The organism is Lewinella sp., from assembly GCF_050633125.1.
In the GTDB taxonomy this organism is placed as follows: Bacteria; Bacteroidota; Bacteroidia; order Chitinophagales; family Saprospiraceae; genus Lewinella.
Map to the genome: position 1 here is coordinate 57,672 of NZ_JBOEFX010000081.1, position 44,510 is coordinate 102,181.

General features: G+C 43.7%; 41 protein-coding genes and 1 pseudogene (1 of these 42 only partly in view). 20 read left to right on the plus strand and 22 right to left on the minus strand.

The window, feature by feature from the left end:
- Both ACRBG0_RS17905 and ACRBG0_RS17910 read left to right on the plus strand, forming a co-directional pair.
- On the plus strand, window positions 1-48 hold the 3' portion of the coding sequence (locus ACRBG0_RS17905) for a hypothetical protein (RefSeq protein WP_431488234.1). 453 nt of this gene lie to the left of the window's left edge; only the last 48 of its 501 coding nucleotides appear in the window; the start codon falls outside the window, past its left edge; the stop codon is at window positions 46-48.
- Between the two features lie 14 nt (window positions 49-62).
- Entirely contained in the window at window positions 63-554 is a 492-nt protein-coding gene (locus ACRBG0_RS17910; protein WP_431488235.1) for a hypothetical protein, read from the plus strand.
- Here ACRBG0_RS17910 and hemF read toward each other — a convergent pair.
- Together hemF and ACRBG0_RS17920 are read right to left on the minus strand one after the other, a co-directional pair.
- Entirely contained in the window at window positions 548-1,450 is a 903-nt protein-coding gene (hemF, locus tag ACRBG0_RS17915) for an oxygen-dependent coproporphyrinogen oxidase (RefSeq protein WP_431488236.1), read from the minus strand. The genes ACRBG0_RS17910 and hemF overlap by 7 nt on opposite strands.
- Before the next feature lie 15 nt (window positions 1,451-1,465).
- Complete coding sequence (locus ACRBG0_RS17920) at window positions 1,466-1,819, minus strand: arsenate reductase family protein (RefSeq protein WP_431488237.1); 354 nt, start codon at window positions 1,817-1,819, stop codon at window positions 1,466-1,468.
- Window positions 1,820-1,988: 169 nt separating this feature from the next.
- On the opposite strand from ACRBG0_RS17920, the gene ACRBG0_RS17925 reads away from it, so the two are divergent.
- The gene (locus ACRBG0_RS17925; RefSeq protein ID WP_431488238.1) at window positions 1,989-2,879 is read left to right on the plus strand and encodes a nucleoside phosphorylase; all 891 of its coding nucleotides are present in this window, start codon (window positions 1,989-1,991) and stop codon (window positions 2,877-2,879) included.
- Between the two features lie 17 nt (window positions 2,880-2,896).
- A complete protein-coding gene (locus ACRBG0_RS17930) occupies window positions 2,897-4,078 on the plus strand; it encodes a class I SAM-dependent rRNA methyltransferase (protein ID WP_431488239.1) in 1,182 nt (393 codons plus the stop codon).
- On the opposite strand, the gene ACRBG0_RS17935 is transcribed toward ACRBG0_RS17930, so the two are convergent.
- The 3 genes from ACRBG0_RS17935 to ACRBG0_RS17945 form a co-directional block, all read right to left on the minus strand.
- Window positions 4,075-5,769: a tetratricopeptide repeat protein gene (locus ACRBG0_RS17935; RefSeq protein ID WP_431488240.1), complete on the minus strand. Its 1,695-nt coding sequence runs from the start codon at window positions 5,767-5,769 to the stop codon at window positions 4,075-4,077. The two genes, ACRBG0_RS17930 and ACRBG0_RS17935, sit on opposite strands and share 4 nt — an antisense overlap.
- A 64-nt stretch (window positions 5,770-5,833) precedes the next feature.
- The gene (locus ACRBG0_RS17940) at window positions 5,834-7,384 is read right to left on the minus strand and encodes an ATP-dependent DNA helicase (RefSeq protein ID WP_431488241.1); all 1,551 of its coding nucleotides are present in this window, start codon (window positions 7,382-7,384) and stop codon (window positions 5,834-5,836) included.
- 108 nt (window positions 7,385-7,492) lie between these two features.
- Window positions 7,493-8,581: a DUF3810 family protein gene (locus tag ACRBG0_RS17945; protein WP_431488242.1), complete on the minus strand. Its 1,089-nt coding sequence runs from the start codon at window positions 8,579-8,581 to the stop codon at window positions 7,493-7,495.
- A gap of 347 nt (window positions 8,582-8,928) precedes the next feature.
- Here ACRBG0_RS17945 and trxA point away from each other — a divergent pair, with 347 nt between their 5' ends.
- The 6 genes from trxA (at window position 8,929) to ACRBG0_RS17975 (ending at window position 12,447) form a co-directional block, all read left to right on the plus strand.
- Window positions 8,929-9,246 carry a thioredoxin gene (gene trxA, locus ACRBG0_RS17950; RefSeq protein WP_431488243.1) on the plus strand — a complete coding sequence of 106 codons (318 nt, stop codon included), beginning with the start codon at window positions 8,929-8,931 and terminating at the stop codon, window positions 9,244-9,246.
- Window positions 9,247-9,331: 85 nt separating this feature from the next.
- Complete coding sequence (locus ACRBG0_RS17955) at window positions 9,332-10,261, plus strand: DUF58 domain-containing protein (protein WP_431488244.1); 930 nt, start codon at window positions 9,332-9,334, stop codon at window positions 10,259-10,261.
- Window positions 10,262-10,301: 40 nt separating this feature from the next.
- Window positions 10,302-11,048, plus strand: coding sequence for a PPK2 family polyphosphate kinase (locus tag ACRBG0_RS17960; RefSeq protein WP_431488245.1), 747 nt, complete (start codon window positions 10,302-10,304; stop codon window positions 11,046-11,048).
- 48 nt (window positions 11,049-11,096) lie between these two features.
- Entirely contained in the window at window positions 11,097-11,519 is a 423-nt protein-coding gene (locus ACRBG0_RS17965; protein WP_431488246.1) for an RNA-binding S4 domain-containing protein, read from the plus strand.
- 9 nt (window positions 11,520-11,528) lie between these two features.
- The gene (locus ACRBG0_RS17970) at window positions 11,529-11,738 is read left to right on the plus strand and encodes a hypothetical protein (protein ID WP_431488247.1); all 210 of its coding nucleotides are present in this window, start codon (window positions 11,529-11,531) and stop codon (window positions 11,736-11,738) included.
- A 277-nt stretch (window positions 11,739-12,015) separates the two neighbouring features.
- Window positions 12,016-12,447, plus strand: a complete 432-nt coding sequence (locus tag ACRBG0_RS17975) for a hypothetical protein (RefSeq protein ID WP_431488248.1) — start codon at window positions 12,016-12,018, stop codon at window positions 12,445-12,447.
- Window positions 12,448-12,832: 385 nt separating this feature from the next.
- On the opposite strand, the gene ACRBG0_RS17980 is transcribed toward ACRBG0_RS17975, so the two are convergent.
- From ACRBG0_RS17980 to ACRBG0_RS17990, 3 genes and pseudogenes are all read right to left on the minus strand, one after another.
- Complete coding sequence (locus ACRBG0_RS17980) at window positions 12,833-13,189, minus strand: hypothetical protein (protein ID WP_431488249.1); 357 nt, start codon at window positions 13,187-13,189, stop codon at window positions 12,833-12,835.
- Between the two features lie 2 nt (window positions 13,190-13,191).
- Window positions 13,192-14,076: pseudogene (locus tag ACRBG0_RS17985) on the minus strand (RHS repeat-associated core domain-containing protein); the annotation flags it as partial.
- 41 nt (window positions 14,077-14,117) lie between these two features.
- On the minus strand, window positions 14,118-15,005 hold the full coding sequence (locus ACRBG0_RS17990; RefSeq protein ID WP_431488250.1) for a 3-hydroxybutyryl-CoA dehydrogenase: 888 nt from the start codon (window positions 15,003-15,005) through the stop codon (window positions 14,118-14,120).
- Between the two features lie 491 nt (window positions 15,006-15,496).
- Between ACRBG0_RS17990 and murB the strand changes: the two genes are divergently transcribed.
- From murB to ACRBG0_RS18005, 3 genes are all read left to right on the plus strand, one after another.
- Window positions 15,497-16,528, plus strand: a complete 1,032-nt coding sequence (gene murB, locus ACRBG0_RS17995; protein WP_431488251.1) for a UDP-N-acetylmuramate dehydrogenase — start codon at window positions 15,497-15,499, stop codon at window positions 16,526-16,528.
- Between the two features lie 164 nt (window positions 16,529-16,692).
- The gene (locus ACRBG0_RS18000) at window positions 16,693-18,864 is read left to right on the plus strand and encodes an amino acid permease (protein ID WP_431488252.1); all 2,172 of its coding nucleotides are present in this window, start codon (window positions 16,693-16,695) and stop codon (window positions 18,862-18,864) included.
- Between the two features lie 45 nt (window positions 18,865-18,909).
- A complete protein-coding gene (locus ACRBG0_RS18005; protein WP_431488253.1) occupies window positions 18,910-19,758 on the plus strand; it encodes a hypothetical protein in 849 nt (282 codons plus the stop codon).
- 57 nt (window positions 19,759-19,815) lie between these two features.
- Here the strand turns inward: ACRBG0_RS18005 and ACRBG0_RS18010 are convergent, their stop codons facing one another.
- From ACRBG0_RS18010 to ACRBG0_RS18025, 4 genes are all read right to left on the minus strand, one after another.
- A complete protein-coding gene (locus ACRBG0_RS18010; protein WP_020535791.1) occupies window positions 19,816-20,106 on the minus strand; it encodes a DUF721 domain-containing protein in 291 nt (96 codons plus the stop codon).
- A 3-nt stretch (window positions 20,107-20,109) separates the two neighbouring features.
- Window positions 20,110-21,222, minus strand: a complete 1,113-nt coding sequence (gene recF / locus ACRBG0_RS18015) for a DNA replication/repair protein RecF (RefSeq protein WP_431488254.1) — start codon at window positions 21,220-21,222, stop codon at window positions 20,110-20,112.
- A gap of 148 nt (window positions 21,223-21,370) precedes the next feature.
- Window positions 21,371-22,468, minus strand: coding sequence for a hypothetical protein (locus tag ACRBG0_RS18020; RefSeq protein WP_431488255.1), 1,098 nt, complete (start codon window positions 22,466-22,468; stop codon window positions 21,371-21,373).
- Window positions 22,469-22,739: 271 nt separating this feature from the next.
- Window positions 22,740-23,837: a hypothetical protein gene (locus ACRBG0_RS18025; RefSeq protein ID WP_431488256.1), complete on the minus strand. Its 1,098-nt coding sequence runs from the start codon at window positions 23,835-23,837 to the stop codon at window positions 22,740-22,742.
- 303 nt (window positions 23,838-24,140) lie between these two features.
- On the opposite strand from ACRBG0_RS18025, the gene ACRBG0_RS18030 reads away from it, so the two are divergent.
- Window positions 24,141-25,361, plus strand: coding sequence for an alkaline phosphatase (locus ACRBG0_RS18030; protein ID WP_431488257.1), 1,221 nt, complete (start codon window positions 24,141-24,143; stop codon window positions 25,359-25,361).
- Between the two features lie 83 nt (window positions 25,362-25,444).
- On the plus strand, window positions 25,445-26,557 hold the full coding sequence (locus ACRBG0_RS18035) for an acyl-CoA dehydrogenase family protein (RefSeq protein ID WP_431488258.1): 1,113 nt from the start codon (window positions 25,445-25,447) through the stop codon (window positions 26,555-26,557).
- Here ACRBG0_RS18035 and ACRBG0_RS18040 read toward each other — a convergent pair.
- The 5 genes from ACRBG0_RS18040 to dnaK form a co-directional block, all read right to left on the minus strand.
- Window positions 26,554-27,324, minus strand: a complete 771-nt coding sequence (locus ACRBG0_RS18040) for a LytR/AlgR family response regulator transcription factor (protein ID WP_431488259.1) — start codon at window positions 27,322-27,324, stop codon at window positions 26,554-26,556. The two genes, ACRBG0_RS18035 and ACRBG0_RS18040, sit on opposite strands and share 4 nt — an antisense overlap.
- Window positions 27,305-28,342, minus strand: a complete 1,038-nt coding sequence (locus ACRBG0_RS18045) for a sensor histidine kinase (RefSeq protein ID WP_431488260.1) — start codon at window positions 28,340-28,342, stop codon at window positions 27,305-27,307. Before ACRBG0_RS18045 ends, ACRBG0_RS18040 begins: the two co-directional genes overlap by 20 nt.
- Window positions 28,343-28,476: 134 nt before the next feature.
- On the minus strand, window positions 28,477-29,151 hold the full coding sequence (locus tag ACRBG0_RS18050; RefSeq protein WP_431488261.1) for a hypothetical protein: 675 nt from the start codon (window positions 29,149-29,151) through the stop codon (window positions 28,477-28,479).
- A gap of 41 nt (window positions 29,152-29,192) precedes the next feature.
- Window positions 29,193-31,328 carry a TonB-dependent receptor gene (locus ACRBG0_RS18055; RefSeq protein WP_431488262.1) on the minus strand — a complete coding sequence of 712 codons (2,136 nt, stop codon included), beginning with the start codon at window positions 31,326-31,328 and terminating at the stop codon, window positions 29,193-29,195.
- A 219-nt stretch (window positions 31,329-31,547) separates the two neighbouring features.
- Complete coding sequence (gene dnaK / locus ACRBG0_RS18060) at window positions 31,548-33,470, minus strand: molecular chaperone DnaK (RefSeq protein WP_431488263.1); 1,923 nt, start codon at window positions 33,468-33,470, stop codon at window positions 31,548-31,550.
- A 198-nt stretch (window positions 33,471-33,668) separates the two neighbouring features.
- Between dnaK and ACRBG0_RS18065 the strand changes: the two genes are divergently transcribed.
- Window positions 33,669-33,941, plus strand: coding sequence for a hypothetical protein (locus ACRBG0_RS18065; protein ID WP_431488264.1), 273 nt, complete (start codon window positions 33,669-33,671; stop codon window positions 33,939-33,941).
- A gap of 100 nt (window positions 33,942-34,041) precedes the next feature.
- On the opposite strand, the gene ACRBG0_RS18070 is transcribed toward ACRBG0_RS18065, so the two are convergent.
- On the minus strand, window positions 34,042-35,061 hold the full coding sequence (locus tag ACRBG0_RS18070) for a hypothetical protein (RefSeq protein ID WP_431488265.1): 1,020 nt from the start codon (window positions 35,059-35,061) through the stop codon (window positions 34,042-34,044).
- A 191-nt stretch (window positions 35,062-35,252) separates the two neighbouring features.
- Between ACRBG0_RS18070 and panB the strand changes: the two genes are divergently transcribed.
- The 3 genes from panB (at window position 35,253) to ACRBG0_RS18085 (ending at window position 38,100) form a co-directional block, all read left to right on the plus strand.
- Window positions 35,253-36,068, plus strand: a complete 816-nt coding sequence (panB, locus tag ACRBG0_RS18075) for a 3-methyl-2-oxobutanoate hydroxymethyltransferase (protein WP_431488266.1) — start codon at window positions 35,253-35,255, stop codon at window positions 36,066-36,068.
- 45 nt (window positions 36,069-36,113) lie between these two features.
- The gene (gene mltG, locus ACRBG0_RS18080; protein ID WP_431488267.1) at window positions 36,114-37,145 is read left to right on the plus strand and encodes an endolytic transglycosylase MltG; all 1,032 of its coding nucleotides are present in this window, start codon (window positions 36,114-36,116) and stop codon (window positions 37,143-37,145) included.
- A 70-nt stretch (window positions 37,146-37,215) separates the two neighbouring features.
- Window positions 37,216-38,100: an MBL fold metallo-hydrolase gene (locus tag ACRBG0_RS18085; protein WP_431488268.1), complete on the plus strand. Its 885-nt coding sequence runs from the start codon at window positions 37,216-37,218 to the stop codon at window positions 38,098-38,100.
- Window positions 38,101-38,215: 115 nt separating this feature from the next.
- Here ACRBG0_RS18085 and ACRBG0_RS18090 read toward each other — a convergent pair whose 3' ends face one another.
- The gene (locus ACRBG0_RS18090) at window positions 38,216-38,434 is read right to left on the minus strand and encodes a hypothetical protein (RefSeq protein ID WP_431488269.1); all 219 of its coding nucleotides are present in this window, start codon (window positions 38,432-38,434) and stop codon (window positions 38,216-38,218) included.
- A 234-nt stretch (window positions 38,435-38,668) separates the two neighbouring features.
- Here ACRBG0_RS18090 and ACRBG0_RS18095 point away from each other — a divergent pair, with 234 nt between their 5' ends.
- Window positions 38,669-40,402: a PA domain-containing protein gene (locus tag ACRBG0_RS18095; protein WP_431488270.1), complete on the plus strand. Its 1,734-nt coding sequence runs from the start codon at window positions 38,669-38,671 to the stop codon at window positions 40,400-40,402.
- Between the two features lie 201 nt (window positions 40,403-40,603).
- Here the strand turns inward: ACRBG0_RS18095 and ACRBG0_RS18100 are convergent, their stop codons facing one another.
- From ACRBG0_RS18100 to ACRBG0_RS18110, 3 genes are all read right to left on the minus strand, one after another.
- Window positions 40,604-42,334, minus strand: a complete 1,731-nt coding sequence (locus tag ACRBG0_RS18100) for an ABC transporter ATP-binding protein (protein ID WP_431488271.1) — start codon at window positions 42,332-42,334, stop codon at window positions 40,604-40,606.
- A 4-nt stretch (window positions 42,335-42,338) separates the two neighbouring features.
- Window positions 42,339-43,595, minus strand: coding sequence for an arginine deiminase family protein (locus ACRBG0_RS18105; RefSeq protein WP_431488272.1), 1,257 nt, complete (start codon window positions 43,593-43,595; stop codon window positions 42,339-42,341).
- Between the two features lie 33 nt (window positions 43,596-43,628).
- On the minus strand, window positions 43,629-44,510 hold an 882-nt coding region (locus ACRBG0_RS18110), incomplete at its 5' end, for a hypothetical protein (RefSeq protein ID WP_431488273.1).

Sequence of the window (44,510 nt, forward strand, 5' to 3'; positions counted from 1 at the left end):
AGTAACAAAATACGCACAGAGACGATTGATATTATTTGTCGATTGTAAAACTTCCACAAGCAATGAACTATCGTAATATTATCGGCTTGGTACTCGTATGTTGGGCCTTGATGTTCTCTTGCGTCCAACCTCCTTCTTATCCAATAACTCCTGTTATTGAGTATTTAGGTGTTAATAAACTTGCGGTACTGCAAGAACCTTTAGGTCTTGATACATTGGAAATTTACTTCTCTTTTACGGATGGAGACGGCGATCTCAGTCTCGAAGATTCTACCGATGTTTTTTTGTTCGATAGTCGGATACCTGGTTTTACTCAGCAATACAAAATCCCAACAATTCCAGAGGAAGGTACCAGCAATGGCATCAGTGGTGAAATAACCATTCGTATTAAGAATGTGAACGGCGGTATTTGCTGCATCGAGAATGAATTTCCTTGTTTTGGTATTCCCCTAAATCCTGTTGAGAACTTCTCCTATGAAATTCAAATCAGGGATCGCGCAGGAAATCTGAGTAATCGAATTAGTACCGAAACTATTCAGGTGATTTGTCAGTAAGTATTATCAGCCCAGTCAATTCCTTTGCGCAAATGTTCTTGGGTAAAAGCTTCTTTACTTCCAGCTTCTACTTGATAATTGTATTCCCAGCCGGCCAGTGGAGGTAAGCTCATCAAGATGCTTTCTGTGCGGCCATCGGTTTCTAAACCAAACTTGGTGCCACGATCCCAAACGAGATTGAACTCAACGTAGCGGCCACGACGAATGCGCTGCCAATGGCTTTCATTCTCGGTAAAGGTTTCCCCTTGGTGGCGTTTCAATAACTCGATATAAGTTGGTGCAAAAGTATCACCGACCTTTTGCACAAATTGCCACAAGTCCTCTTTTGACAATTCAGCATCAGGCCCCAAGCGATCGAAGAAGATGCCCCCTACCCCACGCGTTTCCTTTCGATGCTTGAGATAAAAATAATCATCAGCCCACGTTTTGAAGCGGCTATAATAATCAGGATGAGCATCATCACAAACCGCCTTCAGTTGTTGATGAAACCAGGTAGCGTCTTCAGGAACCACATAATGAGGTGTGAGGTCGATCCCTCCACCAAACCACCAGCGGTCGTTATCCATCTCAAAATAACGGACATTCATGTGGATAATGGGCACCCGCGGACTACGTGGATGCAAAACAATAGACACACCCGTAGCAAAGAATGGTCCTCCTTCACCCAGGTGTAAGGATTTAGCCGCAGCTGTAGACAACTCTCCATGTACCGCAGAGAAGTTAACGCCACCTTTCTCAAGGTGTTTGCCATGGATCACGCGACTGCGACCACCGCCGCCGCCAGGGCGCTCCCATCGATCTTCCTGAAATTCCCCTTCTCCGTCGGCTGCTTCCAAATCATTACATATACGATCTTGTAAAGACTGAAACCAGTGTGCTATCTGTTCTTTAGTCATGAAACCTTGCATTTTTTATGCTTTCAATGCGGCTAATGCTCCTTCTACACTTTTCTTGCTACTACCGGTAAAAACCTGATCGCCAATAACGACTACGGGCCGCTTCAGGAAGGTATATTCATCAAGAATAAGCTGGCGGTAATCTGCTTCAGAGAGCTCCTTATCGCCCAAGCCCATCGAACGATACTTCATCGCCCGGCGACTAAAGAGGCCTTCGTAGCTGCCTACCACTTCTTTTAATGCATCCAGCTGCTCGGCAGAAACATTATTGGTTTTAATGTCTTGTAGTTCAAAGCCTTCTCCGCTGTTGAGCGCAGCAATCACTTTTTTGCAAGTCGTACACGTAGAAAGATGATATATCTTTGGCATAATTATTTGTTCGTTAGCTTATTTGCAAAAGTAGTTTTTTTGCTACCGCTGTTTGTAAACTACAGGTCAGATTTAATGCGTGCTGGTAAATTACTTTAAGCTTGTTCGGGATTTTTGCGACAAGCGCTTACCTTTAATACGCCCTACATTTGAAACCAAATACAAATCAATGAAAGATTTCCTCCCTCCCTCCGAATTGATCGTCAACCCCGATGGTAGTATTTACCACCTCAATCTTCGCCCTGAAGATGTTGGGGACTATATCATTACCGTCGGTGATCAAAACCGTGTCGCCAGAGTGAGCCAACATTTTGATGAGGTTACGGTACGTAAGGAAAAGCGCGAATTTGTTACCCACACCGGGCGCTTGGGCAACAAGCGAATTACCGTCATCTCCACAGGTATCGGGCCCGATAACATTGACATTGTTCTTAATGAGCTTGATGCTTTGGTCAATATAGATTTTGAGGCCCGAAAGGAGAAAGCGATCAAGAAAAAGCTACCCATCATCCGCATTGGCACCACCGGAGGTTTGCAACCAGAAAATGACGTTGATGACATCGTCTGCTCCAGTGCTGCCATGGGTTTTGACAACCTCATGAACTTCTATGAGTGGCAGCCTTCTTCTGTAGAACAGCAACTGGAAAAGGATTGGCACCAATTCCTGGAAAGACATCATTACAAAGCTCCTATCCGCCCCTATTTTGTTGAAGGTTCGCAAAATTTACTCAGCCATATCGGAGCTGGTTATGCACAAGGTATTACGATTACAGCGCCAGGTTTTTACGGGCCACAGGGAAGAACACTACGTGCCACCACCAGACTTTCGCCAGCGATCTTTGATCACCTCCATGATTTCAGATTTGGCACTCAAAAAATCACCAACCTGGAGATGGAGACTTCGGCGCTTTATGGTTTAAGTCGAATCCTTGGTCATGAAGCACTTTCATGCAGTGTAATTTTAGCAAACAGATCGAAAAATACGTTTAGCACCAACCCCAAGGCTGCTGTTGACAACCTTATTATAGAGGTCTTGAAGCGTATTGCGGAGCTTGAATAAAAATGTACCTTTGCGCGATGGAAAAATATGTGAAGCTTAAGCCAAAGAAAGCCGTTTTTGTTCGTCGCCAGCATCCGTGGGTTTTCTCCGGTGCTATTGGCGAACAGGCCGATGGTCTAGAAGATGGAGACCGAGTCAGTGTACTTGACCCTGAAGGCAATTGCCTAGCCACGGGGCACTATCAAGAAGGTAGTATTCGCGTACGCTTGCTTCACCGCGGAGCAGAGGCTCCACCTGCTGACTTCTGGGAAACATCTTTGGCAAGAGCCTACGCGAGTAGACAAGTGATTCTTGGCGCACAAGCTGATCTTACCGACGCCTACCGTCTTGTTCACGGAGCTGGCGATCTCTTGCCTGGGCTCGTTATCGATATCTACAAGGACCTCGCAGTGGTACAATGCCATAGCATGGGCATGTACCGTGAGCGTCAGGATATTTCTGATGCTTTACAAAAAGTATTAGGTGATCAAATCTCTTCCATTTACCTGAGGGCCCGAAAAACATTGCCTCAACGTTTTCAAGAAGAGGCGATCGATGGTTTTCTTATGGGCAATTCAGCGGAAGCTACCGTTAAAGAACTGGGGCATTCTTTCAAGATCAATGCCGCTACTGGTCAAAAAACAGGCTTTTTTCTCGATCAGCGAGACAATCGCCAGCTATTGGCTTATTACGCCAAAGATAAAACAGTATTGAATACTTTCTGCTATACGGGTGGTTTTAGTATTTACGCCCTTAAGGCTGGGGCGACCCAAGTAGATAGTGTAGACGTGTCGGCAAAAGCCATGTTGCTTACTGAGGAAAATGTCACACTCAACGAATTGCCAACTGACCGGCATAACGCGATTACAAGTGATGTTTTGCAATTTTTGCGCAAGCAGGAGACACCTTATGATATTGTCGTGGTCGATCCACCTGCTTATGCCAAGAGTTTCAACAAAAGGCACCGTGCAGTACAGGGTTACAAACGTTTGAATACGGAAGCCATGCGTCTGGTTAAGCCCGGCGGACTGTTATTCACCTTCTCTTGCTCGCAGGTGGTTGACCGGCAGTTGTTTCAGGATACCATCGTCGCTGCTGGCTTAGAGGCAGGGCGTTCTGCAAGGGTTCTTCATCAAATGACACAAGCAGCCGATCACCCCGTAAATCTTTTCCATCCAGAAGGATCCTACCTAAAAGGCTTGGTTGTACAATTGGACTAGTTACTTAATTGCTGATCCACTTTTTCGTACCGAGCTAGTAATCGCTGAAATTGTAACTGATCCTTAAGGTAATCATACGGCGCCATCGTATAATCGATATTCACGGGATTGAAACCCAAAGCGAGTCCTTTATCTAAATAATAGTAGCAGCTATCGGGTTGTCCTTTGAAAAAGTAGGTCTCTGCCAAAGTTGTATAGGGATACCCGACCATGGTGTCTATCTCAATAACCTTATTGATGAGTACCATAGCAGAATCATGTTCCTCCTGGTAATTAAAAATCATAGCCACTCGGTTTAATGAGCTCATCCTTTGGTAGCGTTTTACATTTCCCCAATGCGCCTTTCTGTAAATATTGATGACATGATCATCTCTATTAAGCATCCCTGCAAAACCAATATTGGAGTTAATTGCTGCTACGTTACCAGGATCTAAGTCGAAAGCTTCCTTAAAGAAGTTAAGTGCTTTAGCCGTATCCTGTTCTGCAAAAGCAGTAACGCCTTTGATCAGGTACGAAAAAACATTTTCGCCAGGCCTTGAATAATAGTCGTCCAGGATTTTGGTTGCTGCTGCGAAATCTCCCTCCTGAAATACCATTTCTGCCCATGTAATAGCAGCCATGCTCTGTGCTTCTGGATCATCATGCTCACGCTCCATAAGGGCGGTATAGAGACTATCTACCTTGGTCAAGCCATGATAAGTATACAACATCCAAGCCAAGCTATTTTGCCTTTCAATATTTCCTGGGTCCAACTCAACCGATCGCCGAAGGGCTGATATAGCTAGCTCTACACTATCTTGTTCCTGATATATATAGGCCAAATTGATGTGCGGCAAGGTAAAATCAGGTTTAAGCTCAATTGCTTTTTTGTATTTTTCAATAGCCCCATCAAGGTCATCTAACTCTCTGAGCATTGCTCCCCATCCCAAATACGCCCAGTGCGCTTCCGCAGGATTGGTCTGGAGAAGACGGCGAATCGTTTTGATCGCTTCGTCATATCTTTTTTCCTGCCTCAGTACCAATGCCAATCGATAAGGATCGGTGTGATAAAGAATACCTTCCGCTAAATCTTTGAATAGCAGGTCTAAAGCTTCCACCTCACTACCAGGATCTGCAAAGCGAACACTCGTAATTTTGGGGTACCCCGTCATTCTGATTTGTGCCTCGTAGCGATTACCAATCTTGGTTATCTCACCATGCAGCGTCTTATTCTCTCGACCTAAAGCTTCGCGAATTTGAAAAGCCAAGGTCCGCAGAGATAAACCTACCCCCAATACCGAGAGGTCAATGTCTTGTTGGTTGCTTTTTAATTGAAGAGAATCCTCCTTGACGGAACCAGCCTGTTCCTTTAACTCCTCTAGTTTTTCCTGTACTCTGACGGCCATTACCTGTCCATTGTAACCCTGTTCCTCTAATTGCTTAGGGACGCTAAACGCCTGGATAAAATAGCCCTGATCCTTGAATAAACGTAGGAAAAAAACGAGGAAAAGGATGACTAATAGTAATGTACCTAGTTTTAGAACGATAGAAACCAGGCCCTCAAGAAGCTTGGGAAACCACGCGAAACTAAGTAGATAACCCCACTTTAATTGCTTCACCGATTGCCAGGAGTTTTCCGAGATCGTTTTGGTTTTAGCAAGCGTCCCTTTGGCACTTACGCTTGTCCACCAAGCACGCATTCTTTTTAACATCAGAAAAAAATTAAGGATTATTGCCAAACCAATAATACAGCTTTTGTATCGTCGCAACAAATGACTATTGCAATTTCTTGATAGCTGCCAGAATACTGGCCTCCAGCACCTCCATTTCTTGCCTGAACTCAGGGAAGGCTTGCTGTAGGGCATAAAAAGCAGGTACTGCGGCAGTAAGATCCCCCGTCTGCAACACCTCTTCTACTTCTTCTTTGTGTGCTAAAAAGGCAGTTCGATCTAGCAAAGCCTCTATTTCTGCATCATCAGCAAAATCATCCGCAAATGCTTTAACGACAGGGTCTACTTTTATATCACCGTGCCGTAAGCGAGTAGCCAACTTAAGTCCTTCCAACTGTGTACACCGACTCAGTGCAACGTATGTTTGTCCTGCGGCAAAAGCCCCATTTAGATTAGCAAAAACCTGTTCAAAAGTCAATCCCTGGCTCTTATGCACGGTAATAGCCCAAGCAAGCTTTAGTGGAAATTGCTCATAGCTACCAGTTTCAATCTCGTCAATCTCTCGCTCTTCGGCATTCCACTCGTAACGAACTTTGGTCCAGCGAACTGTTTCTACTACAATAGGGTCGGTAGTTTCGCTCCCCTGCAAAGAGCAGTCGACCGTAATACGATCTTCTTCTAGTTTGATAACTTTACCAATCTTCCCATTGAAAAATCGACGAGCTTCCCCAATGTCATTTTTGACAAACATCACCTGTGCGCCTACTTTTAGTACTAATTCAGGAGGCGTAGGCATGTCTGACGGTTTAAAATCTCCCGTAACGAGGCCAAGATAAGTGTAAGACGGAGTGTCCAGCGCTTTGAGTTCCCGCTTGTTACGGCGATCAACATCTCGGTTGGTTACACCAAGATAAATGTACCCAGCCTGGGTGTAATTGAAATCTGCAGGGACCCAATGCTTATTTAAAAGCGCTAAATCTGCTGAACTTTGTTCTCCTGAACGTATTCTGTTTAACACACGTACAAAAGATAAATCTCGCTGGCGATACACTTTTTGAAGCTCCAGTAATTTTGGCTGAGCGGCCTTCCATGCCAGTGCACTAAAAAAATAAGAACTCTCGTAATGGTGCCTCAAAAGCTCCCATTGATCATCAGGAGTGACAGGAGGCAACTGAAAAGGGTCACCTATAAAAAGGACCTGTTTGCCACCAAATGGCAGGTAACGATCACCACCGTAAGTACGGAGTAAACGGTCGATAACATCCAACAAATCGCAACGCACCATGCTTACTTCATCAATAACCAATAGCTCTAATTCTTTAAAAAGCTTCCTCTTCTGCTGCGACATTTTAAAATGAGAACGAATAGACACTCCCGGGCGATCAGGCTCAGCGCGTGATCGCAAACGGGGATCATTCGCAGGATAGACGCTGGGAGGGATATGAAAAAGAGAATGAATGGTCATGCCGCCAGCATTAACAGCAGCCACACCGGTAGGTGCAACAATGGCCATCTTCTTTTTCACATACTTGCGGATATAACGGAGAAAAGTGGTCTTACCTGTTCCTGCTTTACCGGTAAGGAAGACATTGAAATTAGTCGCTTCGATCAGAAAGAGTGCCGCTTTAAAGGCTTTGTTTTTAGGGTCAATCAACATCCTACTTTTTGTTCATTGTTCCTTAAAATTAAAACTTTAATTCGGATCTACAACACAAACTAGTAGAAAGATGTGAGATACTTCACGTCTTTGCAAAGGGTAGAAACGCTAATTTGATTGCAAAAAAGCGTCAGCATCTTTTCGCCAAGCCTCGACCAAGAGGATTACTTTACTGTAATTTTCCATTCCTTCCTCAATGCCTTGCGCCTTGAGGTAAGAATCATAAGCGGCATCCCGAAACTTGGGCATAATATCAGGGTAAGCGGCGTTATTTTCATTAATCGCTTCGAGATCGGCCACCAGTCCTTTGTCTAGCGTAGCCCTAAATTGCGAATAGCTTTCTGGGGCAACCCTACGCCACCCTGATGCTAAGCGTCGCCAATATCCCAGGCGAATCGCGTATTTCAAAGCAGGGTCCGTTACCCGAAAGGCTGTCAGGTAAGCCCAAAAACTACAACTGCCTTCATCACCGAAACCATAGCCATGAGCCATTTCGTGTGCCATCGTATAAGGTTGCTGCAGCTCCAATAAGCCTCCGTCAATGTGCCCTTCTCCCGTCCAGGGAAGGTAGAGGCCAGCGGAGCTAAAACGCAGAAAAAGCCCCTTGGGGTAAACAAGGCGTCCTCGAACACTACCAATGACCGGATAGTTGTAATAAGTAAGCACTTGTTCTAGCCCTTCCCTTAGTAAATCTTCCCTGTTTTCTGGAAAATGACCTGAGCCTAATGCCAACGTATCCGCACCAGGTATTTGTCTGCGAAGTTCGGCGAGTACACCTGCTTCCGCTGCTACTTGTGCTTGCATATCAGACCGAGAAGGAGTGCTTAATTCAAAACCTAATTTGTCTTCTACTGAAACTCTTCCATAGTTAAATCCCCACAAAAGCAGAAAAGTAAACACAAGCCAACCGCTAAAGCCCAATAGACCGAGAAGTGCCGACCATAGCCGCTGAATGCCTTTGAGTTTTCGCCAGCGGATAATTGCTCTGATAAACCTTAGCAAGAGAACAAAGAACAGAAGATAGAGCACCGCAAAAGGAACCCAGGAAGTGATCATCGTGTCCCAAAACATTCGGAAGAGCGAAAAGAAGCCCCGCGAATAATATTGCTCTACCCACTCGGGGCTGGCTACGGCCCGAATAACCAAGGCCAAGGTTGCTAAAACTATCCCCCAGCGGACAAACCCCTTACGATGCATGATAAAAAATTGAATTAGTAGAAATAGAAATGCTTAATATTGCGCAGAAAATAAACTACGATTTTCCTAAGCTTCCCAAATAGTTAAAACGCTTAAAATGAATCGCTTATTAAACTATTATAAAAAACAAACCACGAAGTAGCCGCGAAGCGACCACGTAGTAACGGCGTAGCCAAATCGCTTTTTATTTTCGTGTTGTTCCTTATCTTTGAACCTCTGGAACTAATAAAGCGTTTCCAAAGTAGATTTTATTTCTGAAGTTGTCTGCGCTTAGTGGCTTAATTGCCAAAATTCTAATGGCTTCCTCAGCGAACATAATATTTTCACGTAAAAATAAAGCATCCAAAATGGCTTTTGAATTCACTGATAACAATTTCCAAGATACGGCACTTGCCGAAGGTAAAGTTTCTGTCGTTGACTTTTGGGCAGAATGGTGTGGCCCTTGCCGCATGATTGGCCCAATCATTGAAGACCTTGCAACCGAGTACGGCGAGAAAGTACTCGTTGGCAAAGTAGATGTTGACTCCAATCCTAATATTTCTATGGAATATGGCGTGCGTAGTATTCCTACCATCCTGATTATCAAAGACGGAGCAGTAGTAGATAAGCACGTTGGTGTGACCACCAAGCAAGCATTGGCCGATAAAATCAATAAGTATCTATAATTTGACCTAAATTTTAGATACTTTAAAGCCCTCGTTTACAACCCAAACGAGGGCTTTCTACGTTAAGTAGCAAATAACCCAATGTATGTTTGAATTAGACAATAAGGCAGTAAGGGAAATGAGCAACCTTGAGTTGCTGGCCCGACAAGTAGTTGAAGGATTTATTATTGGGCTCCACAAAAGCCCTTTCCACGGTTTTTCGGTAGAATTTGCAGAACACCGTATTTACAACCCCGGTGAATCTACCCGCAGTATTGACTGGAAAGTTTACGGTAGAACCGAGAAGCTGTTTACGAAGCGTTACGAAGAAGAGACCAACTTGCGCTGCCAGATCATTATTGATGCGTCTAGCTCAATGTATTTTCCAGAGGTTAGTGCTACCAGCGAAGCAGGGATCAATAAGCTGCGCTTTTCGGCCCTGGCCGCCGCCGCCTTGATGAACCTTTTAATGCGTCAAAGAGATGCCTTTGGCTTGAGCTTGTTTAGTGATGAAGTGAAAACGCACACTCACGTAAAGTCGAGTACCACCCACTACAGGCTAATGCTGACTCACCTGCATCAACTCATCAACGAACCAAAAGTTCAGCAAACGACGAATGTCGCCGATGCTTTACATCAAATTGCAGACAGTATTCACCGCAGGTCGTTGGTGATCATCTTCAGTGATATGTTTGAATCTGGTGAAGATGCCGAGCACCTTTTTTCTGCCCTTCAGCACTTGAAGTACAATAAGCACGAGGTGGTTTTATTCCATACCGTTGATAAAAAGCAAGAAATTGACTTTGAATTCGAAAATCGCCCCTACGAATTTGAAGACCTCGAAACTGGCGAAAAAATAAAACTCCAGCCCAACCAAGTCAAGGACTTTTATACCAAGCAGGTAGGCGACTTTGTAGACGCGCTCAAACAAAAGTGTCTCCAGTATCGCATTGATTTTGTGGAAGCAGATATCAACAAGGGTTTCAAACCTATTCTGCAACAGTACTTGGTCAAGCGTTCCAAAATGAGGATTTAGAGCCTGTTTTAAGTGAGTTGTTGATAAACACAAAGAAGTTATGGGAAAAATAAAGATTGCCGATCTACCTACCAGGGCACCTAAGGATTTGGATAAAGACAAAGCACGAAAAATCGTCAAACAACGCCGCAAGCGGATTGCCGAACTTCATCAGCTACTGATTGCCGAGGGCAAACACAGTGTGTTGGTTGTCCTACAAGGCATGGATGGCAGTGGCAAGGATGGAGGTACCCGGAATGTATTCGGAGAATGCGCGCCCTACGGTTTACGTACCCACAGTTTCAAGAAACCTACCGAAGAAGAATTTGCCCACGACTTTTTGTGGCGCGTACACAAGCAAGCTCCCAGAAAAGGGGAATTGGTGATTTTTAATCGCTCGCATTACGAAGATGTACTTATCCAACGGGTACACAAGTGGATTACGGAAGAACAGGTTGAAAAGCGGATGGCAGCTATCAATATGTTTGAAAATTTGCTTCAATTTGATAACAATACCATTGTCCTCAAGTTTTTCCTCAACATCTCTCAGGAACAGCAGGTGATTGAACTACAGGAGCGTATTGATGATCCTGAGAAACACTGGAAACACAATGCCGGCGACTGGCAAGAACGCAAGCATTGGGACGAGTACATGCGCTGCTATGAAGATGTGCTCAACAATAGCACTACCCCTTGGCATGTTGTTCCTGTAGACCAGCGCTGGTACAGGGATTATGTGATGACCGAAATTGTTCAAGAAGCACTAGAAGGTTTGAACATGCAGTATCCCCCATTGAAAGAGGTTTAAGCACACCTTCTTTCCTGATTATTAACTAAAAAAAGCAGAGCTCAACGAATGCTCAAGAAAGTAAGAATAGACAAGTGGTTGTGGAGTATCCGTATTTTCAAAACCAGAACAATGGCTACGGCAGCTGTCCGCAACGGACGGGTAAAAATTGGTGAGAAAACCGTCAAAGCCAGCTATATGGTCCAACGGGATGAAATCATCAACGTGAATAGAAATGGTTTTAACCTCGTCTTTAAAGTCGTTGATCTTATTCAAAAACGCGTAGGTGCATCCATCGCCCAGGAATGCTATATCGATCTGACTCCCCCAGAAGAACTCACCAAATACGATGCCTGGTTCGTTGGCAAGCGAGGGGTAGAATCTCGCGAAAAAGGTACCGGCCGCCCTACCAAGAAAGAGCGTAGGGAAATTGATGGCTTCAAAGGCACGCGATTGTATGACTTTGACATGGACGATGATGATGATGATTAATTCCGTACTATGACCCTTCGAGAACAAGCAATAATCATTGAGCAAATAAATGAGCGGGAATACTGGGTAAAAACAGATGATGGAAGCATTAAAAAACTCAGAATCTCAGGAAAACAAGCTATCTTTCATCGAAACCTTCCCGTAGGACTAGAACTGACCATCGTTAACAATCCTTACAGTACCGAAGAAGTGAGAATGGCACATTCTAATCGGTTTTAGTTCTTTCTTTATCATGGGCCTCCCTGCGGGCGCTACGTTCTACAGCTCGCTCATCGCTCGGCCCTACGGTCTGTCCGCTCCCGCGGCCACTGTTACACATCGCTAGGCCGGTCTAGTAAACCCTCTTCTCAAAATATCCCGATCATTTAGTAACAGGTGTAAATCAAAGAGCCAAGCGAGTCCTCTTTTTTATCGATCCCTCCAGCGAGACATATTTGTTGTTGCTATTGCTAAAGTTGATTAAATTTGCGGCGCGATTTACAAAAAAACAATCACCATGAAGTATTTCTTACCGCTTGCAATAGTAACTATGCTGTTTTTCACCCAGTGCAATAGCGACGCTCCTGCTACCGAAGCCACTACAACGACAGAGCAAACAGATACCACTGCTGTCACTGAGCCTGCAAAGCAGGTAACGCAAATTGATGAAAGTGCGATCAGCCCTTCAGAAATTCTAAAAAACAACGAGGCTGCATACCTAGCCCTTCGCAAGAGAGTGACTTCTAACCTTGATACAATCAATAATAGAATTGACAGAACGGTATCCAATTCCACCATGAGAGAAGGGCTTAAAAAAGGGTTCCAGGAAATCGTGAAGTATGACAATATCCAAGATATCACAAAAACATCGGAAACTATTGATGCTGAAACCGTAGAGCAGTTTATGAAAGGAATTGAGTCTCAGCTTGTTAAGTTGGGAGTGCAGTAAAATCCTTCTACGTTACCTCCCACGAGTTACACAAACGCTATATCAAAAAGCGTTTCTATTAAACCGCACTAGAAGCAAAAATCCAGCCTGACTTCAACTTAGAAAAAGTCATTTGTCTGGCCATTTGTACAAAACCCCATGATTTCTATTAGTGAAATCATGGGGTTTTGTTTTTAACGATAGGCTTGGCGGTTGGTCAGCACGGGTTTTGATGACAATCAAAATTCGGGATGACTTATGTTTTGTCGAGGGTATTCCCTTCGGGGATTGCAATAATTTAAAGACCATCCTCCGATCACACAATACCGGCAGAACCGTCACTGCGCCCACTGGGCGCTATTCGTCTATCCGCTTGGGGCGGCCAGCGCATAGCTTAGCCAGTGGGCTACTCTTTCTCCAGCTTTATACTTAGAAAAAAAGTGTTACGGACTAGCGTTACGGACTGATCGTAGTCTCTATAACCATCCATTTGTACTAAGAGGTCAAATGCTTCCCCTTTTTCAAAGGTTACTTCAAATTCCCCTTTGCTATTTGTGATTGTCTCTTTTTCAACTATTCTTGATTCCCATATTTCTGTATCATACACCCAACATTTAATCGTAACTCTTGCATCAGAAATCGGCACATCAGATATGCTGTCAGATACTAAACCTGTTATCTCAACATTCCTGTAATTGTTGTCACAAGAACAAAGGATTAAAGACATAAAGCTGAACAACCATAAACTGTTAGAAAACTTCATACCTAGTCCTTTTTAGGTTGAGTGATATGATTATTAATGACATGCTGGATTGTAGCCTGTTGTTTACTTTGGATGTTACCATGAGTTACACCTGGACCACTAACATTCATATTAATAACATGAGTTCTATATTTATCCTTTGGAGAATTAGGGCCTCCATTAGAACCTGGAAAATTAGATGTTCCACTATCGCTGCTACTACTGTTGCTAGAACTATTGGAAGTAGAAACTCCTGTCGATCTTGAAGTAGCAGATACACCAGAGTCATCGGTTTGATAAATATTCAAATTAGTGTCGACGTTATCGCTAATTTCAGTATTTACGGTAGAATTTTGCATAGGCCCATCAGAACCATCTACGGTGATTAATAAATCAACAGGAATACCCATCTCACCTAATTTAGCGGATAGATCAGTTGCTACATCTACGCCATAGCTGTATCCGTATACAATGACTTGGTCACCTTCATTATAATTGTCTTTTATGAATCCAAGACCATTCTCAACTCCAGAAGCAGAAGTAGCTCCAGGAGCAATAACCCTTCCAGCAAAACCTCGATCTGCATTGCCAGCACTCGAAGCAGTATAATTATAGATTTGTCCGGTGGTGCCAGCTCTGCTAGGTGTAGTGGTTTTTCCTCCTCCTGTTGGCCCACCATGATAAAATACGGCTATAATTTTACCTGGGTCACCACCTGTACTAGGAGCCATCCCATCCGGATCAATAAGACTTATCGGATTCCCTAACACATAATTATAAGGCGAGTAAGGCGCATACTGATCGGCAAGAGGGTCTATTTGCCCCCACCGCGCAACCGCCGGATCATACCACCTGGCCCCATAATCATACAGCCCCGTAGCCTCATCCAACTCCTTCCCATTGTACCGATAAACCTGTACGGGTGAAGCCCCATCATTCCACCTTCAATTTACTTAAAGCTACCCGAAACAATCAATTCTTTAGTACCATGCCCATAGCTATAGAAACCTTCGCCAGATTTAATACCCTTTTTACCTGCCATCACCATATTAACCAGCAAGGGGCAAGGGGCATACTTGGGGTTACCAAAACCATCATAAAGTACCCGTAAGATGGATAGGCAAACATCAAGCCCAATGAAATCGGCCAAGTGAAGTGGGCCCATAGGGTGTGCCATTCCCAATTTCATAACGGTATCAATCTCCTCTACGCCAGCAACGCCTTCAAACAGGGTGTAGATGGCCTCGTTTATCATTGGCATCAAAATACGGTTGGCGACGAAGCCGGGGTAATCATTCACCTCTACAGGTGCTTTGCCCAACTGCTTCGATAAGGCCATGATCTTTGTCGTCACCTCATCAGAAGTAGCGTATCCACGAATCACTTCCACCAATTTCATAATCGGCACCGGGTTCATAAAGTGCATTCCGATAACCTGGGTGGGGCGCTCCGTCACGGCAGCAATCTTGGTAATGGAGATCGACGAGGTGTTCGTAGCCAGAATAGCCGAGGCAGGCGCCGCAGCATCTAGTTGCTGGAATATCTTCAGCTTGAGGTCAACATTTTCGGTAGCGGCTTCTACAACCAGGTCGGCATTACTCACACCTGCATTCATATCCGTTGCGGTGGTTAGGCGCTCCAGGGTAGCAGCTTTGTCAGCTTCCGTAATTCTTTCTTTGGTTACCAGTCGATCCAGGTTGCGGTTGATGGTCGCCAGGGCTTTTTCCAAAGCAGCAGCTGAGATATCAATCAGGGTAACGTTAAAGCCATTTTGTGCAAATACGTGGGCGATGCCATTTCCCATAGTACCGGCACCGATTACTGCAATGTTTTTCATTTAGTTCTTAGTATTGCGCAGAAAATAAAATGCGATTTCATTTTCGTGCTGTTTCTAATTTGGTCAGAATAGACGCGAAAATAGTAAATAAAGCAGGCCTTTCCTACCTTTGCATTGCGCAGAAAATAAACTGCGATTTTTTCTCAGTTTTTCAAATAGTAGAAACGCTTGAAATGAAGCGCTTATTCAACTATTATGAAAAACAAAATCGCTTTTTATTTTCGTGCTGTTCCTTTGCATTGCGCAGAAAATAAACTGCGATTTTTTCTCAGTTTTTCAAATAGTAGAAACGCTTGAAATGAAGCGCTTATTCAACTATTATGAAAAACAACCACGTAGTAGACGCGGAGCGAAATCGCTTTTTATTTTCGTGCTGTTCCTTTGCATTGCGCAGAAAATAAACTGCGATTTATTTTCTGCTGTTCTTTTGCCTCCAAAGACTAGTATCATCATACAAAACAAGGTTTTCACTGTTTTAAAAACCCTGCCTGTTGCAAGCTAATTACAATTTAAAGTCCCTCAACACCTTTGGCATAGCCGCTATTGCTGCCCAATATGTAGCGATTCATCATCCGGATGAGTTATCACCGTTTCTCCCACAGTTCCAAGCCAACGCTCCTTGTTTAATTCTGGGAGGCGGCAGTAATCTTTTACTTCCTGATTATTTCCCCGGAATGGTACTCCACAACTGTATCAAGTTTATAGAGGTTACTGAAGAGAAAGGAAACGAAGTCATTGTCCGTGCAGGCGGTGGTGTCAATTGGCATGAATTTGTATTATGGACCTTGCAGCAAGGTTATGGTGGTTTGGAAAACATGGCACTGATTCCAGGCACGGTGGGCGCTGCTCCCGTACAGAACATCGGAGCTTATGGCCGTGAGCTAAAAGATGTTTTTTTAAGCCTTGAAGCACTGGAATTGAGTGCTGGAAAAACGCGCACCTTTTCAAATCAAGACTGCCAATTTGGCTACCGAGACAGCTTCTTCAAGCAGCCTGAAAATCGCAATCGCTTCCTCATTACCAGCGTCAGTTTTGTATTGACCAAACAAAAACACCAGCTCTATACTCATTACGGTGCTATTCAAGAACAACTGGAGCACAAACAAATCAAACACCCCTCTCCCCAGGATGTAGCCGCCGCTGTCATTGAAATCCGCCGCTCGAAGCTACCCGATTGGCGAATTTATGGCAATGCTGGGAGCTTCTTCAAAAACCCGGTGATCAGCGAGGTTCATTTCAAGCAGTTGCAGACCCAATTTCCAGGCATCCCCTCCTACCCTGCTGGTGCATCTCAGGTCAAGGTCCCTGCCGGCTGGCTGATTGACCAATGCGGTTGGAAAGGCCAACGCCAGGGAGCCGTGGGCTGCTACAAGTATCAGGCACTGGTGATTGTCAATCATGGTGGTGCAACTGCCGCAGAAATCTTGGCATTTAGCGCCTTAATCATGAAAGATGTCCAAGAAAAATACGGGATTGAACTGGAGCGAGAAGTGAATGCGATTTCGACAACGCTTACCCCTTAGCTAGATCTTGCCGTAGGCAAAAGTCAGTAGAAGGACACAGGTCGCTTTGCGCACATAATTGAAAAAAGATGTGACCATTTTATTAAATTTAGTCTCTTTAATATCTCCTCAGCAAATACGCTAGATTTCTAATTCTTATGGAGCAGTCACAGGAACCAACAGCAATGAAAAAGTTCGGCACCTTTGGGGGTGTCTTTACCCCTACTTTGCTCACCATTTTGGGTGTAATCATGTATTTGCGTTTGGGTTGGGTTGTAGGAAACGCCGGTTTATTAGGTGCTTGGTTAATCATCCTGATTTCTTTCGGAATCACACTGTGTACAGCACTGTCTATGTCTTCTATCGTAACCAACATAAAAATTGGCGCAGGAGGGGCTTATGCAATCATTTCTCAATCGCTGGGCTTGGAAGTCGGAGGTAGCTTAGGTATCCCCAGGTATATTTCCCAAGGCTTGGCAGTGACCATGTATATTTTTGGTTTTCGAGAAGGATGGCTGTCTATTTTCCCCGATCACAATGCCTTTGTAATAGACTTATTCGTTTTTGTTGTACTCTATGCCATTGCTTACAAAAGCGCAGACTTGGCGATCAAAACACAATACCTTATCATGGGTATTATTTTCGCCTCTTTAATATCCATTGTTTTCGCTTCTTATTATGGCTCTATGCAAATTAGCAGTGAAGAAGCTATCCGCTGGGGAACGTTCAGAGGTTCTCCTGAAAACAATTTTGGAGGATCAGATTTCTGGACAGTTTTTGCCGTTTTCTTTCCCGCAGCTACCGGTATTATGGCGGGTGCAAATATGTCTGGCGAACTAAAAGATCCCCGAAATAGCATTCCATCAGGAACACTTTGGGCTATTGGGGTGACCTTCGTTATTTATATGTTCCTAGCTTTTTGGATTGGTCGTTCGGCTACCGAATCCGAGTTGATTTCCAATTACAACATCATCATTGAGCGGTCATTTTGGTCACCAATTGTTGTTGCTGGCATTTTAGGAGCAACGTTCTCCTCTGCCTTAGCTTCCATAATTGGTTCGTCCAGGATTTTATTTGCAATGGGGCAGCATCGAGTATTACCCAAAGGGGAATGGTTGGCTTTTCAAGATGCTATCGGCCAGCCAAGAAACGCAATGATTGTAACAGGCGTAATGATCTTCCTTACGATGTTGCTCCGAGATTTGAATGCCATTGCGCCGTTGGTAACCATGTTTTTCCTGATCACCTACGCGATGCTAAATGTGGTAGTTATTATTGAGCAAAAGCTAGGCTTGATAAGCTTCCGCCCTCAATTCAAGGTCAATTGGCTCATCCCTTGGCTTGGATTAATTAGCAGTGTGTTGGCAATGTTTATCATCAACCCTGTTATCAGTTTGGTTTCCTGGTCTTTGGTTTTTGTGGTCTATAGTGTACTTAGCCGAAATGATCTGGAGACGCCTTTTGAAGATGTTCGGAGTGGTTTATTTTCTTCATTTGCAGAATGGGCCGCCAAGCATACCGCTGGGCAAAATCAAAAACAAGAGCGGTCATGGAAACCCAACTTACTTGTGCCGGTAACAAATGCTTCCACCGTTTACGGCTCCTTTACCCTGATCAAAGATATTGCTTACCCTAAAGGATCGGCAGCCTTGATGGGCGTTGTTTCGGAAGCAGAAAGCGAAGGGCTGAAAAAAGACTTGCTCCCTATCACTGAAGCGTTTCAAAAGGACAATGTTTTTTCTTCGTGGGCCATCATGCGAACCGAGAATTTTTCGGAAGGTGTCAATTTTGGAAACCAGGCCTTAAACGGAGCTTTTTTCAAACCTAATATCATTTTTCTGAATGCCCTGGAGAAAAAAGAATCTTTAGCACAGTATCCACAGATTGTAGAAGAAGCCAAACGACTAGAATTGGGTGTTTTACTTTACGTCCCACATCCATTGGCAATTTTAGGACAGCAACAAAAAATCCATATCTGGATCAGATCAAAAGCACCGCATTGGAGCATCAACGATGATATCGGAAACCTTGATTTGTCGATGCTTATAGCCTATAAATTGAAGCAAAACTGGAACGCTACAGTAAAATTAATTACCGTTGTTGATAAGGAAGAAGATAGGCCAGCCGCTTTGGCATTCCTACAGGAATTGATTGAATTATCACGCTTGCCCATGTATGAACCAATGGTAAAATGTGGAATTTTTGAAAAGGAAGTAGCCAAGGCCGACCATGCGGACCTCAATATCTTTGGCATTTTAGAAGAATTTGATTTAGAGAAGCATAAAAAACTGATGAACAAGGCTAAAAGCAGTTGCTTATTTGTGCTGGACTCTGGTAGTGAAAACGTATTGGCTTAAAACTGAAAGTGTGTGCCCTGATTAATACACTAAAAGCTAAAAAAAATGGACTCAGAAGCTAAAAAAGAAGCTTTTTTCAAAAGACATACTTGGTTTAAGTGGTTACTAATTCTCTCTGCAACAGCAGTCACAGCTTACTATTCGGTATATTTTTTTCCTGAGAATTTCGAAAAATCTTCCGCTTTCACCCAGTATAAAGAGTTAAAAGACACGCTTGTTCTTACCACCATACCCGATACAATAATTGATCAGAGTGATTCAATTATTACAACTGTAGACACGCTTGTTGCAAAAGACTCAATAGCCTTAGAAATAGTCCCCGACTCAGTTGACAACGAATACCCCATCATAGACAATACAACAACCGTATCCGTTATTGATGAAAGCTATAAATTCGGGTCAGGAGATGCTACAACTGAGGACCAGTCGGCCAATGATTTATCTGACAAACTGGGTAATTCGGCCAAGTTAGCACCTGCTACAAATATGTTTAGCGAGCTACTGTTTGCAGCCAACTCTTCAGATACTTCTTACGCTGTTCATCAAAGTTTTCTTGCCAATAAACTGGTCTCTTTAGAAACCACCTTAAAAATATTAGCAACCATAGGAAAAGACATCCTACTGAACGGAAACTCAGATGGATCCAAAGAAATTTTCGCTAGCATTGTAAAGGAAGATGGAATAATCGGGATTCTTGTCGCGGATAGAAAAGGACTAGTGGTATATAGTTCTAATAACAAGTTCATTGATGGAAATATCAAGAATATATTTCCAAGTATGACTTCAACTACTCCGGTACTTGGACAGCGTATTACCAACGATCAGCTGGTGTCCAGCTTGGCTATTTACCATACCTATGGCCAAATTGGCAACATCATTCTGATTACGAAGTAAGGGAGCTCGCAAAAAAAATAATTTACACAGCTTCCTCATCCCTAACCTCAATGGTTATTACCTAATGACCACTTCTTTCAAATATTCCTCACCAAGCTCCTCATTTAGTAAGCGGCAAATCTTTTCTGTGCCCATGCTTAATTCCTGCTTGAGCGCTGCGGAACGAATCGTTACGTAAAGGATTTGGCGACTGATTCGCAAATCGGTGGTGTACTGCGTAATCGAAGGGCCCATCAATTCAGGCCAAAGCTGTTTGATACGAGTTTGCTGGTAGCGGCCTTTAAGCTTGTAGTAATCTAGCATTGCTTTGATAGCCGCTTTCAGATCTGTTTGGTTGTGGTCACTCATAAATTAAAGATAGGCTATTTCATTGGCCTCTCCTTCCTTTATCTCGAAGAGTTTTGGTGCTGTACTTTGATGCTGTTCTAGCACAGCTCGTATCCGATGTTCATCAGTATCCGAGAGGAATATTTGCCCAAAATCTTCCGCGAGAATGTAAGCCAAAAGTTGTTCTACGCGCTGTGGATCAAGTTTGTCAAAAATATCATCCAGGAGCAAGATTGGCGAAAGCTGGCGCTCTGCTTGCAAAAACCGATACTGCGCCAGTTTTAAGGCTAGCACAAAAGACTTGAGCTGCCCCTGGCTCCCTAACCTTTTCAAGGGATGACCACCTAGTTTAAAAACCAATTCATCCCGGTGAATACCTTGGGTAGTTCGCTCCAGAATGCGATCTTTTTCGCGGCACTCCGCTAATATTTCCTTAAGTGATTTTTCTTCTAAATGAGACCGATATCGTAAACTAACGGCCTCTTGCCCACCGCAAATAGCTCCGTGAGCATGCTGAAAAGGAGGAATAAACGCTTCTACAAACGCCATTCTTCGCTCATAAATATACTGTGCTGGCCTGGAAAGTTGCTCATCATAAACAGCAAGCAAGTCTTCAGGAAGGGAGTGGCCAGATCGCTGTTTTAAGAGCGCATTCCTTTGTTTCAATACCTTGTTGTACTGGATAAGATGCCCTAGATAAACAGTATCCAACTGCGATAAAGTGTTATCGAGAAACCTGCGACGCTCTTCACTTCCTTCATGGATAAGTTGCGTATCATCAGGCACAACTATGACTACGGGGAAACGCCCAACGTGGTCAATTAAGCGGTCGTAACGCTTGCCATTTAGTTCTAATTCTTTGCGTTTGCGAGGCTCTACTTTTACAACGATCTGATCTTTCTTTTCTTCTTGTAAAAAGACACCAACCAAGCGAAAAAAGTCTTGCTCATGCTGAACAATGTACTGATCGCGAGTAGCAAAATAACTTTTACCCATGCAGAGGTAATAAATAGCATCCAACAGGTTGGTTTTACCCATCCCGTTCTGGCCAACAAAGCCATTTAGCCGAGAGCTAAATTCCAATAGTTGATCGGAATAATTCTTAAACTGTACCAGATGGATGCGACTCAGCTGCAAAGATTATTGATTGCGTGAGTGTCAAAGATAAGCGCTTGTTGGGAAAATTCATTTGCCAGAAAACAAAAGTGCTTTCTGATTCCAAGAAAATCAGAAAGCACTATCTCTTTGAATGGAGTTTACTAAAATAAAACGGTGTGAAATATCACTATTTCCTCGCCGCAACCCCATAATCAGCAGCAGAACCTCCATCAGGAATGGCGAGAGGATGCTCCTGTCGTAAATGCGAGTATACCTCCTTATAACCACCAGATTTAATCATCTCAATCTGATCGTAAAACGTAAGTAGGTACTCTTTTAGTTCAAAGCGCTTCATGGAAGAAAGTGGTCGGAAATCTTGAATTATATCCAGCAGTTGTTCTTTCTTACTGAGAAATACTTCCAAGATTTCCTGCATCTCTTGATCACTGGCCATTGTTCCTAAATAAATTCGCTGACGAATAGTGATCTGCCCTAGATGATTAGCAGGAATAGCATAAGGGGCATCAACAAACCCTGCAAAATCAAAATCGTAGCCTACAGGCACTAATTTACCATCAACCGACCGTCGAATCAATTTGATATTGCGCAATACAGGCACACTGTAATCAGCATTGCCAATCAAGTACTGAAACATAGCGTGCATACCACTGACCTTGGTGTCAAATGCGGTGATAGGCTGGTAAGTACAATCATCGCATTCTTTGCCACTAATACGTGCTTCCAACTCGCTGGTATCTTCGATCAAAAAGCCTAGGCGACGGATGCCATTTAAGCGACCGGATGCATCTATATACTGGATACTAACCAACTGGACCCGAAAACTGTAAGGGTTTAGTGCCTGGTATAATTTGTAAGCCAGATATTCTTGCATCACGTTCTCATTGCCAACGTTTTTATCTTCCGTACAATGTGTTACCAATTTAAGTTTGTCATGATCTGCAAGACCTCGATTAAACAGCGCTGTTTTTGAAAAATTGAGTTTCAATGGAGGGAAGTCACACACCTGCCGTCGAAATTTACCTCTGGGCTTCACTTTAAGATCCCAGGTTTGTGTCCCGCCCTGCTGTGAGGTGAAAGAAAATGTAGCAGATTGGTAGCTCGCCTCCTCACTGGTGGTGCCAAGCAAGTTTACCAAATCAGTACGAAGGGTAACCTCCTTAATTTCTTCACCAGTTAGTAAGTCAAAAATAGAGGTGCCTGGAGATAGTTGTGCTTGAACAGTTTGAACTGACAACAATAAAACAATAGCAATTAGCTTTCTCAAATGGAGTGATTTAATTAATAAATCATGTATTGCCGTACATGTTTGCGTTTTCATATTAGTAGGGATTAGTAATAGTAAAAAGACGAAACCAGTAGTAGGTCTCGTCTTTTATATTAACGCAAAGTTAGGCATTAAGCGCCCATCTTTGTGTTAAATCTACACTAACTTTTTAAATCAAAGGATATTATGCCTTAGAAGGTGTATTGGTTAACAAAAATTTCTTCCCTGGGGGCTAAACAGGAAAAATAATTTGGCTCCTTAGACAGGAAAGTTAACGTCGAACGCCGTAGTCTTCGGGTTTTGCGCCCGCAGGAACGACCAAAGGAGCCGTTTGCCGCATCTGAGAGTAAGTTCTCACCTTCCCAAGCTCGCGCAAATCAGTGAGATGTGCATAGAATTCATCTAAATAGGTACGCATTTCCAAACGAGCAGCAGAAGACAAAGCACGCTGAGATTTAATTATTTGCTCTAACTCCTCTCGTGTTTTCTCAAAATGAGCAAGCGTTTCTTCCATCAATTGATCCGCTACCTGAAAACCTAGAAAAACACGATCCTCTATGGATGTTTGTCCTAGCTCACGGGCAGGAATAGCATAAGGCACACTTACCATCGCTGAAAAATCAAAATCGTAAGCAACGGGTATTGCCTTCCCTTCGCTATTTGAAAACAGTTTCAAATTACGCACCATAGAGAGGTTAAAATCTGTATTGCCAATCATATATTGGAACACGGCCAACATATTCTCCGCAGGCAATTCAACTTGATCAGGTGTGTAGCCCCGGCAGTCTTCACATTCTTTAACCGCTAATCTGGCAGCCAATTCCTGCGTGCTTTCTAATATAAAGGCATAACGACGCAAATTATTAACTTCCCCTTTACTATCAACATAGTTAATTTGTAAAAGGTAAGCTTCGTAACTGGAAGGAGTAAGTGCATTGTACAACTGATAAGTAGTATACTCGCGTAGTACAGCCTCCTTTGCCTCTCGGCGATTTTCCTGGCAATGTGTTACGACCTTGTACTTATCAAATTCCGCAAACCCACGGTTTTTCAAATCTCCTTTAGAGAAATCAAGTTTAATTGGAGGGAATTCACAAACACGGCGACGAAACTTGCCACGTGCGCTAACTTTAATATCCCATTCCTCTGTTACGTTTTCACTATTAACAAAACTTAATACTGCTTTTTGGTCTTCTTCTCCTTGAAGCTCAAGCAGGTTTGTTAAATCGGTAGTGATTGTTACTTCTGAAACATCCTGTACTGCCAAATAATCAAAAACAGACATTGGCTGTGCTGTCATAAGCACAGGAATCAACAATGTCGCTAAAGAAACAATTATAGGCCTGACTGAACAGGAATATTTTTTCATAGCAAGTTATTTTAGGGCTTGGTTTAGTTTTTTGTTAATTTTACCAGCTTTCAAAGGTTAAACCCTTGGTCCTTCTAATAAGTTGCGACAAAGGTAGGGTTTTTGAAAAATTTAATTCTGAATTAATAGATTAATTATTTTAATTCAGAATTAAATTTCAAAAAAAGTTTCTTATCCTTATTTTAATCGGCAGTGTTACTTTGTGCGCTATCTGAATTTGGCTTAAGACAACTACTGGAAAATCCTGTGTGGCAGCGTCCATTTTAAGGGCATGAAGTGAGTGTTAACTTAATAGTTTAAAAATTGATCAGCAGGAAAAAACAGCGCACTTATTGGGTAAGACAGGACCAGCTATTGGGTTTTCTGCTTTTGCTATTTGGCAGCATCTTTTTTAGTGACTGCCAAACACCAGCACCAGTACCCATTCGCTGGGAGATGGCCGTTACCTCAGGCGCTCCACCTGCTATTATCTTGATGATCGGCGACGGAATGGGACTAAGCCAAATGTCCGCTGCTATGTATACTAGCCCTAACCCTTTGGCTATTGAAGAGTTTCCCGTTATTGGTTTTCACAAATCTCATTCCAGCTCAGACCTTATTACAGACTCTGCGGCAGGAGCTACTGCCTTTGCTTGTGGGGAAAAAACCTACAATGGTGCTATCGGCCTAAATGCAGATACCATCCCCTGTTTAAGCATAATGGAGGAGGCGATGGTCAGAGGTATGGCAACTGGTGTTGTAGCTACCTCTACCATTGTGCATGCAACACCTGCCTCTTTTCTCGCTCATCAAAAAATGCGTATCTTCTATGAACAAATCGCTGAAGACATTTGTCAATCTGGCGTAGATATCATGATTGGCGGAGGTAAGAGATATTTTGACCGACGAAAAATGGATGACCGCGACCTGTTGGCAGAACTGCAAAGCAGAGGCTATCTAATAGGCGATTATTTTAATGGGGAATTAACCCAGGTGAAACCTGATCCAAAGCTAAAGTTTGCCTTTCTAACGGCCGACAACCAGCCTTTGCCTGTTAACCAAGGCCGATCCTACCTTACTTATGCCAGCCGACTTAGTGCAGATTTTCTCAATATCAGAGGAGCCGAAGAAGGCTTTATCCTAATGATTGAAGGAAGTCAAATTGATTGGGCCAATCACGCTAATGAAGGAAAGTTGGCAATACAGGAAACCCTTGATTTTGACCGAGCCGTAGGAGAAATTCTTAAATTTGCACGCCAACGTGGAAATACCCTCGTTATAGTCACTGCCGACCATGAATCAGGAGGTATGGCGCTTCAGGATGGATCAAAACGAGGCAAAATAAAAACGGCGTTTACCACCAATGGCCACACAGGATCTATGGTTCCTGTTTATGCTTTTGGCCCAGGTGCTGAAGCTTTTTCCGGTATATATGAAAACACTGCTATTTACCATAAAATGAGAGACTTTCTCCACTGGGGACCAGAAAAAATTGGTCTTGAAAATCTAAAACATCTGGAAAATCAATTTTTACCAAAGAAGTGATTAAGAATACTCAAATCGTTAATTAATATACATGTCTGTCCTAACCAACCCCACCATTTCTCCTGACAATCTACTATTTNNTATTGATTGAGGAGAGCGCCCGCGATTTTGCGGAAACCAATATTCGTCCCCATGTTATGGAATGGGACGAGGCGCAACACTTCCCCATCGACCTGTTTCACAAGATGGGTGAATATGGCTTTTTAGGAGTCCTTGTTCCCGAAACCTACGGAGGTGCCGGGCTCAACTACGAAGCCTACATCAGCATCATCGTGGAAATCGCCAAAGTCTGCGGCTCTATTGGCCTTTCTGTAGCTGCCCACAATTCTTTATGTACCAATCATATCCTTATGTTTGGTGACGAAGAACAAAAGCAAAAATACCTGCCAAAGCTAGCCACTGGAGAATGGATCGGAGCCTGGGGGCTTACCGAACCTAACACCGGAAGTGATGCTGGCAGAATGCGTTGTGTTGCCGAGCAAGATGGCGATTACTTTGTTCTCAACGGAAGCAAAAACTTCATTACCCACGGCAAATCAGGCCACGTAGCGGTTGTCATTGCACGCACCGGAGAGTTACTTGATAGTCACGGAATGACGGCCTTTGTGGTAGAACGCGGCACACCTGGCTTTACAGCAGGAAAAAAAGAGAATAAATTAGGCATGCGTGCCAGTGAAACGGCTGAAATGATTTTCGACAACTGCCGAATTCACAAGAGTCAAGTTCTTGGAGAAGTAGGTGCTGGCTTTATTCAGTCGATGAAAATCCTGGATGGTGGTCGTATCTCTATTGCTGCTTTGTCTTTAGGCATTGCAAAAGGTGCTTACCTCGCTTCCGTCCAATATGCCAAGGAACGGGAACAGTTTGGCAAAGCCATTTCCAAGTTCCAAGCCATCAGCTTTAAGCTGGCTGATATGGCTACGGAGATAGAGGCGTCAGAATTGCTCACCCGCAAGGCAGGAGCATTAAAGGACGCTAATCAACCCGTAACCAAGGTGTCCGCTATGGCGAAATACTACGCTTCCGAAGCCGCCGTAAGAGTCGCTACCGAAGCGGTACAGATTTTCGGCGGGTATGGCTTCACCAAAGACTTCCCGGTTGAGAAGTACTTCCGTGATGTAAAACTCTGCACCATTGGTGAAGGAACATCGGAGATCCAAAAATTGGTGATCAGCCGGCATGTGCTAAAGGACTAATCTCCTCGCAGCCAAGCCTTGAAAGCTTGTACTTTCTCTCGGCTTACGACGACCTCCTCCCCTGTCTCCAGATGAGGAAGGTGTAACTTAAGGCGACTGTTGCTATAAACAGTCGCCTTATTTATTGCAGGTAAGCCTACATAATATTTCCGGTTGACCCGAAAATAAGCTTTCGGGTCAAGCAAAGACTCTAGTTGCTCCAAATTATACTCCACAACATGCTTTCGGCCATCGCGCAGGCGAATCCAAGTCATTTTGTTTTCTGACCAAAAATAATGGATTTCCTCTATCGGTATCGCCTGGATAGTTGCACCTGATTTAATAACAAAACGCTCCTTATATTGCTTTCCCTGGATCATTGCCAATGCTTGCTGCAGGATATCTAAACTTGGTGGCCCCGTAGGCTTTTCAGGTAGGCGCTCCTGAAATTTCCCTAAAGCGCGATCCAGCTTCTCGCCTGCAATCGGTTTCAGTAAATAATCAATACTATTGACTTCAAAAGCCTGTAAAGCATATTGATCAAAAGCAGTGGTGAAGATAACCGGACAAGGCAGTTTGGCTTGCTCAAAGATGGAAAAACTCAGTCCATCAGCCAGTTGAATATCAAAGAAAGCCAAATCTGGCATCAAGCCTTTATTAAGCTCCTCCACCGTTTCTTCGATACTGTCAAATGTTCCTACGAGATCAAAATCAGGCAGCCGCTGGCGCAGCATAGTTGCCAGACGATCAGCAGCTAATGGTTCGTCTTCAACGATCAGAATGCGCATATTCGGTAATTTTTAGAACAGGGAGACTAACTTGGTAATAATCGGGGCCTTCATTAATTTCCAGCAGCTGATCACTCAACAAAGCATAGCGTTGACGAATATTATTCAAACCCACGCCTAAAGAGGTCTGTTCTTGTTGCTTGGGCTGAAAATTATTGCGAACGATGATCCGGTTCCCTTCTTTTTTTATAACTAGTTTCAGAGGCTTGCGCCGGGAGACGATATTATGCTTGATTGCATTTTCAGCCAGCATTTGCAAGGACAAGGGAGGTAAAGCATCCGACGCTTCCGCTTCCACATCAAGCTCTACCAGAAGTTGGTCTCCAAATCGGATTTTCAGTAAAAAAAGATAGGATTCCAGCATTTCCTTTTCGCTAACTAGCGAGACAACTTCTTTATCCTGTGCTTCGAGGACATAGCGGTAGACTTGGGCCAGCTGTTCAATAAACTTAGCAGACAAATCAGCGTCTTTGTAGACTAGATTACTGAGTACATTAAGGCTATTAAACAAAAAATGTGGATTCACCTGATTCTGGAGAGACTCGTATTTACTGGCCAAGTTGGCACGTTTTAGTTCTTCCTGTTCCACAATAGCCTGCCGATATGATAGCAGGAAGCTACGACCGTGCAGAAACATACTAATGACGAAAGTAATCAGTAATAAACTCCAATAAAAACCCGGCTGCAACGCGAACACTCGGCGGGGTAAATGACCATACCGCAGAAGCGTAAAGACCACATCTACAAAAACAGCAATAAACAAGGTGACAACAATGGTCAACAGCAAGGAAATCAATAGACGCTTTACCGGATAATCCGTCCATGAAATCTTCACCTCATTAGAAAGAGCACCATTGCCTACCCAGATTAACGCCGTCAAAAATCCGGACCGAAGGGTTTCCCAAAAGAAGGATGCATTTGGGCTCCACCCGGTAAGCAACCCGATGATACCGAATACTACACAGCCCCCAATAAAAGGTTTTATGGTAGCTTTTGAATAGCTGAGGACTTTTTGCATTTCTTACTGGAACTAGAATTTTTCAAAAGGTACAAAATCTAGGAACTATATGAAATCGTTTGGTCAGCAAAGTTCAAGCTGTACCTTATAAATTACGACCAAACGATTCCATCTAGCACTAAATCAAAATATCGTTACTCCTTACTTTCCAAGTCATCTGTCGCTTTTTGTAGCATCCAGGTATTAGTTAGCGCCCCCCAATGTGGAGCTATTCCTTTCTCGGCTTTTGCTTCGTTGGCAAAAAGCTCTTCAGCATTATTCAGAAAAGGAAGGGCTTTTTCCGCACCTCCCCCAAAGAATTCCGGCGTAAACAAAACCAGCATTCCACGCAACATCGCAGGACGAGGGTTTGTCTCATCCATCGCAGCTGCCGTAGCATAAGCTTGGTGAGCTAAAGGGCTATACTTCCCACCATTTGCCATGGGGTCAATCCAGATATACCCTTGGTAAACGTAGCCTTCCAGGCACTTCAACTCACTGTTATCAGCTGTGAGGGTACGCGCTTGGGCAAGGTAAGCTTCTCCTCGTTTCACCAGCTCTGTTACTTTGCTACTGTTACCTTCTTGCATTGCGCCTAAAGCCAATTGCAAAGAGGTATAGCCCAGGTAATACTGGGGCAACCACTGGTCTGGTTCCGCAGAGGCTATCCGCTCAAGTTGGTTACTGATTTCCTCCCAAGCCACCTGCCCGTCAGTAGTTTCCATTTTCACCAGAACGCCTTGCATGGCCGTCTCAAAGCGGTCGCCTTGGGCTTGAATCGAAAGGATAGAACAAAAAAGAATGCAGAAGAATAAGCTTAAGTTTTTCATGATATTGGTATTTAATGTTTTAAAATTGTTATTGAAGTTGTCTAAAACTGACTGGCACCCTCTTTCCCGATAGAAAGAAAAACACCAAGGAATAGAAATCTTTTTGCGGGTGGCCGGATAGTAACCGATGCATAACTTCCATCGGCTTCTGACTGCTGGCTAAACTGCTGACCATAGTTGTTTTCAAAGCCAGGAAGGTTATTTACCGAACAGTGGATGATCAACAAATGCCCTTTTAGCTGGGTCAAATAACTCCAATTCATGCTGACGTCACGATAAGCCGTCGTTTTCCCCTGGATCATTTCCGTTTCTGTTTGATGGTAATAATTCCGGGGAGTCGCATAAACAGCTGTCATTCCTACCAAAGACTGCCAACGCGGAATCCAGTATTTGTAAACCAGATTAACGGTATGCTTGGCCGCAAAAGGCGGTTGAATACGTTCTGTGAATCGTTCATAACGGCGTTCTGTATCGAGATAAGAATAAGAGACCCAAAAATCACTATTGGCAATGGATACTTTGTCACGAAAAAACACGTCAAGACCTTGAGCATAACCATCACCTGTATTTTTCCAACCAGTGGGCGTAATACTCGCTAAATCATCATAGCTTTTGCGATAAGCTTCCACACGTAAGGTTCGTCCATCTTTTTGCCATTGCCAGTTGGTGATAAAGTGCCAGGCCTCTTCCATTTCAAGCATCGGCGTTGAAAGGATTTGAGCCTTCTGAGGACGTTGCGTAAAACGCCCGGTAGCAAAACTAACCTGACTCTTGGCACCTGTTTTATAAGCCACTGACAACCTTGGGCTAATGACCAATTCATCAGACATGTGGCGCATTTCAGTTCGGATGCCTGTACGTGCCACCAGTTTTTTGCTAAACGTCCAGTCTGTTTCCGTAAAAAATGCCGTATAAGGCTCTTGTTGTTCCTGTAGGAAAGTAGCTTCCGGAACCTGTAGTTTTTCTTCAAAGGACTCGCGCCAATGGCTAATCCCCAAGCGAAGTAAATGCCCTTGCCCTAGTGACCTGCTCAAACGAGCCTTGGCTAATAATGCAGTCTCCCGAGACCGAATGTCCGCAATGGTCGCTGTTTTATCAAGGTGATCGGTATAGGCCGCACTTACTTGCAAATGCCATGCTGCTCCTAATGTTTTTTGAAAGGAAGTGCCCAGGTAAGTGTAAGCATTCTTCAAACTCACCTCCAGGGTATCAGACAACTGCTGAGGATTAAGCGTTTGTAGAGACATCCCGCTCTGGTGATGCTGTGCTTGAAGCTTCCACAGGCTTCCATTATCGGATTTATGCCGAAATATTAGTTGACCACCAGCAGTATGTGGTGCCTTTTGCCACTGCAAGTTTTGTGGAACCAGGTTCATATAAGGCCCCAGGTTGGTATAGTCTGCTGATACGGCTACAGATGTTTGTTCCCAGCGCTGGGTGTGACTCAAGCTGCCTCCCACGCTCATCAATGATATCGCCGTTAAAGTGGCCGGTGCCAGATCCTGGGTTTCTAATACCAAGGCGCTAGATAAAGCCTGACCATATTCGGCAGAATAGCCTCCGGTACTAAAGGTTGTTCCTTTAAACAAAACGGGCGAAAACCGACCACGACTTGGGACATTGGGTGTTGTACTGGTGTAAGGTTGTGCGACATAAAGGCCATCTATAAAGGTGCGCGTCTCGTAAGCAGCTCCACCTCGGACGAACAAGCGGCCATCCTCCCCTACTCGCTGCGCACCGGGCAATGTCTGCAAAGCGCCCAATACATCACCATTTGCCCCAGCTGTTGTAACAATATCCAGAGGTCGAAGCGTCACTGATTTTTTACTGTCACTCGCTTCAAAAGCTCCCGCCGTAATAACGACAGCATCTAATTCACTGGTCGCCGGAGTTAATTTGATATCAAACTCAAAAGATTCATTTTCAAGAACAATGTCCTGACTCCAATTTTCGTACCCTAGATAACTGATACTTAATATAAAAGCGCCTTTTTCTGTTGTTGTAAAAGAAAACACCCCCTCCAAGTCGGTAGAAGCACCATCGTAAGTGCCTGTCAAAAACACATTCGCGCCTATTACGGGTTCATTATTTTCGTCAATTACCCTTCCACTCAGTTTAAGTGACTGCCCATTGAGGTGAAAACAACTAAACAAAAGAAGTAAAGTAAAGTACCGCATCGTTCGAGTATTCGTAATTTGATACCTCAAAGATGCAGGGCTCCCCTGCTGAAATGAAGTAAAGCTTACCGAACTGTCGAAAGGAGCTACTGAACTGTCGATCCATAAAACAGCAATCCCGAGCCCGGCACAAAGCCAGACCCGGGATTACCTTTTGTTGCACAAAAAACAAGTTGAGCCTGCTTTTTGTGCTGTCCCTATCAATATCAGAAAAGGATATTACTTATCCTCTACTTCTTCGTATTCTACATCAGTTACATCTTCAGCAGCTCCTGCACCAGCTCCATTGCTTGCACCAGCTCCTGCGTCAGCAGTTGGTTCGCCATTAGCACCGGCTTCTTGCGTAGCTTGGTACATTTCCTGGCTGGCAGCCTGCCAAGCGGCATTCAATGTTTCCATGTGCGTATCGATACCTGCGATGTCTTCTGCATCTTTAGCAGCCTTCAGATCAGCAGCAGCCTTTTCAATGGCTTCTTTTTTCTCTGCGGGCAGCTTATCACCGTATTCTTTGAGTTGCTTTTCCGTTTGGAAAACCAAGTTTTCGGCACCATTCAGCTTCTCAATGCGCTCTTTAGCTTCGCGGTCAGAATCAGCATTGGCCTCAGCCTCAGCTTTCATACGAGCAATTTCTTCTTTGCTCAATCCGGTAGAAGCTTCGATACGAATACTCTGCTCTTTGCCTGTCCCCTTATCCTTGGCGGAAACGCTCAGGATACCGTTGGCATCCATATCGAAAGATACTTCAACCTGAGGTACACCACGAGGTGCAGGTGGGATATCGTTAAGGATAAAGCGACCGACAGTGCGGTTGTCTCTAGCCATTGAACGTTCTCCCTGGAGAATATGAATCTCTACAGAAGGCTGATTATCAGACGCAGTAGAGTATACTTTAGACTTCTTGGTAGGAATCGTACTATTGGCTTCGATAACTACGTCGTAGACACCGCCCATTGTTTCGATACCCATAGAAAGTGGCGTTACATCCAGCAGTAGTACATCTTGTACATCACCACTTAGTACTCCACCCTGGATCGCAGCACCTACTGCTACAACTTCGTCAGGATTCACCCCTTTATTAGGCTTCTTGCCGAAAAATTTCTCTACAGCTTCCTGGATACGAGGGATACGAGTAGAACCACCAACCAAGATGATTTCGTCAATATCGCTGGTAGAAAGCCCTGCATCTTTCAAGGCATCCTGACAAGGCTTAAGCGTACGCTCCACCAAACTGTCAGCCAGTTGCTCGAATTTAGCACGAGACAACTTTACCACCAAGTGCTTAGGCACACCATCAACAGCCGTAATATATGGTAGGTTGACTTCTGTTTCAGAACCACTGGAAAGCTCAATTTTAGCTTTCTCCGCAGCATCCTTCAAACGCTGAAGTGCCATTGGATCTTTACGTAAATCCATGCTTTCTTGCTTCTGAAATTCTTCCGCAAGGAAATCAATGATCACACGGTCAAAATCATCTCCACCCAGGTGCGTATCACCATTCGTAGATTTTACTTCGAAAACGCCATCACCCAAATCAAGGATAGAAATATCAAACGTACCACCACCTAAGTCATAAACGGCAATGGTCATATCCTGCGAACGCTTGTCCAATCCATAAGAAAGGGCAGCAGCCGTAGGCTCGTTGATAATTCTGCTAATTTTGAGGCCAGCGATCTCGCCAGCTTCTTTAGTAGCTTGGCGCTGAGAATCATTAAAGTAGGCAGGTACTGTTACAACAGCTTCTGTAACATCCTGACCTAAAAAGTCTTCTGCAACTTTTTTCATCTTCTGCAATACCATCGCAGAAATTTCCTGGGCAGAATACATGCGACCGTCAATGTCAACCCGAATGGTGTCATTGTCGCCTTTTACTACTTTGTAAGGAACGCGATCTACTTCATTTTTCAATTCAGAGAAGCGTGATCCCATGAAACGCTTGATCGAAGAGACCGTCCGCGTAGGGTTAGTGATAGCTTGACGCTTGGCAGGATCACCAATCTTGCGCTCACCATTATCCATGAAAGCGACAACAGAAGGCGTAGTACGACGGCCTTCGTCATTGGGGATAACTACCGGCTCGTTGCCTTCCATCACTGCTACGCAGGAGTTGGTTGTTCCAAGGTCAATACCGATAATCTTGCTCATATTTATGTGTATTTTACGTTTGTTCTTGTTAATTAATACAGTCATCACAACGCAAGGAATGTGCCAATTGCAATCATATCTTTACTTTCTGACAAAACGATAGGCTGCACAAGCCTTCTGCGTCATTATTACAGTTGATGCTGTCAGTTTTTTATGCCATTTCGGCAGCTACTCCAACAAACAAGCCCCAAGCAGAACATGAAGAAACCTGATTTCAGTAAAATAGATGGAAGTGATCAAGCACCGGAGGGATATGCTTTTGTGCCAGTTAACCTGTATGGTATTTCTTTCGCCTTAGTGATCCCTGATGATGGAAGCATCTCCTCCTTCTTCCCTGATGTTCAACTGACGAGAATGAATAGTTGCACTGGATCAAACGGTTGCGGGTGTGAATATGAAAAACGATGCATATTAGGAAATTGCTTTTACACCTGTGGAGGATATTCTACATGTACGCTAACCATTAATTAGCAAACTTTAAGAGCATTTGAAATTAACAAAGCCGTGTTTACGTAATTGTAAACACGGCTTTGTTATGCCTATTTCATCCTATATGAAGCAGCAACGTACTCTAAGGGACAAACCTAAGATCTGCAGTAATGACACTATTGTATAAACTGTCTCTTGCCTGTGACCCCAAAGTTAATTCATCGGAAATCGCCTGGTAACGAGAGGTAACAATACCTACACCGTTTTCTACATTGGAATAAACAGGAACTGATTGAGCTGAAGTAATACCAATATTTGCATTAGCAATCCGCAGATAGTCTTCAATTTCCACACCAGCACCGGTAACCTGAATGAAGATACCATCAAATTTACGATTACCTGTTTCCAGGGGCTCTATTTCAGAGGCCAGGAACTGGTAAAAAGCTTCATTGTCAAAAGTAATAGACTGCGCAGACACGCTCTCATCTCTGATGATGTTCTTCGCTACGTCCCATTCAACTTGTTTTTCCAGAAAACTACTAGGATTATCAGGATCTGTTTCACGGTATTTAACAATCATTTGAATATCAAAGACTCTTCCTTCTTCTCCACTTGGCCGGAAACCTAAACGGGTTGTTTTAGCAAAATCACCAAAGTTAAAAAATCCAGAGATCGGCAAATTCGCAACTTCCACTTCACTAACCATCACAGAGGTTGCAGTAGCTGCCTCCTCTCCTTCTCTTTCAATGATTACCCGAAAATCACTGCCATCACCAAGGGTCAGTTGACTTCTTTTAAGCTTATAGAGGTAATTCGGTTCGTTAACAAAATCACCTTCATCTCTTGGATAGCCTTCATCGCGGCCATCGACCCTCTCTAATTCAGCTGTTTCACCATTACTTAGGCGCTCAATTTTTACGGTTACACTATTCACATCATAATAAATGGAATCAGGAATTTGAGCAATCTCAGGAGCATTACCACCGGGCTCAAGAAAAGCACGTTCTACTCTTATATAATAGGCCGTGTCCTGTACCGACAAGAAAGCATAAACAACCGGGATATCTTTCCAATCGCCTTCCAGTTGAAAATCAGTTTCGCAAGAAGACCATAGCATGGCGGTTCCCAAAAGAAGGAAAAAGAGGGAGTTTTTAATCGTCATAAGTATTTTAATCGATGGCACCCAAAAGTCTTGATGATGCCTTTGTTTTAACAGTCGAACGCAAAAATAGGCTTTTGTTTTAAAACAGGTAGTAACTTTTAGGGACTGACGTCAGCTAAAAGCCAAAAAGGATAAAAATAAATTGTTCCCTATCTTGCAGCTTCGAATTGAACAAACCTAACAATCAATTTATGTCCGTTCACAGAGATGTCAAAAAAGTAACGACACATATCCTCCAGGCGATGAAGTCCCGCGGTGAAAAGATCGCGATGTTGACGGCCTACGACTATAGTATGGCTCGTATTTTAGATGCCGCCGGAGTTGATGTCCTTCTTGTCGGAGATTCAGCCTCCAATGTTATGGCAGGGCACGAAACAACCTTGCCCATTACCTTGGATCAGATGATTTACCATGCCAGCTCCGTAGTAAGAGCTGTTGATCGCGCTTTGGTTGTAGTTGACTTGCCCTTTGGTACTTACCAAGGGAATAGCAAACTCGCCCTGGAATCGACCATCAGAATCATGAAAGAATCTGGTGCTCATGCGGTAAAACTCGAAGGCGGCGGTGAGATTGATGAAAGTATCAAGCGTATTCTCAAGGCAGGAGTACCTGTAATGGGTCACTTGGGACTAACCCCTCAATCCATTTATAAATTTGGTACCTACACCGTACGCGCCAAGGAAGAAGAAGAAGCAGCACAGTTGATCAAAGACGCCAAAACCTTACAGAAACTAGGCTGTTTTGCCATCGTTTTAGAGAAGATCCCTGCTCACTTAACAAAAATTGTCAGCGAAGAACTTATCATTCCAACAATAGGCATTGGAGGAGGTGGTCATGCTGATGGGCAAGTTTTGGTGACGCATGACATGGTAGGCATCACCAAGGACTTTCACCCTCGGTTTCTACGTAGATACCTCGAATTATTTGATGTTATGAAAGAAGCTACGGAGCAATACATCAAGGATGTAAAGAGTGGTGACTTTCCCAACGAAAACGAGCAGTATTAGCGTGATGCTCTTGTAACTCCAAACAGAACGCTTCAATAAAAGGGTATGTACCGAAAACTTCTACGTTTCCTTCTGGCCTTTAGCATTATTGCACTGATAAGCGCCTATTTCATTTACCGAAGTGTAGCTGGACCTGAAATACTAGCGGAGGGCGCAGAAACGGTCTATGTAGAAATCCCTCATGGCACCTCTTTTGAAGCGCTGACCCGCATTTTATTGGCAAAACAGTTAATTCCAAACGAAGCTGTTTTTCGGTCACTGGCTAAAAAGCTTAACTACGAAGCTGACCCCGTCCGCTCTGGCAGGTTTGCCGTGGAGCCTGGTATGAAGTTACCTGACTTCATCTATCGCTTACGCAATGGGAAACAAGCTCCGGTGATGGTTGTACTCACTACGGAAAGAGAACTTACAGACGTAGCAGCAAAAGTTGCACGATTTATAGAACCTGACGCACAGGCTTTTATTCAACTTTTCCAGAACGAGGACTTCCTTGATTCTTTAGGCTACACCAGGGAAAACCTTATGAGCTTATTTATACCTAATAGTTATGAGCTTTATTGGGATACCTCTCCTCGTGATTTTATCAGAAGGATGATCGAAGAGCATGATATCTTTTGGAAAAGAAAAGACCGCTATATCAGGGCTAATCAATTGGAGCTTTCGCAAGCAGATGTCTATACTCTTGCTTCTATTGTTGAAAAAGAAACGCTTCAAGATGACGAAAAGAAGCGAATGGCCGGTGTCTATTATAACCGGTTAAAAATAGACATGAAACTGCAAGCAGATCCTACCGCCGTATTTGCCAGCAGAGATTTTAATACCAACCGGGTTACAAATTACCACTTGCAGGTAGACTCTCCTTACAATACCTATAAATACAAAGGACTGCCCCCTGGCCCAATCGCAATGGCGAGCATTGCTTCTATTGATGCGGTCTTAAATCATGAACAACATGATTATCTTTACTTTTGTGCTAAAGGAGATGGCACTGGTTACCACACTTTTGCCAAAAATCTCGAAGCCCATAAACGGAATGCCGAAATTTATCGAGAAAATCGAAGGAAAAGAGGCAAATAGCAAAAAAAGTGTAAAGGTGTAAGGGTTGGAAAAGTGTAAGGGTTATATCAACCATCAAACAAAAAAAAACATGGTTCACGTTATCGATTTAAACTTTCAAGGAATAAGCCAAAATATTGCTGCTTTTTTAGTCGAAACTGATACTGGGCCTATATTAGTCGAAACAGGTCCGCATTCTACTTTACCCAGCTTGCAAAAAGGAGTAGAAATGGCAGGCTATCGACTGGAAGATATCCAGCATGTGTTCCTTACCCATATTCACCTTGATCATGCTGGTGCCGCCTGGTGGTTTGCTCGTAATGGCGCTAATATCTACGTTCACCCTAGAGGCAGTAAACACCTAGCTGCACCAGAGCGACTAATGGATTCTGCCCGTCGAATCTACCAAGACAAGATGGATGAATTATGGGGAGAAATGCATCAAATCAACCCAGCACTAATTGTTGAGGCAGAGCATGAAGCGGCTTATGAAATAGGGCAAAAAACAATTAAAGCTTGGCACACCCCGGGGCATGCAGTACACCATATCGCATGGCAAATTGGTCCAAACCTCTTCACTGGTGATGTAGCCGGCGTTAGTATTAATCAAGGCGTAGTGATCCCTCCCTGCCCTCCACCTGATATCAATATCGAAGATTGGGAAGCTAGCCTTGATCTTCTGAAAAAAATAAAACCAGAGCGGTTTTGCTTAACCCATTTTGGGCCCGTTGCCTACAGTGAGGAGCATTTGGAAAGCTTACGAAGCCGCTTACACAAATGGGCCGACTGGATAAAGCCCTACTATCAAGAGGGTAAATCGGTAGAGGAGATTACACCTCTTTTCCAAGCTATGGTCAAAAACGATTTGGAGACGAGTGGCGTAGACAGCACGGATATGGCTAAATACGAGGCAGCAAACCCCAGCTGGATGAGTGTGGCTGGTTTGTTGCGTTATTGGAAAAAGAAGGAAGCCTAAATTAGATAAATCATCCTTTTCAGATGTTTAATAGACCTTTTCTTTCGGAATTAAAATCAGGCGAGATTTTGGCCTCAGCCAAAATTCGGGATGAATCATACTTTTTGCGCTACTTCTAGGACGCTGGCAAAAGATTTGTAAAAGCCTTGATAATGCCTTTCAAGAAACGGACATCAGGGGAAGGCATCGGCTCTGCTACAGAGCGAATTTGTTCGGAAATACCGTCAACGGTTTCAGAAGCCTCTACCACCATTTGCGCATTAAAAAGAAACGCATAAGCTGCAAAGCTGATGAGTACTAAACAAGAAATAAAGAGTAAATTTTTCGCTTTCATAGATTGTTCCTTGAAACATTATTGTAAAAGTCACTCGTATTTGGCTAATATCCTAGCTTTTATCGACAAAGTATAGTTATTTCCCGATGAATGGTCTCCGTATAAGACGACTTACAGCGGACAATGGTTGCAGAAGTAGGTGAAAAAAATTAACAGATTTACGGCTAAAACGGCTAAATGAGTCGTAACTTGGTCTTGTTAATGGTTCTGTTTACTTAAACAATTAAATTAATTATGAGATTAACGCTTACTTTTTTAATGCTATGTGCTGTTGCAACAATGTCTTTTGCACAGATTAATACAGCATCTCCTTTCCCGGTCGACTTCGAAATCTTAGCACCAGCCGATGACGCTGGCATCTATGACTACGGGACGCAAGCTGGTGAAAACACTGATTTCCCTTGGGGACCTACGCTCAGCGAGACCTTGGTTAGAGATATTGCCTGGGGCTACACTGCTGCAGGAGACAGCCTTGGATGTGAGGCGATTGTTACAGACCTCACAGGTAAGATCGCTGTCATCCGCCGTGGCGCTTGTGATTTCACTGTCAAGGTACTGAACGCACAAAATGCAGGTGCAGATGGTGTTATTATTATCAATCACTACGACAACGTAGACGACACTGACGCTTTCGTTATCGGAATGTCTTGTGGAGCAGCTGAAAATTGTGCAGACATTACGATCCCTGCGATTTTCGTTAGCCGGACTACGGGTGAAGTTATCGTAAACTCACTGGCAGCTGGAGAGACCATGAGTGTTTCTTTTACAGTTAAGTCGTTTTACGACCCTACTTCTAGCTTTTCTATCCAAACTCCTTTGACAGATGCAATTCCATTTGACTCTTACTTTATCCACTACGTGAATCCAAATTCGGTTGATGCAGTTGATGTAACTGTTACAGCAACAATTGCAGCTCCTTCTGGCATAGAGACCGTACTTACCGGTGCTTCTAATGTTGGTCCTTTGGGAGATTCTATTATTGTTTTAGATGGAGAGTATGAACCAACAGAGCTTGGTACGTATACCGTTACCTGGACGCATGATCAAGGTTCTGAAGTACTAGAGAGTCAATTCATAACAACAGATTATACTTATGGCACAGCAAGTCCTGAGCTAGGACAAGCTCCTAGAGTAAGTGATGCCGATTTTGCTACAGGTAACCTAGTATACCAGGCAGGAGCATTGTCTATTATGGATGAAGATGGAGCTGTAGCTACACATGCTTCTTTTGGTTTATCTAACGGCGCTGATCTTTATACAGGTGACCCTGATGCTGACCAGATTGTTGTTATCCTCTACGATGCTGATAGTGATGACGATGACCTTATTGATTTCAGTCCGACATCAGCGGCTACTACTTTCGATGACCTTACTCCTGTGGCTTTAGCGACCTATTTCATTACTGGTAACGAAACAGGTGACGATCAGTTATTCGTACAATGGGAAAACCTTGTCGATGGTGGCAACTTAGTTACCCTTAAGCCTAACGGTGCTTACTATACGGTAATTGCTTACGACGGTTCAAGTGCAGGTCTTGGTATTTGCCCAGGTTTTGTGGCTAGTGCAGGGGTTAACTACCTCAACTTCCCTACAACACCTATCATTGTTGCCGGTTCCTTCTTCTCAGGTGGATGGAATGGCCAAACGGTAGGAATCAACCTTCACTTAGCTGGCTTCGAGCCACCAGTAGGTACAGAAGACCTACCAGGATTGGATGCTGACAAAGTAACTTTAGCGCCAAACCCAGTTAGCAGCCGTTTGAATGTAATGTTCGACTTGGACCAAACTGCCGACAAGATACAAATGATCATGACCGACGTAAGTGGTAAGATCATCACCACTGAGGAATACGAGCAAGTTTTCAATCAATCTATCGAAATAGATATGGAGCGCTTGCCACGCGGTTCTTACTTCCTGAGTATTGCTACACCGGAAGGTTACCGTGTTGAACGGATTATCAAGCAGTAAACATGTTAGGTTTGCCTTCTTGGGTTCCTGAAAAACGAGGAATCATAAGGCAAACCAACTGTATTAAGTACTGAGTATAGGGTATAGGGATTTTATTTCCAAAAATGTGACGCTATACTCCTCGACTTAGAACGTGGAATGGCGAGTGGGATTCCCGCTCGCCATTCTCATTTATAGTCTAACCGCCAAAGATTTGTGAAACTAGTCTAAAACCGCGTCCAGCAATTTCCGAGTATAGGTCTCTTTGGGTGCACTAAAGAGTTCATCGGTGGTGCCTATTTCTACCATTTTCCCTTTTTGCATCACGAGAACTCGGTCTGCGATAAAGCGGATAACGGCCAGGTCATGGGAAATAAAAAGCAAGGAAAACTGATAGGTGTCCTGGAGGTCTTTGATCAAATTCAACACCTGTGCCTGTACGGAAACATCCAATGCTGATACAGATTCATCACAAACCAAGACCTTGGGGCGTAGCAACAATGCTCTGGCTAAACCTATTCGCTGGCGCTGACCACCGGAGAAAGCCTTGGGATAGCGAGATAAAACTGTTTCGTCTAGCCCCACCTGCTCCAACACTTCTAAAATACGGTTATTTCGGATAGCCGGCGTCTTATTTGGATCGTGAATCAACAATGGTTCCTCAAGCAATTGAAGGATCGTCAATTTGGGGTTTAAAGAACTAAAAGGGTCCTGAAATACCATTTGCAAATCTGGTCTCAAAGGACGCAATTCTTGTTCACTAAGGCTAGTCAACTGGTGACCTTCAAAAACTACTCCTCCACTGCGGATAGGCAACAAGGACAATATAGCTTTGCCTAATGTTGTTTTTCCGCTTCCTGACTCCCCCACTATTCCCAAGCATTCTCCTCTCCGAAGCGAAAAGGAAACTTGATCAACCGCTTTTACATATTCTATTGTTTGTCCCAGCCAGTTGCGTTGAACGGAGTACCAAACTCTCAAGTCTGTCACCTCTACAATGGCCTCTTGAGAAGAAAGGTGATCCCTTCGATCTGCAATTTCTTTCTCCGACAACTTTAAATCATCCATAAACACGGATAATTCTTGCTGATCCTTAGAAAGAAAATCCTGGACAGTAGGCAAACGCCGAAGTTGCTCACTGGTCGTGGCTCTACAATTAAGCAATCCTTTTGTGTAAGGATGATGTGGGTCAGAGAAGATGTCGGCTACTTTTGCTTCCTCGACCTTATGGCCATTTTGCATCACCATTACCCGGTCTGCAATCCCTCTGATAACCCCAAGATCGTGGCTAATAAACAAAATGGCAATCCCCAATTCTACTTGTAGCCGCTTGATCAAATCAAGTATAGCTCGCTGAACAGTGACATCAAGCGCAGTGGTCGGTTCGTCTGCTATTAATAATTCAGGTTCAGCACACAGTGCCATAGCTATCATCACCCTTTGGCGTTGGCCACCTGATAACTCATGAGGGTAGGCGCCGTAAATGCGTTCAGGCTCCCTCAGTTCGACTTTGCTTAGCCATTCAAGCGTTTTCTGCTTAGCACTCTTTTTATCAAGTGCAAGATGCTTTCTTAATACTTCGTCAATTTGTTCTCCACAAGGCATTACAGGGTTAAGACTACTCAGTGGCTCCTGAAAGATCATCCCTATCTCCTTGCCTCTGATGCTATTTAGTGCAGGTTCAGAAAGTTGGTCTAACCGGGTATCCCCCTTCCACCATATCTCTCCCTTTGCATTGGCACTACCTGGCAACAACTGCATCACGGATAGGGCGGTAAGTGTTTTTCCTGATCCTGACTCGCCCACAACTCCCAGGCTCTCGCCCTTACCAAGCTCAAATTCAAGTTGCTCAACGGCTATCTTTTCGTCTCCATTGCCCGAAGAAAAACCAATGGTCCACTGCGTGAACCGAAGTAAAGCACCGTTATGAGAATCAGGAGTATCGATAACCATTTTTTTACGCCCGCTCTATTGGGCAAGTCATACAATGCGAGCCGCCTCTGGCACGAGATAGCTCAGTGGAAGGCAGGGTGATAATCGTCTGTTGAACTTCATCCGGACGAATAATACCATCAGCAAAAGCTTTGAGTAAATCCCGGGCGTAGACTACACGGTAACCAGCCTCTTCAAAAGCTTCTTCCGTTACAGGATTACGATCATAAGTCAAAGCAACTCCTGGCTTTAAAGCCACCAGGTTACAACCATCTGTCCATTGTTCACGATCCTGATAAGGTGATTCGCCTTTTCCGGCAAAAATAATCCGAGTTTTAGGATCAATTTCTTTTATCAAAAATTCTTGAAGGGAATGGTATTGCCGCTCCTTTCCTTTTGCTGTAAACACCTGCACATTAGAGCCTAATCCATCGGAAATGATTGGCTTAAAGGCAACGTAATCATGGGTATTGATTTGGGTAAAGATCGTATCAATATGCATATACGAGCGATCATTCGGAATGTTGACCTGCACCACATTTTTAACAACACCTTTTTCAAAGAGACTTTCTGCTAATGCACGTATCCCATAAGGAGTAGTTCTTTCACTACAACCTATCAAAAGGTAATCTTTATTCAAAATCATCATATCCCCTCCTTCGATCGAAACAGATTCTCCTTTTTTGGAGGGAGGAAATTCATCAATTTTATTCAGATTGATCACCCGCTTCTCTTCCTGTAATTTGGCAAAAATAGGATGAGCATAAATAATAAAACGAGTGATGAAATTCTCTCGATAACGAGCTTCCTTTGCTGCTTTGGTAATAATGATGTGGTCATTGACCGTTACCGCAATATCTCTGGTAAAGATGAAATTCGGGATAGGATCAAAAAAGAAATGATCATCCGGAGCATGGTAACCAGTGACCAGTAAATTGGTCAAAGCTGTAGCCGAAAGCCCTCGCATGATGTCACCATAAGACTTAGGTAACTCTTCATGCTCTATGACCAGTTTGATCATTTCTTCCTTGCTTTCCGGATCAGCTTCTAGTGCTTCGTACAGCAACTGTTCTACTTCAATAACATTGTCCTCTCCTACAAATTGGCGTAGGATGGCTGTAAATACGTCATGTTCCTTCTGCATTCTGGGCAGATGGACAATGTCATCAAACAACAATTCTTCGGCCCTTTTGGGCGATATTCGACTGATTCCAACATCTGGACGGTGTACCAGAACCCGTCGCAGCGGGTTGATTTCGTTTTCGACAAATACTTTAGACATGGTGGTAATTTGGCTAGAGGGTCAGATGACCAGCTACAACTCTACGACCTTTTCAATCTCGTAGATAGAATTTATTTTACCAGCAAATATGCAATAAAAACGGGGATTATTACTCAATAATCCAATTTCCGTTGGGCGGCCATCATCAATATAATTGGCTCGCAATTTAGACTTAATGGTAAACATGCTTGTAAAATAGTGCAGTTCCACCCGATCAGTAAGGTATTGCCTCATTTGGGCTAGCATCTTCTCGTAATTAGACGAGGGCCGGTATTCACAATGATTACAAATACTTGTAAAGTTAGGATTACAATCTTGCCGTAGCTCCTGACAATCAAAAGTCGGCTGTGAAGCATACGACACCTTGTGGTGGGTATAAGCTACGGATGAAAGCGATAAAAGTCCAGATTTTCCATAAGGCATAATCGACCCAAAAGGGCCATCCATAACAGTGAGGCCAGTGTTCTTCAATTGTGGGCTGCTCACAAAAGCCATTTCTGAAATTTCATGCATGAGATTAATCTCTTCCAAACCAAACAACTGGTTAATAGAATTACTAGCGCTGTAAGTAGCATTGATAACCTGCTGTGCATTGATGGTTCTAGTCACTTGACTTTCCAATTCAACAAGCTCAATTTCCCATGCTGAACCTACTGCTCCAGCAGTTTTTATTTGGTGGTAACACAATACTTCTACTCCCGGTGCAGCTTTTAATTTTTCTCGGTAATAGGCTGCAATAAGTACCGGGTCAAAAGTGTATTCCTGGGTTTCGAAAACCGCTTCTAAGCGGTGGTAATTGAAAAGCGGATGTTTTTCTACTCGCTTACATGGGATATCAATATAACGACAAAAACGCTCGAACTGTGCCGCGTCTGTTAGGCTACCATAGCGATCAATCGCATAATATTTATCAAA

What these genes read in the sequence shown, in the direction of transcription:
- ACRBG0_RS17970 (WP_431488247.1), top strand. Translation starts at nt 11,529, where the DNA reads ATGACCCTTCGAGAACAAGCAATAATCATTGAGCAAATAAATGAGCGG.
- ACRBG0_RS18100 (WP_431488271.1), bottom strand. Translation starts at nt 42,334, where the DNA reads ATGGTTATCGATACTCCTGATTCTCATAACGGTGCTTTACTTCGGTTC.
- ACRBG0_RS17960 (WP_431488245.1), top strand. Translation starts at nt 10,302, where the DNA reads ATGGGAAAAATAAAGATTGCCGATCTACCTACCAGGGCACCTAAGGAT.
- ACRBG0_RS18010 (WP_020535791.1), bottom strand. Translation starts at nt 20,106, where the DNA reads ATGAGTGACCACAACCAAACAGATCTGAAAGCGGCTATCAAAGCAATG.
- panB (WP_431488266.1), top strand. Translation starts at nt 35,253, where the DNA reads ATGTCCGTTCACAGAGATGTCAAAAAAGTAACGACACATATCCTCCAG.
- ACRBG0_RS18090 (WP_431488269.1), bottom strand. Translation starts at nt 38,434, where the DNA reads ATGAAAGCGAAAAATTTACTCTTTATTTCTTGTTTAGTACTCATCAGC.
- ACRBG0_RS18065 (WP_431488264.1), top strand. Translation starts at nt 33,669, where the DNA reads ATGAAGAAACCTGATTTCAGTAAAATAGATGGAAGTGATCAAGCACCG.
- ACRBG0_RS18105 (WP_431488272.1), bottom strand. Translation starts at nt 43,595, where the DNA reads ATGTCTAAAGTATTTGTCGAAAACGAAATCAACCCGCTGCGACGGGTT.
- ACRBG0_RS17990 (WP_431488250.1), bottom strand. Translation starts at nt 15,005, where the DNA reads ATGAAAAACATTGCAGTAATCGGTGCCGGTACTATGGGAAATGGCATC.
- ACRBG0_RS18085 (WP_431488268.1), top strand. Translation starts at nt 37,216, where the DNA reads ATGGTTCACGTTATCGATTTAAACTTTCAAGGAATAAGCCAAAATATT.
- dnaK (WP_431488263.1), bottom strand. Translation starts at nt 33,470, where the DNA reads ATGAGCAAGATTATCGGTATTGACCTTGGAACAACCAACTCCTGCGTA.
- ACRBG0_RS17930 (WP_431488239.1), top strand. Translation starts at nt 2,897, where the DNA reads ATGGAAAAATATGTGAAGCTTAAGCCAAAGAAAGCCGTTTTTGTTCGT.
- ACRBG0_RS18040 (WP_431488259.1), bottom strand. Translation starts at nt 27,324, where the DNA reads ATGCGCATTCTGATCGTTGAAGACGAACCATTAGCTGCTGATCGTCTG.
- ACRBG0_RS18055 (WP_431488262.1), bottom strand. Translation starts at nt 31,328, where the DNA reads ATGCGGTACTTTACTTTACTTCTTTTGTTTAGTTGTTTTCACCTCAAT.
- trxA (WP_431488243.1), top strand. Translation starts at nt 8,929, where the DNA reads ATGGCTTTTGAATTCACTGATAACAATTTCCAAGATACGGCACTTGCC.
- ACRBG0_RS17940 (WP_431488241.1), bottom strand. Translation starts at nt 7,384, where the DNA reads ATGTTGATTGACCCTAAAAACAAAGCCTTTAAAGCGGCACTCTTTCTG.
- ACRBG0_RS18095 (WP_431488270.1), top strand. Translation starts at nt 38,669, where the DNA reads ATGAGATTAACGCTTACTTTTTTAATGCTATGTGCTGTTGCAACAATG.
- ACRBG0_RS17945 (WP_431488242.1), bottom strand. Translation starts at nt 8,581, where the DNA reads ATGCATCGTAAGGGGTTTGTCCGCTGGGGGATAGTTTTAGCAACCTTG.
- mltG (WP_431488267.1), top strand. Translation starts at nt 36,114, where the DNA reads ATGTACCGAAAACTTCTACGTTTCCTTCTGGCCTTTAGCATTATTGCA.
- ACRBG0_RS17955 (WP_431488244.1), top strand. Translation starts at nt 9,332, where the DNA reads ATGTTTGAATTAGACAATAAGGCAGTAAGGGAAATGAGCAACCTTGAG.
- ACRBG0_RS18070 (WP_431488265.1), bottom strand. Translation starts at nt 35,061, where the DNA reads ATGACGATTAAAAACTCCCTCTTTTTCCTTCTTTTGGGAACCGCCATG.
- hemF (WP_431488236.1), bottom strand. Translation starts at nt 1,450, where the DNA reads ATGACTAAAGAACAGATAGCACACTGGTTTCAGTCTTTACAAGATCGT.
- ACRBG0_RS18050 (WP_431488261.1), bottom strand. Translation starts at nt 29,151, where the DNA reads ATGAAAAACTTAAGCTTATTCTTCTGCATTCTTTTTTGTTCTATCCTT.
- ACRBG0_RS17980 (WP_431488249.1), bottom strand. Translation starts at nt 13,189, where the DNA reads ATGAAGTTTTCTAACAGTTTATGGTTGTTCAGCTTTATGTCTTTAATC.
- ACRBG0_RS17910 (WP_431488235.1), top strand. Translation starts at nt 63, where the DNA reads ATGAACTATCGTAATATTATCGGCTTGGTACTCGTATGTTGGGCCTTG.
- ACRBG0_RS18025 (WP_431488256.1), bottom strand. Translation starts at nt 23,837, where the DNA reads ATGAAAAAATATTCCTGTTCAGTCAGGCCTATAATTGTTTCTTTAGCG.
- ACRBG0_RS18005 (WP_431488253.1), top strand. Translation starts at nt 18,910, where the DNA reads ATGGACTCAGAAGCTAAAAAAGAAGCTTTTTTCAAAAGACATACTTGG.
- ACRBG0_RS17975 (WP_431488248.1), top strand. Translation starts at nt 12,016, where the DNA reads ATGAAGTATTTCTTACCGCTTGCAATAGTAACTATGCTGTTTTTCACC.
- ACRBG0_RS17935 (WP_431488240.1), bottom strand. Translation starts at nt 5,769, where the DNA reads ATGTTAAAAAGAATGCGTGCTTGGTGGACAAGCGTAAGTGCCAAAGGG.
- ACRBG0_RS17925 (WP_431488238.1), top strand. Translation starts at nt 1,989, where the DNA reads ATGAAAGATTTCCTCCCTCCCTCCGAATTGATCGTCAACCCCGATGGT.
- ACRBG0_RS18045 (WP_431488260.1), bottom strand. Translation starts at nt 28,342, where the DNA reads ATGCAAAAAGTCCTCAGCTATTCAAAAGCTACCATAAAACCTTTTATT.
- ACRBG0_RS17965 (WP_431488246.1), top strand. Translation starts at nt 11,097, where the DNA reads ATGCTCAAGAAAGTAAGAATAGACAAGTGGTTGTGGAGTATCCGTATT.
- ACRBG0_RS17920 (WP_431488237.1), bottom strand. Translation starts at nt 1,819, where the DNA reads ATGCCAAAGATATATCATCTTTCTACGTGTACGACTTGCAAAAAAGTG.
- ACRBG0_RS18000 (WP_431488252.1), top strand. Translation starts at nt 16,693, where the DNA reads ATGAAAAAGTTCGGCACCTTTGGGGGTGTCTTTACCCCTACTTTGCTC.